The 57,671-nt window shown below is 70.3% G+C and carries 52 protein-coding genes (1 of these 52 cut by a window edge); 40 read left to right on the top strand and 12 right to left on the bottom strand.

The features are described from left to right. Window positions 1-136: 136 nt before the first annotated feature. Window positions 137-775 (top strand): hypothetical protein, encoded by a 639-nt coding sequence (locus AC4PMY_RS15665; protein ID WP_064295375.1) that lies wholly within the window; start codon window positions 137-139, stop codon window positions 773-775. A gap of 19 nt (window positions 776-794) precedes the next feature. On the opposite strand, the gene AC4PMY_RS15660 is transcribed toward AC4PMY_RS15665, so the two are convergent. The 3 genes from AC4PMY_RS15660 to AC4PMY_RS15650 form a co-directional block, all read right to left on the bottom strand. Further along, window positions 795-1,967, bottom strand: a complete 1,173-nt coding sequence (locus AC4PMY_RS15660; protein ID WP_064295324.1) for a diguanylate cyclase domain-containing protein — start codon at window positions 1,965-1,967, stop codon at window positions 795-797. Further along, window positions 1,964-3,700, bottom strand: coding sequence for a sensor histidine kinase (locus AC4PMY_RS15655; protein WP_491623158.1), 1,737 nt, complete (start codon window positions 3,698-3,700; stop codon window positions 1,964-1,966). Before AC4PMY_RS15655 ends, AC4PMY_RS15660 begins: the two co-directional genes overlap by 4 nt. A gap of 76 nt (window positions 3,701-3,776) precedes the next feature. Continuing rightward, on the bottom strand, window positions 3,777-4,259 hold the full coding sequence (locus tag AC4PMY_RS15650; protein WP_064295326.1) for an Lrp/AsnC family transcriptional regulator: 483 nt from the start codon (window positions 4,257-4,259) through the stop codon (window positions 3,777-3,779). Window positions 4,260-4,452: 193 nt separating this feature from the next. Here AC4PMY_RS15650 and AC4PMY_RS15645 point away from each other — a divergent pair, with 193 nt between their 5' ends. Both AC4PMY_RS15645 and AC4PMY_RS15640 read left to right on the top strand, forming a co-directional pair. Continuing rightward, window positions 4,453-5,259 carry a PP2C family protein-serine/threonine phosphatase gene (locus tag AC4PMY_RS15645; protein WP_491623157.1) on the top strand — a complete coding sequence of 269 codons (807 nt, stop codon included), beginning with the start codon at window positions 4,453-4,455 and terminating at the stop codon, window positions 5,257-5,259. Between the two features lie 91 nt (window positions 5,260-5,350). Next, the gene (locus AC4PMY_RS15640; RefSeq protein WP_491623156.1) at window positions 5,351-8,404 is read left to right on the top strand and encodes an FtsK/SpoIIIE domain-containing protein; all 3,054 of its coding nucleotides are present in this window, start codon (window positions 5,351-5,353) and stop codon (window positions 8,402-8,404) included. Between the two features lie 31 nt (window positions 8,405-8,435). Here AC4PMY_RS15640 and AC4PMY_RS15635 read toward each other — a convergent pair whose 3' ends face one another. Together AC4PMY_RS15635 and gabT are read right to left on the bottom strand one after the other, a co-directional pair. Beyond that, entirely contained in the window at window positions 8,436-9,440 is a 1,005-nt protein-coding gene (locus tag AC4PMY_RS15635; RefSeq protein WP_064295329.1) for an asparaginase, read from the bottom strand. Further along, window positions 9,437-10,810 carry a 4-aminobutyrate--2-oxoglutarate transaminase gene (gabT, locus tag AC4PMY_RS15630; protein ID WP_064295330.1) on the bottom strand — a complete coding sequence of 458 codons (1,374 nt, stop codon included), beginning with the start codon at window positions 10,808-10,810 and terminating at the stop codon, window positions 9,437-9,439. The genes AC4PMY_RS15635 and gabT overlap by 4 nt, the downstream gene beginning before the upstream one ends. Before the next feature lie 82 nt (window positions 10,811-10,892). Here gabT and AC4PMY_RS15625 point away from each other — a divergent pair, with 82 nt between their 5' ends. Then, window positions 10,893-11,375: an OsmC family protein gene (locus AC4PMY_RS15625; RefSeq protein ID WP_139205495.1), complete on the top strand. Its 483-nt coding sequence runs from the start codon at window positions 10,893-10,895 to the stop codon at window positions 11,373-11,375. Between the two features lie 21 nt (window positions 11,376-11,396). On the opposite strand, the gene AC4PMY_RS15620 is transcribed toward AC4PMY_RS15625, so the two are convergent. Next, on the bottom strand, window positions 11,397-12,209 hold the full coding sequence (locus tag AC4PMY_RS15620) for a lysophospholipid acyltransferase family protein (RefSeq protein WP_491623155.1): 813 nt from the start codon (window positions 12,207-12,209) through the stop codon (window positions 11,397-11,399). A gap of 146 nt (window positions 12,210-12,355) precedes the next feature. Here AC4PMY_RS15620 and AC4PMY_RS15615 point away from each other — a divergent pair, with 146 nt between their 5' ends. From AC4PMY_RS15615 to ispG, 7 genes are all read left to right on the top strand, one after another. Continuing rightward, a complete protein-coding gene (locus AC4PMY_RS15615; protein WP_175117792.1) occupies window positions 12,356-13,354 on the top strand; it encodes an FKBP-type peptidyl-prolyl cis-trans isomerase in 999 nt (332 codons plus the stop codon). Between the two features lie 35 nt (window positions 13,355-13,389). Beyond that, window positions 13,390-14,469, top strand: a complete 1,080-nt coding sequence (locus tag AC4PMY_RS15610; protein ID WP_491623154.1) for a 1-deoxy-D-xylulose-5-phosphate reductoisomerase — start codon at window positions 13,390-13,392, stop codon at window positions 14,467-14,469. Between the two features lie 85 nt (window positions 14,470-14,554). Continuing rightward, window positions 14,555-15,889, top strand: a complete 1,335-nt coding sequence (locus AC4PMY_RS15605; RefSeq protein WP_064295333.1) for a M50 family metallopeptidase — start codon at window positions 14,555-14,557, stop codon at window positions 15,887-15,889. A 124-nt stretch (window positions 15,890-16,013) separates the two neighbouring features. After that, entirely contained in the window at window positions 16,014-17,222 is a 1,209-nt protein-coding gene (locus AC4PMY_RS15600; protein ID WP_491623153.1) for a sensor histidine kinase, read from the top strand. Further along, window positions 17,219-17,878, top strand: coding sequence for a response regulator transcription factor (locus AC4PMY_RS15595; RefSeq protein WP_491623152.1), 660 nt, complete (start codon window positions 17,219-17,221; stop codon window positions 17,876-17,878). The genes AC4PMY_RS15600 and AC4PMY_RS15595 overlap by 4 nt, the downstream gene beginning before the upstream one ends. Before the next feature lie 134 nt (window positions 17,879-18,012). Beyond that, window positions 18,013-18,351: an SHOCT domain-containing protein gene (locus AC4PMY_RS15590; RefSeq protein ID WP_491623151.1), complete on the top strand. Its 339-nt coding sequence runs from the start codon at window positions 18,013-18,015 to the stop codon at window positions 18,349-18,351. A gap of 76 nt (window positions 18,352-18,427) precedes the next feature. Beyond that, complete coding sequence (gene ispG / locus AC4PMY_RS15585) at window positions 18,428-19,588, top strand: flavodoxin-dependent (E)-4-hydroxy-3-methylbut-2-enyl-diphosphate synthase (RefSeq protein WP_064295337.1); 1,161 nt, start codon at window positions 18,428-18,430, stop codon at window positions 19,586-19,588. A gap of 45 nt (window positions 19,589-19,633) precedes the next feature. Here the strand turns inward: ispG and AC4PMY_RS15580 are convergent, their stop codons facing one another. From AC4PMY_RS15580 to AC4PMY_RS15570, 3 genes are read right to left on the bottom strand one after another with little or no spacing between them, the layout of a single operon-like run. Beyond that, on the bottom strand, window positions 19,634-20,941 hold the full coding sequence (locus AC4PMY_RS15580) for a DUF6716 putative glycosyltransferase (RefSeq protein ID WP_491623150.1): 1,308 nt from the start codon (window positions 20,939-20,941) through the stop codon (window positions 19,634-19,636). Between the two features lie 31 nt (window positions 20,942-20,972). Continuing rightward, window positions 20,973-21,902, bottom strand: coding sequence for an N-acetylneuraminate synthase family protein (locus AC4PMY_RS15575; RefSeq protein WP_082916046.1), 930 nt, complete (start codon window positions 21,900-21,902; stop codon window positions 20,973-20,975). Then, window positions 21,899-23,173, bottom strand: coding sequence for a cytidylyltransferase domain-containing protein (locus AC4PMY_RS15570; protein ID WP_491623149.1), 1,275 nt, complete (start codon window positions 23,171-23,173; stop codon window positions 21,899-21,901). Before AC4PMY_RS15570 ends, AC4PMY_RS15575 begins: the two co-directional genes overlap by 4 nt. 198 nt (window positions 23,174-23,371) lie before the next feature. On the opposite strand from AC4PMY_RS15570, the gene AC4PMY_RS15565 reads away from it, so the two are divergent. Genes AC4PMY_RS15565 through AC4PMY_RS15535 form a run of 7 tightly spaced genes read left to right on the top strand, consistent with a single transcriptional unit; the run spans window position 23,372 to window position 30,674 of the window. Then, window positions 23,372-24,373, top strand: a complete 1,002-nt coding sequence (locus tag AC4PMY_RS15565) for an AAA family ATPase (protein WP_071262349.1) — start codon at window positions 23,372-23,374, stop codon at window positions 24,371-24,373. Window positions 24,374-24,377: 4 nt separating this feature from the next. After that, window positions 24,378-25,268 (top strand): DUF58 domain-containing protein, encoded by an 891-nt coding sequence (locus tag AC4PMY_RS15560; protein WP_254773644.1) that lies wholly within the window; start codon window positions 24,378-24,380, stop codon window positions 25,266-25,268. Beyond that, entirely contained in the window at window positions 25,255-25,722 is a 468-nt protein-coding gene (locus tag AC4PMY_RS15555) for a hypothetical protein (protein ID WP_064295341.1), read from the top strand. Before AC4PMY_RS15560 ends, AC4PMY_RS15555 begins: the two co-directional genes overlap by 14 nt. Then, window positions 25,713-26,711, top strand: a complete 999-nt coding sequence (locus AC4PMY_RS15550; RefSeq protein WP_064295342.1) for a vWA domain-containing protein — start codon at window positions 25,713-25,715, stop codon at window positions 26,709-26,711. Before AC4PMY_RS15555 ends, AC4PMY_RS15550 begins: the two co-directional genes overlap by 10 nt. Further along, window positions 26,708-27,748, top strand: a complete 1,041-nt coding sequence (locus tag AC4PMY_RS15545; protein ID WP_491623148.1) for a VWA domain-containing protein — start codon at window positions 26,708-26,710, stop codon at window positions 27,746-27,748. Before AC4PMY_RS15550 ends, AC4PMY_RS15545 begins: the two co-directional genes overlap by 4 nt. Next, entirely contained in the window at window positions 27,745-28,875 is a 1,131-nt protein-coding gene (locus AC4PMY_RS15540) for a hypothetical protein (RefSeq protein ID WP_071262347.1), read from the top strand. The genes AC4PMY_RS15545 and AC4PMY_RS15540 overlap by 4 nt, the downstream gene beginning before the upstream one ends. Before the next feature lie 41 nt (window positions 28,876-28,916). Next, window positions 28,917-30,674, top strand: a complete 1,758-nt coding sequence (locus tag AC4PMY_RS15535; protein ID WP_064295345.1) for a proline--tRNA ligase — start codon at window positions 28,917-28,919, stop codon at window positions 30,672-30,674. Between the two features lie 47 nt (window positions 30,675-30,721). Here AC4PMY_RS15535 and AC4PMY_RS15530 read toward each other — a convergent pair whose 3' ends face one another. Both AC4PMY_RS15530 and AC4PMY_RS15525 read right to left on the bottom strand, forming a co-directional pair. Continuing rightward, window positions 30,722-31,402 (bottom strand): response regulator transcription factor, encoded by a 681-nt coding sequence (locus AC4PMY_RS15530; RefSeq protein ID WP_491623147.1) that lies wholly within the window; start codon window positions 31,400-31,402, stop codon window positions 30,722-30,724. Beyond that, window positions 31,399-33,108 (bottom strand): sensor histidine kinase, encoded by a 1,710-nt coding sequence (locus tag AC4PMY_RS15525; protein WP_071262345.1) that lies wholly within the window; start codon window positions 33,106-33,108, stop codon window positions 31,399-31,401. Before AC4PMY_RS15525 ends, AC4PMY_RS15530 begins: the two co-directional genes overlap by 4 nt. A 207-nt stretch (window positions 33,109-33,315) precedes the next feature. On the opposite strand from AC4PMY_RS15525, the gene nusA reads away from it, so the two are divergent. The 4 genes from nusA to rbfA all read left to right on the top strand — a co-directional run bounded on the left by nusA (window position 33,316) and on the right by rbfA (window position 38,207). After that, complete coding sequence (gene nusA, locus AC4PMY_RS15520) at window positions 33,316-34,317, top strand: transcription termination factor NusA (protein WP_491623146.1); 1,002 nt, start codon at window positions 33,316-33,318, stop codon at window positions 34,315-34,317. Window positions 34,318-34,322: 5 nt separating this feature from the next. Next, window positions 34,323-34,592: a YlxR family protein gene (locus tag AC4PMY_RS15515; RefSeq protein WP_064295349.1), complete on the top strand. Its 270-nt coding sequence runs from the start codon at window positions 34,323-34,325 to the stop codon at window positions 34,590-34,592. Between the two features lie 350 nt (window positions 34,593-34,942). After that, a complete protein-coding gene (infB, locus tag AC4PMY_RS15510) occupies window positions 34,943-37,651 on the top strand; it encodes a translation initiation factor IF-2 (RefSeq protein ID WP_071262343.1) in 2,709 nt (902 codons plus the stop codon). A 118-nt stretch (window positions 37,652-37,769) separates the two neighbouring features. Next, window positions 37,770-38,207 carry a 30S ribosome-binding factor RbfA gene (gene rbfA / locus AC4PMY_RS15505; protein ID WP_064294508.1) on the top strand — a complete coding sequence of 146 codons (438 nt, stop codon included), beginning with the start codon at window positions 37,770-37,772 and terminating at the stop codon, window positions 38,205-38,207. 157 nt (window positions 38,208-38,364) lie between these two features. On the opposite strand, the gene AC4PMY_RS15500 is transcribed toward rbfA, so the two are convergent. Then, a complete protein-coding gene (locus tag AC4PMY_RS15500; protein WP_491623145.1) occupies window positions 38,365-39,249 on the bottom strand; it encodes an HhH-GPD family protein in 885 nt (294 codons plus the stop codon). Between the two features lie 38 nt (window positions 39,250-39,287). Here AC4PMY_RS15500 and AC4PMY_RS15495 point away from each other — a divergent pair, with 38 nt between their 5' ends. The 18 genes from AC4PMY_RS15495 to AC4PMY_RS15410 form a co-directional block, all read left to right on the top strand. Then, entirely contained in the window at window positions 39,288-39,962 is a 675-nt protein-coding gene (locus AC4PMY_RS15495; protein ID WP_491623144.1) for a nucleoside/nucleotide kinase family protein, read from the top strand. 64 nt (window positions 39,963-40,026) lie between these two features. Continuing rightward, window positions 40,027-40,962, top strand: a complete 936-nt coding sequence (truB, locus tag AC4PMY_RS15490) for a tRNA pseudouridine(55) synthase TruB (RefSeq protein ID WP_491623143.1) — start codon at window positions 40,027-40,029, stop codon at window positions 40,960-40,962. Next, window positions 40,959-41,327, top strand: coding sequence for a hypothetical protein (locus AC4PMY_RS15485; protein WP_064294504.1), 369 nt, complete (start codon window positions 40,959-40,961; stop codon window positions 41,325-41,327). Before truB ends, AC4PMY_RS15485 begins: the two co-directional genes overlap by 4 nt. 102 nt (window positions 41,328-41,429) lie before the next feature. Next, window positions 41,430-41,849 carry a hypothetical protein gene (locus tag AC4PMY_RS15480; protein ID WP_071262340.1) on the top strand — a complete coding sequence of 140 codons (420 nt, stop codon included), beginning with the start codon at window positions 41,430-41,432 and terminating at the stop codon, window positions 41,847-41,849. Then, window positions 41,846-42,778, top strand: coding sequence for a bifunctional riboflavin kinase/FAD synthetase (locus AC4PMY_RS15475; RefSeq protein WP_491623142.1), 933 nt, complete (start codon window positions 41,846-41,848; stop codon window positions 42,776-42,778). Before AC4PMY_RS15480 ends, AC4PMY_RS15475 begins: the two co-directional genes overlap by 4 nt. Beyond that, window positions 42,778-44,007 carry an MFS transporter gene (locus AC4PMY_RS15470; protein WP_071262339.1) on the top strand — a complete coding sequence of 410 codons (1,230 nt, stop codon included), beginning with the start codon at window positions 42,778-42,780 and terminating at the stop codon, window positions 44,005-44,007. The genes AC4PMY_RS15475 and AC4PMY_RS15470 overlap by 1 nt, the downstream gene beginning before the upstream one ends. Before the next feature lie 146 nt (window positions 44,008-44,153). Beyond that, window positions 44,154-45,155 carry a sugar-binding transcriptional regulator gene (locus tag AC4PMY_RS15465; protein ID WP_083397443.1) on the top strand — a complete coding sequence of 334 codons (1,002 nt, stop codon included), beginning with the start codon at window positions 44,154-44,156 and terminating at the stop codon, window positions 45,153-45,155. Then, a complete protein-coding gene (deoC, locus tag AC4PMY_RS15460; RefSeq protein ID WP_491623141.1) occupies window positions 45,152-46,174 on the top strand; it encodes a deoxyribose-phosphate aldolase in 1,023 nt (340 codons plus the stop codon). The genes AC4PMY_RS15465 and deoC overlap by 4 nt, the downstream gene beginning before the upstream one ends. 6 nt (window positions 46,175-46,180) lie before the next feature. Continuing rightward, window positions 46,181-47,677 carry an aldehyde dehydrogenase family protein gene (locus AC4PMY_RS15455; RefSeq protein ID WP_079002725.1) on the top strand — a complete coding sequence of 499 codons (1,497 nt, stop codon included), beginning with the start codon at window positions 46,181-46,183 and terminating at the stop codon, window positions 47,675-47,677. Continuing rightward, a complete protein-coding gene (locus tag AC4PMY_RS15450) occupies window positions 47,674-48,534 on the top strand; it encodes an aldehyde dehydrogenase family protein (protein WP_121291777.1) in 861 nt (286 codons plus the stop codon). The genes AC4PMY_RS15455 and AC4PMY_RS15450 overlap by 4 nt, the downstream gene beginning before the upstream one ends. 90 nt (window positions 48,535-48,624) lie before the next feature. Further along, the gene (locus AC4PMY_RS15445) at window positions 48,625-50,223 is read left to right on the top strand and encodes an SDR family oxidoreductase (protein WP_491623140.1); all 1,599 of its coding nucleotides are present in this window, start codon (window positions 48,625-48,627) and stop codon (window positions 50,221-50,223) included. A gap of 9 nt (window positions 50,224-50,232) precedes the next feature. Continuing rightward, window positions 50,233-51,231 (top strand): malate dehydrogenase, encoded by a 999-nt coding sequence (locus AC4PMY_RS15440; RefSeq protein WP_491623139.1) that lies wholly within the window; start codon window positions 50,233-50,235, stop codon window positions 51,229-51,231. 82 nt (window positions 51,232-51,313) lie between these two features. Continuing rightward, window positions 51,314-51,538: a heavy-metal-associated domain-containing protein gene (locus tag AC4PMY_RS15435; RefSeq protein WP_071262335.1), complete on the top strand. Its 225-nt coding sequence runs from the start codon at window positions 51,314-51,316 to the stop codon at window positions 51,536-51,538. Beyond that, window positions 51,538-53,832 carry a heavy metal translocating P-type ATPase gene (locus AC4PMY_RS15430; protein WP_491623138.1) on the top strand — a complete coding sequence of 765 codons (2,295 nt, stop codon included), beginning with the start codon at window positions 51,538-51,540 and terminating at the stop codon, window positions 53,830-53,832. Before AC4PMY_RS15435 ends, AC4PMY_RS15430 begins: the two co-directional genes overlap by 1 nt. 75 nt (window positions 53,833-53,907) lie before the next feature. Continuing rightward, complete coding sequence (locus AC4PMY_RS15425; protein WP_491623137.1) at window positions 53,908-55,188, top strand: GAF domain-containing protein; 1,281 nt, start codon at window positions 53,908-53,910, stop codon at window positions 55,186-55,188. Between the two features lie 114 nt (window positions 55,189-55,302). Continuing rightward, window positions 55,303-56,826, top strand: a complete 1,524-nt coding sequence (gene exaC / locus AC4PMY_RS15420) for an acetaldehyde dehydrogenase ExaC (RefSeq protein WP_491623136.1) — start codon at window positions 55,303-55,305, stop codon at window positions 56,824-56,826. Between the two features lie 103 nt (window positions 56,827-56,929). Continuing rightward, entirely contained in the window at window positions 56,930-57,322 is a 393-nt protein-coding gene (locus AC4PMY_RS15415) for a DUF779 domain-containing protein (protein ID WP_491623135.1), read from the top strand. Between the two features lie 165 nt (window positions 57,323-57,487). Further along, window positions 57,488-57,671, top strand: the beginning of a protein-coding gene (locus tag AC4PMY_RS15410) for a DEAD/DEAH box helicase (RefSeq protein ID WP_491623134.1). Its footprint extends 2,000 nt past the window's final position; 184 of the gene's 2,184 nt are visible here — the first part of the coding sequence; it begins with the start codon at window positions 57,488-57,490; the stop codon falls past the right edge of the window.

The following is a 57,671-nucleotide window of genomic DNA, read 5'->3' as shown; positions in this document are numbered from 1 at the left end:
TTCGGCGCGGCTTTCGCGCGTGAATGCGATAGCGTCGCCTCAGGATTTCCTCAAGATTCGCCCTGGCCCCAGTTCGTGGGTCATGCGGACCCGCGAGGACCACTCGATCATCCCTCCGAAACCCGTCAGGAGTCTCATGTCGATCCACCCCAGCCCGGCCCGGAACCGGCGCGTGCAGCACGTGCTCCAGGCTGCGACCGCCGCCGTGCTCGTCCTCGGTCTGAGCGCGTGCGGTACGCCGCCCTGGGAGGAACCGGGTGCGCAGCCCACGACCTCGCCGAGCGCCTCGAAGACGCCGAGGCCCACGGTCAGTGCCATCACGAACGAGCTTGCGAGCGGCAGCGCCAAGCACACGCTGACCGCCGGAGCGGCGACCCTCACGGTCGACTACTGGTCCACCCTGTCGATGGACGCGTGGACCGCCGACGTCAACAAGCCCGTGAGCTTCTCGCTCAGCGGCGTGCTCAACCCCGACGACCTCCAGGCGCTCTACCTGTCGCGTGTGACGCTGACCACAACGGTCCACGGGCCGAAGGGGCAGCTGGAGTCGCCTGCGCCGTTCACCGACCAGTCGACGGTGGCGCCGGGATATCTCATCAAGGCGCCGTACAGCTACAGCCAGACGTTCGTCCTGCCCGAGGTGGACAGCGCGGCGACCGGCGTCACCTTGACGATCACCTACGAGCTGCTGGTGCAAGCGACGCCGACGTCCGCCGAGTATGCGAAGCAGACTGCGGTGGACACCCTCACGATCGCGATCGCCCCGCGCGCCTGACCGCAGTCCCGCGGAGCCGTCAGCGGCCCGTCGGCGACGATGAGGCGAGGACCGTGCGGTTCCCGCCGGCTGCCGCGGCACGCAGGCTGGCATCGCCGGCGGCGCGCGTGAGGACGGCGACGTCGTATCCGAGGTAGTCGGTCAACGCGATCCCGATGCTCGCCGTCGGGCGCAGGCGCGGTGTGGTCTCGACGGGGTGGTCGAGCAGACCGTCCTGGATGCTCTTGGCCGCCTGGAGCGCGACGTCGGCATCCACCGCGGGGGTCGCGATCAGGAGACACCCGGCGCCGTCCTCGCCGATGTCGGAGAGCGTCGGACCGTATCGACGGACCGAGGAGATGAACCCCTCGGCGACCTCGCTGCTGAACGCCGCTCCGAACGCCGTCGTCATCTCATCGAGGTCGTCGAGTCGGACGTGGAGGATCGCGAGCTGCTCGTCGTGGAAGTTGGCCCGCTCCAGCCAGTCCTCGACGATGCGGACGAAGGACTCCTGGAGGAGGACGTCGTCACCCGTGTACGCGACGATGCTCCCGTGCCGTCGGCTCGCCGGCGCGGCCCGCTCCGCACGCAGTACTGAGAGCACCACGGTCGCGACGATCAGGAGCGCGATCAGCAGCAGCGAGGCGGCCACGGTCCCGAAGAGCGTCGTGAACAACGCACCGTCCGGCCCCTCCACGAGGAGTGTGATCAGCCGGGCTGCGAAGAACAGGGACGCGATGCCGAGCACGATGGTGAAGCCACGGGTGGTCGGGTTGTCCCGCATCGCGCCGACGAGCGTCTCCGCGGTGCCGAGGCCCGCGAACAGGGCGATGCACAGGAACGTCGCAGGCGCGCCCGCCCAGGGGCCTCCCGAGGGCCCGGCAGCGAGCGCGGCGACGATCGTGACCGCCGTTCCGACGAGCGAGACCCAGAGCAGACTCGATTTGCCGTTGAAGAGCCGTGCGCCGGACCACAGGGCGGCGATGCTCAGCACGTAGCCACCGTTCCCGGCGGCGGTCGCCCACCAGGCCTCCTGGCTGAGCGCGCTGACGACGTAGGAGAAGCTGGTGAACATCCCGGCCATGTAGGACACGGACCACACCCGCCCGCTCGCGTCGTCCTTCCGCATGAAGGTGTTGACGATGAACGTGGCGCCGCAGACGAAGATCACGAGCGCGTTGATCACCGCGACGGTCTCGCTGTCGAAGGTCATTCGGTGCCGCCTCTCGGAATACGGACCACCGCGGTCGTGCCCTCACCGAGCACGCTGTGGACGGTGAGGTCGCCGCCGTGCAAGCGGACGATGTCCCGACTGATCGCGAGGCCGAGACCGCTGCCGTGCACCGTGGAGTTGCGGACGAGGTCGGAGCGGAAGAACCGCTCGAAAAGCTTCGGCTGATCCTCCTCGGAGATGCCGATGCCGGTGTCGCGCACGATGACCCAGGCGGTGTCGCCCTCCGCGGTGACGCCGACGCTCAGCTCCCCGCCGTCGCGGTTGTACTTGATGCCGTTCGAGAGCAGATTGTCGACGACCTGCCGGAGGCGGAACGGGTCGGCGAAGAGCGGCACGGTCTCCTCGTCGTGGCGTACGATGCTGATGCTCCGTTCGGCGGCCAGGTGCGCCAACGACTCGACCGACCGGTCGACGATCTCCCGGAGCTCGCACTCGGAGCGTTCGAGCACCATGGTCCGGTTCACGTCGCGCGAGGCGGCGAGGATGTCCGCGATGAGTTCGAGGAGTCGATCGCCGTTCGTCTGGGCGATCGTGAGCTGCTTCGCGACCCGCGGGGGGAGGCCGGGGTCGTCGAGGGCGAGGTCGAGGTAGCCGAGGATGGACGTCAGCGGCGTCCGGAGTTCGTGCGAGACGGAGGCGACCAGATCGTCCCTGGCGCGGATCGCGTTGATCTCGCTCGTGACGTTGCGCGAGACGAGCACCGTGCCGTCGTATCCGCCTTCGTGGTCGTAGAGGCGGCGGGAGGTGAGGGCGAGGGCGATCCGCTCGGTGCCGGGGGCGCCGAGCCACACCGTGAGGTTCTCGAACTCCTCACCACGACGTGCGCGGATGTACGGCTTGTCCTGCGGCTGGAGGAGGGTCAGTCCGTCCTCGGCCCACACCGGGAGTGCAGGATTGACGTCGGACAGCTCGCCGACCTCGTCCTGCAGCCGCGTCTGGAACCGGTTCACCATCGCTCTGGCTCCGATGCGGTCGAAGCGGACGACACCGAAGTTCACGGCGTTCAGGATCTCCGCGAGGCGGCTCTCCTGGTCTTGCGCGCGACCCAGGGCGGTCTCGAGCTGGCCGGCCTGCTTGTTCAGCAGCACGCGCTGCGCCTCCGTCCGCTTCGCCGTCATCGCGGTGGAGACGGCGACGAACGCGAGGACCGTCGGCAGGATGACGAGCGCCGGCAGGTTGGCGATCGTGATCTGCCCCGGTGTCATCGCCAGGGTGGACCAGCTCGACGTGCACACGAGCACGATGGCGGTGACGGCGCCGGCGAGGCCGAAGGCCGTCGCCATCCAGATGGTCGGGAAGACCCAGAGGAGGCCCGCACCGATCAGTGGCTCGCCCTGCCGGATGAGTGCGATGGCGATGATGTCGAGGATGGGAAGCACGATGAGCAGGCGCGGTGCCTGGTGCCAGGGCACGATCGGTGCGAGTGCCGTGGCGATGAACGCCAGGATCACGCCGACGTAGAACAGGACCGAGTTGTCGTCGACGCCTTGGAACAGGAGCGTGGCGAACAGGATCGCGACGACCGCGAGGCCGAAGAGCAGCTGTGGGAAGGCACTGTAGCCGGTCATCCGGCCGACGCGTCGGGGGACCTCGACCGCGTGCGGGCCCGTTCTCGTGGGGCCGGTGTCCGAGCGACCCGGTGCCGAGGCGGTGTCACCCGACGTCGACGGGCCGGACGGGGGAGTCCGTTCTCCGGTCGGCTTCGCGGGCATGGGTCGAGCGTACCTCTGTCGGGGGGTGGCGGAGCGTGATACGAGGGACGGCTTGCGCTGGCGCGGGAGAATCCCCCTAGCGGGTGCCCCAGTCGTAGAGCTGCTTGTGCAGGCGCAGATAGACGAAGGTCTCGGTTCCGGAGACGCCGTCGACGGTGCGGATCTCGTCGTTCAGCAGCGCGATCAGTTCCTCGTCGTCCTCGCAGACCACTTCGACCAGCAGATCGAAGGAGCCGGCGGTCAGGACGACGTAGTCGACGGCGGACAACGCGGACAGGCGGTCCGCGACCACTCGCGTGTCACCGGTCACACGGACACCGATCATCGCCTGCCGGGTGAAGCCCAGCTGCATCGGGTCGGTCACCGCGACGATCTGGATGACGCCGGACTCCGTGAGTTTCTGCACCCGTTGCCGTACGGCGGCCTCACTGAGCCCGACGGCCTTCCCGATCTCGGCGTAGGAGCGACGTCCGTCGGTCTGGAGCTGCTCGATGATCGCCTTCGACGTGTCGTCGGGCGGCGCCGCCTTCGCCGGTGCATCGGAGCTCGCTCGTGTCATGCGTCGATCATGACAGCGCAGACGGGTCGCGGCAAGCGGATCCGCAGGCCCGACCGATCCTGGCGTGCGGATCCGTCGTCGCCGATCCCCGGACGGAATCCGCCGAGCCGGGTGGGGCGGTCCTGCGGTCGGCCGGTACCGTACTATCGTCGAGGGTGCATCAGCCACCGCCAGCCGTATTAGAGGAGCAGACGTGACCGAGCACGGGCAACGGACCGTCACGCTGCCCGGCGGGCGTCGAGTCTCACTCGCGTGGGCCGGCATGACCGATGTCGGCAAGCGGCGCGAATTGAACGAGGACGCCTTCGTGGCGCTCCCTCCCGTGTTCGCCGTGGCCGACGGCATGGGTGGGCACTCCGCCGGCGAGGTCGCGAGTGCGGCGGTCGCGCACCGCCTCACCAAGGCCACCGAGGGAGCCGAGATCCTCACCGTCGACGGCCTCGTCGACGCGCTGCGCATGGCCGTCGCGGACATGATCGACACCGCGGAGGAGGGCGAACTCGGCATGGGTACGACCGTCACCGGTGTCGTGTTGACGGCGGACGAGGGCGAGGGTCGCGTCGCGGTCTTCAACATCGGCGACTCCCGGGTGTACCGCCTGCAGGAAGACGAGCTGGTCCAGGTCACCGAGGACCACTCGATCGTCCAGGAGCTGATCCGCGCAGGGGCGATCAGCCCGGAGGAGGCGGAGTTCCACCCGAACAGCAACATGATCACCCGGGCCGTCGGTCCGTCGGACGACCCCGTACCTGACGTCGAGCTCTTCCCGATCGAGACCGGTGCCCGATGGCTCGTCTGCTCGGACGGGCTTACGAAGGAACTCACCGACCACGGGATCTGGTACTTCCTGACGGAGGGGGCCACGCCGGTCGACGCGGCCGAACTCCTCCTGCGTGCCGCCCTCGACAACGGCGGACGCGACAACGTCTCGGTCATCGTGCTCGATATCGCGGCGGTCGACGAGGCCGTGGACGAGAGCGTCGAGCAGCCCGCCTCCTGAGCCCGCTCCACAGCCGCTGCTCGCGCGGGCTTCGCGCCCGGTCGGACCGTCCCGTCAGCCGGTCAGGGCCGCTGGGTGCTCCACTGGAGCCATGAGCCCTTCGGACGTGACGCCCTCCGCGACCAACTCGCACCGGCCCGCGACGACGTCGGCCCGCCTCCGTGCCCCCAGCCCGCCGGCAGAGTCGCCCACCGGGTCGCTCCCGATCCTCGCAAGTCTCGCCCCGGTCGTCGGGTCGGTCGCCCTGTTCGCGATCACCGGCTCACCCGTGACCCTCGTCTTCGCCGCGCTCGGGCCCCTCATCGCCGTCGCCGGCTACATCGACGCACGCTGGACCAGACGGCGGCGCGGACGACGGGCGCGTGCGGCGTACGACGCTGCGACGCAGGAGCTGGAACAGGACGTCGCGCGAGCGCACGCCGAGGAACGCGAGGAACTGCGAGCACTCCACCCTGCCGGTCGGCTCCTCGACGTCCTCGACGGACCTGATCGCGCCAGGTGGCGGGTACCGGAGGCCCGCCGCACGCTCGTCTGCATCGGGCGAGGGGAGACGAAGAGTGCCGTCCGGGTGGATGCCGGGGCCGACGACGACCAGTGGGCGTGGGCGGCACGGCTGTCCGAGGCGCCGGTCGTGGTCGACGCGGTCGAGGGGATCGGCATCGTCGGTGGCAAGGTGTTCGCGCGCGCGGTGGCCCGCAGCATCCTCCTGCAGCTCGCCCGACAGTTCCCGCCGCAGGCAGCGCAGTTCTCCGGGGACCCCGCGGCTCCCGACGACCGCACCTGGGCGTTCCTGGAGGACCTCCCGCACCGCGCGGTCTCGGACCCGGTGGAGCCGGTGCGCGACGGGGGTGCGGCGGACCCGACGACCCTCGTCTCGGTCGTCGAGCGTTGGGAAGCGGTCGGGGCCGCCGCGGGGCGCTCGGGAGGACGCCCACCGACCGGCGGTGTGCTCGTCGCCCTGTCCGACACCGTCGAGCTCATCCCCACCCGCTGCCGACACCTGCTCGTGCTCGGCACCGACGGGCAGACCGTCCTCGCCGACGGGACCGGCGCCTCCTCGTCCGTGTCGGTGTCGCCGACCCTGCTCGCGGAAGCCGAGGCGGAGCACGTCGTCGGGGCGCTCACCGCAGCCGCACTCACGACGGGGGAGTCCCCGGCGCTCTCGAGTCTGCCGACCGACGTCGCCTTCGCGCAGGTGCATCCGGTGCGGGGCCGTCGCCCACCGGCGGGATCCGACTGGCGGCCGGATGCGCTCCGGGTCGCCGTCGGCACCGGCGTCGAGGGCGTGCAGCTGCTGGACCTCGGGGCGGACGGGCCCCATGCGCTGGTCGGCGGCACGACCGGGAGCGGGAAGAGCGAGCTGCTCATCACCTGGATCACGGCTCTCGCCGCGCAGTGCTCGCCGCAGGAGCTCTCTCTGCTCCTCGTCGACTGTAAGGGCGGCGCCTCCTTCCAAGCGGTGGAAGCCCTGCCGCACGTGGTCGGGATGGTGACCGACCTCGAACCGGGAGCGGCGGACCGGGTCGTGTCGAGTCTGCGCGCCGAGCTCCGCCACCGCGAGCGTGTGCTCGCCGGACACGGGGCTCGGCACCTGCTCGACCCCGTGCTTCTGCCGGAGCATCGCCCGGCACGGCTCGTCGTCGTCGTCGACGAGTTCCAGGCGCTGCTCGACGCCAGCCCGCACCTCCATCAGGTGTTCGCAGACCTCGCGGCCCGCGGGAGATCGCTCGGCCTGCACCTGATCCTCTGCAGTCAGCGTCCGGCGGCGGTCGCCGCCGATGCCATCCTCGCGAACTGCACGCTCCGTCTCTCGCTCCGGGTCACCTCGCGCCCCGACAGCGCCGCGATCCTCGGTGTGCCCGATGCAGCTGCGATCCCGGCCGGAACACCGGGCCGCTGCATCGTCTGGAACGGCGACCGACGACTCGTGTTCCAATCCGCGGTCACGTCGTCCGACGACGTCCTCGCGGTGCGTGAGCGGTGGCGCGACGCGCCTGCACCTCGGCGACCATGGCTCGACCCCCTGCCGGCACGCCTGGCCTTGGGTGCCGTCTCGGCGATCGAGGCGGGACGTGCCGGAGGCTCGGAGAGCACCGGTGTCGACTGTCTTCCCGGGGAGGGCATCGTGTTCGGCCTCGCGGACCTCCCCGAGGAGCAGGCGCAACGCCCCGCGGTGTGGTGTCCGGAGCACGACGGCTCGCTGCTGGTGCTCGGCACCGGACGTTCCGGTCGAACGACCCTGCTGGACACGCTCGAGGTCGGCGCGCGCGATCGCTTCCGCGTGGAGCGTGTCGGCCAGGATGCCGAGCAGGCCTGGGACACCGTCATGGCGCTGTCGGATCCGCTCCGTCCGACCGAGCGCACCCTCCTCCTCGTCGACGACGTGGAGTCGCTCCTCGCCACCGCCGGGGACGAGCACGGCGCCGCCCTCCGCGACGCACTGCTGGGCCTGCTTCGAGACGGCGGCCGCCGCGGTATCAGCGTCGTCCTCGCCGCCTCCCGGCTCGGCGGTGTGGTCCACCGGTTCTCGGCTCAGCTGAGCAGCACGCTCGTCCTCCGCCTCGCCGATCGGCAGGATCATCTCGTCGCCGGCGCACCCGCCTCCTGCTTCGATCCACGCCGACCCGCCGGCCGCGCGCACTGGCAGGACGCGGAAGTGCAGATCGCGCTCGCTCCACCGTCTCCGGCGTCTCCGTCCTCGGCGCCCGGGGTCCACCGCTGGCGGCCGAGCCCGGCACGCGCGACCGTCATCGTCACGCGCGCGACCGGAGCGGTCCGGGCGATGCTGCAGCGCTCGACCGGTACGGAGCAACGCGTGCGGCTCATCGAACCGGCGGCGCACCTGTTCCCGTCCGCACCGCTCGCGGGCGTCGCGGGCATCGAGAGCGACGTCCTGGAGGACGACGCCGCGATCGTCGTCCTCGTCGACCCCGAGACGTGGCTGTCGGGCCGGTTGGTCGTCGGGCGAGACCTTCCGCCGAGCACCGCCGGTGCCGACCTGGTGGTCCACGGCTGCTCCGCCGCCGACTTCCGACAGGTTACCAGGAGCCGTGAACTCCCACCGCTCCTCGGCTACGCGAGCGGCCGTGCCTGGTGGTGGCGAGCCGGACAGGAGGCGATGCGTGTGGACCTGCTCGGTTCCTGACCCGAAGGCACCGAGGCTGTCGGCCGGGTGGTCAGACCGCGGTGACGGCGATCCGCCCGACGACGGCGGCTCCACCGTGGATGGCCAGGTCGAGTTCCGGTTCGAGGGCGTCGACGGCGGCCGCATCGAGCGCTCCGACCGAGACGAGCAGCCGGAGGGCGACGATCGTCGAGGCCCGGAGCGAGCCGTCGAGGACCTTCAGCGCGACGGTCGCGCCGCCGGGTGCCGACATGACCATCACGCCTTCCGCCCCGAGCTTCGCGAACAGGCCGAGGCGCTCGATGACGAGCGTGTTCGCCCGCCCCGGTCCGTCGAGTGCCCAGCCGTTGGCGAGCACCGCCGCTGTGAGCAGGCCGGCATTCCGGTACAGGGCGAACGGCGAGGTGGGGGAGGAGTTGACGACGCGTCCGATGCCGCGTGCGAGTCCGGTCAGGGAGATCGCGTAGACCGGCGCCCCGCAGCCGTCGACCCCGCTGGCGGCGGGCTTCTCGCCGGTGAAGCGCTCGACGGTGTCGCGGACGGCGAGCTGCAACGGGTGGTCGGGCTCGAGGTACGTCGCCTGGTCCCACCCGTTCTGCGCGCAGGCGAGCAGCATGGCCGCGTGCTTCCCGGAGCAGTTCATGTACAGGGGGCTCGTGCCGAGGCCGTCCCGGACCAGCTCGTCGCGGGATACGCGATCACCGGGCCAATCGGCCGGGCACTGCAACGCCGAGTCTTCTATCCGGGCCCGGCCGAGCATGCTGCGGACGACCTGGACGTGCTTCCGGGTCCCCGCATGGCTCGCGGTGGCGAGCACTGCCTGAGCGCCCTCGAGGGACACCCCGGCGTTCATGATCGTGATGGCCTGGAAGGGCTTGAGGCACGAACGGGGGAAGACGGGTGCGTCCGGTGCTCCGAGACTCGCGAGCACTTCGCCCTCCGGCCCGAGGACGATCGCCGACCCGGCGTGTCGTGACTCGATGAAGCCGCTGCGCTCGACAACGGCCAACTCCACCGCGTCCGAGACACCGAAGGTCTGGGGGACCGCCGTGCTCACAGTGCTGCGAGCGCCTGATCGATGACCGTCATCGCGTCGGCGATGAGCTCGTCGGAGACCGCGAGGCTCGGGAGGAAGCGGAGGACGTTGCCGTAGGTGCCGGCGGTGAGGACGAGCACGCCCTGCTGCGCGGCGGCTGCGGCGATGGCGCTGACGGCGGCCGGGTTGGGCTCCTTCGTCGTCGAGGCGGTACCCGGCTGGACGAGTTCCATCGCGATCATCGCACCGATGCCGCGGACGTCGCCGATGATGTCGTACTTGCCCTGGAGTTCGAGCAGCGCCGCCGTCAGGGTGGCGCCGATGCGATCCGCTTCGGCCAGCAGGCCACGGGACTCGATCGACTCGAAGACCGCGACCGACGCGGCACACGCGACGGGGTTGCCACCGAAGGTGCCGCCGAGGCCGCCGGGCTGGCTCGCGTCCATGATCTCGGCACGCCCCGTGACCGCAGCGAGCGGCAGACCGCCGGCGATGCCCTTCGCGCTCAGCACGAGGTCGGGGACGAGGCCGAAGTGCGAGCTCGCGAAGTACTCGCCGGTGCGCGCCATGCCGCTCTGGATCTCGTCGGCGATGAACACGACGCCGTTGGCCGTGCACCACTCCTGGAGCGCGGGGAGGTAGCCCTCCGCGGGGACGACGAAACCGCCCTCGCCCTGGATCGGCTCGACCACGAGGCACGCGAGGTCGGTGGCGCCGATGCGCTTCTCGAGGTAGGCGATGGTGCGGGCCGCAGCCGCCGCTCCGGACAGGCCGTCGTGGTATGGGTAGGAGTTGGGGGCGTGGTAGACGTCGCCGGCGAACGGGCCGTAGCCGGTCGCGTACGGGGCGGCCTTGTAGTTCATCGCCATGGTCAGGTTGGTGCGACCGTGGTAGCCGTGGTCGAGCACCGCGACAGCCCGCCGACCGGTGTACTTGCGGGCGATCTTCACGCCGTTCTCGACCGCCTCGGCGCCCGAGTTCACGAGCACCGACTTCTTCGCGAAGTCGCCCGGGGTGTGCTCGGCGAGGAGCTCCGCGACGCGCACGTACTCCTCGTAGGGGGTGATCGTGAACAGGGTGTGCAGGACGTCGGCCGCCTGGTCCTGGACGGCGTCGACCACGGAGGACTCCGTGTGGCCGATGGTGGTGACGCCGATGCCGGCACCGAGGTCGATGAACTGGTTGCCGTCGACGTCGACGACGATGGCGCCGTGCGCGCGCTCGATGTACACCGGGAGGACACTCGACACGCCATCGGACACGACTGCGGTCCGGCGGGCGTGCAGCGCCTGTGAGCGCGGGCCCGGGACGGCCGTCACGATGCGACGCTCCTGCGTCACGCTGGGGGCGGAGGCGGTCGTCTGGTCCGTGGTGTCGAGCGTGTCAGTCATAGTCCTCCAGCGTAGCGCGACCTCCCGACAGCGGGGCCGCGAACGCGGGCCGCGGTGGAGAGGCCAGTGGGATACTGGTGGCATGATCACGGGCCACCACGACTACACCATCGGCGTCCGCTGGGACGGAGACCTCGGGACGGGCACGAGCGGGTACCGGGACTACTCCCGGGAGCTCACGGTGACGGCCGCCGGGAAGCACGACCTCGAGGGCTCGGCCGACAAACCGTTCCGCGGCGACGCAGGTCGGTGGAACCCTGAGGAGCTGCTCCTGGCGGCCCTCGCGCAGTGCCATCTGCTGTCCTACCTGCACGTCGCCGTGACCCTCGGTGTCGTGGTGACGGCCTACACGGACGACGCCGTCGGGACCATGGTCGAGGACGGCGCGGGGAGCGGTGCGTTCACGGAGGTGGTCCTGCGTCCGCAGGTCACGGTCGCTGATGCATCGATGGTCGAGGCGGCGCGAGCCGGGCACGCCCGCGCGAACGAGCTGTGCTTCATCGCCAATTCGGTGAACTTCCCGGTCCGTCATGAGCCGACGATCGTGGTCGCGGCGACCGCCTGAGGAACGGGACGATGCCGCGGCTCAGAGCCGCTCGGGGCGGAAGGCGCGCTTGATGCGCTCGACGGTGTCGGCGGGCGGCGACTCGTTGTAGGCGTTCGCGAGCTCCTGGCCGGTGAGGGCGTGGATCGCCGCCATGATCTCGTCCGTCGCCTTGCGTCTGGCGCGTCCTGAGGTCGCCGGTCCATGGTGGCTCACGTCGATGGGTTCACCGAAGATCACCGTGACCGGTTTGAACTTCGGGATCGTCGTGCCCACCGGCATGAGGTCGTCGGTGCCGATGAGGCCGACCGGGACGACCCTCGCACCCGTGGTGAGTGCCAGCCAGGCGACACCGGTCCTGCCGCGGTACAACCGTCCGTCGAGCGACCGGGTGCCCTCGGGGTAGATGGCGAAGGCCTCCCCGCTCTCGAGGATCCGGCGTCCCTGGTCGAGGGCTTCCTGCGCTGCCTGCCCGACACCACGTTCGACCCCGACAGCGCCGATCGAGGTGAAGAACGTGCGCGAGACCCAGCCCTTCAGGCCGCGTCCGGTGAAGTAGTCGGACTTCGCCAGGAACTGCACCCGGCGTGGGGCGCTGATGGGGATCGCGATGCTGTCGATGAACGAGAGGTGGTTGCTCGCCAGGATGACCGGCCCACGCTTCGGGACGTTCTTCCGGCCGATGATCTTGGGGCGGTAGAGCAGCTTCGCCGTCGTGTTCAGGACGGCTCGTCCGAAGTAGTAGACGACACCGGGTTTCGAGGGCGTGGCCACCGTGTCGTCCGTCGACGGCTCGACGGCGGCCTGGTCGGAAGGTTCCTGGGCGCGTCGCTGCGTCTGCTCCTCATCGGCCATGCGCACGACTGTACCCGCCGACGCATGCGCGACCCGGCATACTGACGCGCGCCGGTGCACCGAGGATGTTCGGCGCGCTGTCAGCCAGCATGGAGCCTGGTGGGTGAGACTGGACCGACCCCTCAGCAACGACCGAAAGTTCCCCTGTGCGCAAGAGCCTCTGCCTTCTGGCCGTCATCGCGTCCCTCGTGTCGCTGACCGCGTGCAGTTCGGCGACGTCGCAGTCGCAAGCGCTGGCCAGCCCGGGGGAGTGCGCCGACACGAGCGCCGGCAAGGCGTCCAAGGCGATCAACGTGAGCGGGGACTTCGGCTCGATCCCGGAGGTCACCTTCGCCAAGGGCACGCTCTCCGCAGACACCACAGAACGCACGATCGTGGCGAAGGGCGACGGCGAGCGGGTCGATCCCGGCGACACGACGTTCGTCGAGATGTCCATCTACAACGCCGTGACCGGTTCGATCGTCGCGCAGACCGCCTACGGCGCCAGCCCGGCCACGGCGATCGTCGTCAATGATCAGAAGTACCTAAAGGGCCTCGTGCGAGCAGTCGAGTGCACGACGGTCGGATCCCGCGTCGCGGCCTTCGTCACGGCGGGCGACGGGTTCGGTTCCGCGGGGTCGAGCGACGGCACGGTCCAGGCCGACCAGCCGCTCGTCGTCGTGGCCGACGTCCTCAGCACGGTGCACAGCGACGCCAAGGCGGACGGCGTCCCGCAGGAGCCCGTCGCCGGGATGCCGGCGGTCGAGCTCGACACCGCCGGACGACCCACGGTCACCATCCCCGAGGAACCCGCTCCGGCCGATCTCCAGGTCGCGGTGCTCAAGCAGGGCGACGGCGCGGTGGTGCAGCCCGACGCCGAGGTCATCATCAACTACCAGGGTGTGAACTGGCGGACCGGCGAGGTCTTCGACGAGAGCTGGGGCAACGGGCCGACCAACTTCCAGCTGTCCGCCGTGGTGAAGGGCTTCTCGAGCGCCATCGCCGGCCAGCACATCGGTTCGCAGGTCATCGCCGTCATCCCGCCCGACCTCGGGTACGGGCCGAGCGGCGGCAACAGCCAGGCGGGTATCGAGGCCGACGACACCATCGTGTTCGTCATCGACATCCTCGATGCGAGCAGCACCACGGCTCCCGCCGCGGGCTGAGCGGCCGACTCGGTCGCCGACGTAGACTGACCGCCGTGAGACGCGTCATCATCCTCGGATCAACCGGCTCGATCGGCACGCAGGCACTCGACGTCATCCGGGGTGACCGCGACCGCTTCGAGATCGTCGGCCTGACGGCCGGCTCGAACGCCGAGCTCCTCGCCGAGCAGGCCGCGGCCTTCCACGTCGACGACACTGCCCTGGGCGCGGCCGACGCCGAGCGGCTCATCCGCAGTGTCGACGCCGATGTGGTGCTGAACGGCATCACGGGCTCCATCGGGCTCGGCCCGACCCTCGCGGCGCTCGAGACGGGCCGGACGCTCGCGCTCGCGAACAAGGAGTCGCTCATCGTCGGTGGCGACCTCGTGCGGCGGATCGCGGCACCCGGCCAGATCGTGCCAGTCGACTCCGAGCATTCCGCGATCGCCCAGGCCCTCCGTTCCGGCACCGCGACCGAGGTGCGGCGGCTCGTCCTGACCGCCTCGGGAGGACCGTTCCGCGGACGGGACCGCGCATCGCTCGTCGGCGTCACGCCGGCTGAGGCGCTCGCCCACCCCACCTGGGACATGGGTCTCGTCGTCACGACGAACTCGGCGACCCTCGTCAACAAGGGGCTCGAGGTGATCGAGGCGCACCTGCTGTTCGACGTCCCGTACGACCGCATCGAGGTGACGGTCCACCCGCAGTCGATCGTCCACTCGATGGTCGAGTTCATCGACGGTTCCACCATCGCCCAGGCCTCGCCGCCCGACATGCGGCTCCCCATCTCCCTCGGGCTCGACTGGCCCAACCGGGTCGGAGGCGTCGGCGTCCCGCTCGATTGGACCTCGCCCCAGCAGTGGACGTTCGAGCCCCTCGATCACGAGGCCTTCCCCGCCGTGCGACTGGCCAAACTCGTGGGTGGACAGGGTCGCACCTATCCGGCCGTGTTCAACGCCGCGAACGAGGAGGCCGTTGCAGCCTTCCACGCGGGTCGGCTGGGATACCTCGGCATCCTCGACACCGTCAGCGCGGTCGTGGACGACCACGAGGCACCCGAGGGCGAGCTCACCCGGGAGGCGCTCGCGGAGGCGGAGCGCTGGGCGAGGGCTCGCGCGCAGCAGCGCATCGGTTGACCTGCCCGTTCATCGTCGGAAGCTTCCGAGCGGCCGTACAGCCGGCGTGCAGCCGGTGACCCGACCGCGCGAGTAGGGTTACGCCGTGGAATCCGTCCTCCTCTACCTCCTCGGCATCGTGATCGTGCTCGTGGGCCTCATCGTGTCCATCGGGCTGCACGAGGTCGGTCACCTCGTGCCCGCGAAGCTGTTCGGCGTGCGGGTCACCCAGTACATGATCGGCTTCGGTCGCACCATCTGGTCGCGCCGCAAGGGGGAGACCGAGTACGGCGTCAAGATGATCCCGCTCGGCGGCTACATCTCGATGATCGGCATGTTCCCGCCCAAGCAGCCCGGCGGTGCCGCCCGGAACGCCAGCACCGGCTTCTTCGACACGCTGGTCCAGGACGCGCGTGAGGCGAGTGCCGACACGATCGGCGCCGGCGACGAGGAGCGCACCTTCTACCGGCTGCCCGTCTGGAAACGGATCGTCGTCATGCTCGGCGGCCCGTTCATGAACCTCGTCCTCGCCGTCCTGTTCATCGGTATCGCCGTGTCGGGGTTCGGTGTCCCCCAGCAGAGCAGCACGCTGACCTCGGTGTACGAGTGCGTGTTGCCGTCCACGAGCGACCGCCAGAGCTGTGCAGCGGGGGATCCGCAGGGTCCGGCGGCCGCCGCAGGGCTGAAGCCGGGCGACACGATCCTCTCGATCGACGGCACCCCGATCTCCACCTTCGCCGAGATCTCCGCGGCCGTGCAGGATTCGCCGGGCAAGCCGTTGGCCCTCGAGGTCGCCCGCGGTGAGCAGCGACTCGACCTCACCCTGACGCCGTTGCTGCTCGAGCGGGACGTCGTCGACGCCCAGACCGGCAAGATCGTGACGAACGCCGACGGCTCGGCGAAGACCCACGAGGTCGGTTTCGTCGGCATCACCCCGCAGCAGCAGATGGTGGCGCAGCCCGTCACCACGATCCTGCCGACCGTCGGCGACACGATCGCCCGGACCGCCAACATCATCCTGAACCTGCCCCAGCGACTCATCGACGTCGGGCAGGCAGCATTCGGATCCGGTGAGCGCGACCCCAACGGGCCGATGAGCGTCGTGGGCGTCGGACGGGTCGTCGGCGAGGTGGTCAGCCTCGACGAGATCCCCGTCGCGTCGAAGGCGGCGACCGTGTTCGGCATCCTCGGGTCGCTCAACGTCGCGCTCTTCGTCTTCAACCTCATCCCTCTGCTGCCCCTCGACGGCGGGCACGTCGCAGCAGCGCTCTGGGAGGCGATCCGTCGCCGCTTCGCGAAGATCTTCGGACGTCGCGATCCGGGACCGGTGGACGCGGCGAAACTCATCCCGCTCACTTTCGGCGTCGTGATCGTCCTCGGCGGCATGAGCGCGCTCCTCGTGTACGCCGACATCGTCAAGCCGGTCAACCTCTTCGGCTAGCCGTCGCCAGGGGCCGCTCGTCGCCGGCACGACCCTCCCGCTGCGTGCTGGTACTCCCCGGGGAGTACCAGCGTGGCTCCGATCGGCCGATTCGGTGGGCCCACGTCGCGAGTAGCATGCAGGAATGTCAACGCGAGAAGCGGGTCCGGCGCCCTGGATGGTGCACGACGAGCGGCGACCCGACCGCGCTGCGTGGCGTCTCTGGGCGCCGGTCGTCGTGTCCCTCCTGGTGCAGGTGCCGGCGACCGCCGTCGTCGCCTTCCACGGCGCCTTCGGACCAGGTGCCGGCGGTTCGGAGTGGTCTCGGGCTTCGGCCGTCCTGCTGGCCCTCGCCGGAGCGCTCTGCCTGCTCGCAGCGCGGCGGGCGCCCGGCCCGTCGGTCGCAGCCGTCGCTGTCCTGTCGAGCGCTTCCATGCTCGCCGGTCCGAGCTGGGGTCCTCCTGCCGTCGCCCTGGCCTTCGCAGCCGGTTCAGGCGTCGCCCGTGGCGCTCGCGGCTGGACGTACTCCTCGCTGGTGCTCGGGTGGGTGCTCTCCTTGACCGGTGCACGCACGCTCGGCTCGGAGCTGTCGGGTTTCCGCGTCGTGACCACGACGGTCCTCGTCATCGTCGCGCTCCTCGTCGCGGAGGGTCTCCGCAGTCGACGCGAGCAGCTCGACGAGTACCGGAGGCGTCAGGGGGAGCGACGAGCGTCCGCGGCGCAAGAGGAGCGCGTGCGCATCGCACGAGAGCTGCACGACGTCGTCGCGCATTCCCTCGCGCAGATCACGGTCCAGGCGGGGATGGGACTCCACCTCATGGACACCCAGCCCGAACGCGCACGCGAAGCGCTGACGAACATCAAGGACGCCAGTAAGACGTCCTTGGACGAGGTGCGTGGACTCCTCGACGTCCTCCGCGGCGGCGACACCGCTTCGGACCCGGCGACCGGCGCGCCGAGGCGACCCGGGCCGGATCTCGAGGCACTGCCCGTCCTCGTCCAGTCCCTCCGAGACCAGGGCGTCGACGCGGTGCTCGAGCAGCGCCTCGTCTCCACGCCCGGCGCGGCCGTGCAGCAGGCGCTGTACCGGATCGCGCAGGAGAGCGTCACGAACGTCCTCCGGCACGCGCAGGCCGGACGGGTGTCCGTCGAGCTCGTCGAGGTCGACGGCACCTACCGCCTGCTCGTGGAGGACGACGGAGTCGGTGCCCCACCCGGGCCCGCGGAGCACGGCAACGGCCTCCTCGGCATGACCGAGCGCGCCGAACTCCTCGGCGGCAGCCTCGAGACCGGGCGGAGTCCGCTCGGCGGCTTCCGCGTCACGGCCCGGGTGCCGGTCCGAGGCGTCGCGTGATCCGCGTGGTCGTCGCCGACGACCAGGCACTCATCCGCGGCGGGTTCCGCGCCCTCCTCGACGCGGAGCCCGACATCGCGGTCGTGGGTGAGGCGGCCGGTGGCGACGAGGCGCTCGCCGTCGTCCGTCGGGAACGGCCGGACGTGGTCCTCATGGACATCAGGATGCCCGGAGGCGACGGCCTGGCCGCCACCGAGGCCATCGTCGCTGATCCGACGCTCGAGGCCACCCGCATCATCGTCGTCACCACCTTCGAACTCGACGAGTACGTCGCGCAGGCGATCCGGGCAGGTGCGAGCGGCTTCCTCGTGAAGGACACCGAGCCGGCCGAGCTCATCCGGGCCGTCCGTGTGGTCGCGTCGGGTGACGCCCTGCTGTCGCCCGGGGTCACGAGGCGCCTGCTCACCCAGGTCGCCGGAGCGATCGCCGCGCCGCTCGACGACGCCGTGATCGCCGGGCTCACGGAGCGCGAACGCGAGGTGCTGGGTCTGGTCGGACGCGGACTCACCAACGAGGAGATCGGAGGGGCGCTGTTCCTCAGCCCGCTCACGGCGAAGACCCACGTGTCGCGCATCATGTCGAAGCTCGCCGCGCGCGACCGGGTCCGCCTCGTCGTCATCGCCTACGAGACCGGGCTCGTCAGTCCCGGCGTCTGACCGCCGGGTGGCCGTACTCCCGGGGGAGTGCGGTGATCCGTCCCGTCGTCGGATGCCCTCGGCCACCATCCGGAGGAGGCTCGGGGTCGTGATGCGGACGACGGTGGTCGTCCGCCCGACGAACGGAGTCCTCCATGTCCACCTCCCTGATCGTGCTCGCCGTGACCGTCATGCATCCCGGCGGTCCCGGGCCGGGCTTCCACCTCCTCTGGCTGCTGCTCATCCCCGCGTTCTGGATCGCCGTGATCGTCCTCGTCGTCGCGCTGGTCGGTCGGCGGTGGCGTCGCCGAGCCTGGTCCGGAGCGTCCCCGGACGGCCACCAGGGCCCGCCGTGGGCCTGGCGTCAGGACGGGTCCCGGAGCGCCGAGCAGACGCTCGCCGAGCGCTTCGCCCAGGGCGACATCGACGAGGTCGAGTACCGGGAACGGCTCGGCGTCCTGCGAGCGAATCGCGAGGCACCACCCGCCCGTTGACCGTGGATCGCGACGTCCCAGCAGGCATTCAGCTCACGGGGAGCCTGCGGGGCGTCGCGCGCGTAAGCTGAGGCTCGTGGTAGCTATCAATCTGGGTCTTCCGTCGGTTCCCGAGACGCTCAGCCCGCGGCGCAAGTCGCGACAGATCAAGGTCGGCAAGGTGCTCGTCGGCGGCGACGCCCCGGTGAGCGTCCAGTCGATGACGACGACCCAGACGACCAACATCAACGCGACCCTCCAGCAGATCGCCGAGCTCACGGCCTCCGGCTGCGACATCGTCCGCGTGGCCGTCCCGACCCGCGACGACGCCGAGGTGCTGCCGATCATCGCGAAGAAGAGTCAGATCCCGGTGATCGCCGACATCCACTTCCAGCCCGCCTACGTCTACGCCGCGATCGACGCGGGGTGCGCGGCCGTCCGGGTCAATCCCGGCAACATCCGGAAGTTCGACGACCAGGTCGGCGAGATCGCCCGGCGCGCGAAAGCCGCCGGCGTCTCCCTCCGCATCGGCGTCAACGCCGGGTCCCTCGACCCGCGGTTGCTGCAGAAGTACGGCAAGGCGACCCCCGAAGCGCTCGTCGAGAGCGCCGTCTGGGAGGCGAGCCTCTTCGAGGAGCACGACTTCCACGACTTCAAGATCTCCGTCAAGCACAACGACCCGGTCGTCATGGTGAAGGCCTACCGGCTGCTCGCCGAGCGCGGTGACTGGCCCCTGCACCTCGGCGTGACGGAGGCAGGTCCTTCCTTCCAGGGAACCATCAAGAGCGCGACCGCGTTCGGCATCCTGCTCTCCGAGGGCATCGGCGACACCATCCGTGTCTCGCTCTCCGCGCCGCCGGCGGAGGAGATCAAGGTCGGGCTGCAGATCCTGCAGTCGCTGAACCTCCGCGAGCGCAAGCTCGAGATCGTCTCCTGCCCGAGCTGCGGGCGCGCCCAGGTCGACGTCTACAAGCTCGCGAACGACGTGACCGACGGCCTCGAGGGGATGAGCGTCCCCCTGCGGGTCGCCGTCATGGGCTGCGTCGTGAACGGCCCCGGAGAGGCCCGTGAGGCCGACCTCGGCGTCGCGAGCGGCAACGGCAAGGGCCAGATCTTCGTCAAGGGCGAGGTCATCAAGACGGTGCCGGAGTCGGAGATCGTCGCGACGCTCATCCAGGAGGCCAACCGTCTCGCGGCCGAGATGCCCGCCGACGACACCTCCACGGGTGCTCCGGTGGTGACGGTCGGCTCCAACTGAGTCCGGAGCGCCGCCCGACCGGTCTCCGGTCGAGCGGCGCTCACGTCAGCGGGCCGTGCGGTGACGAGCCCCGTGCGGAGCGCGCACCGGCGTCTCCGTCTCGATCGGCGCGAGCCTGCGGGAGGGGATCGGTCGGCGCTCGGCCGGCTGGACGCCGCGAGCGCGCCGGACCAGGCGACGAGCGATCTGCAGTGGCCGCCCGATGACGAAGGCGACCGTGCCCAGCGCGCTCGTGTCGGCCCGCCCGAACGCGCGACGACGCTCCCAACCGGTGCGCAGCATGCCGCCGCGACTCTGTCGTGCCCGAGGACGGATCGGCAGGGTCCCGAGGTCACGCGCGGCGAACGCCTCCTCCGATCGCTGGATCCAGTCGTCCTCCGGGGCGGGGTGGAAGTAGTTCTGCTGCAGCCAGCCCGGGTTCGGGTGCCGGAACCGGGCGGCCATGAGGTCGTCTTTGGAGGCAAGCAGCCCGCTGCCCTCGAAGACGGTGTTGATGAGCGCCGGGTCCACACCGAAGTCGTCGAGCAGGATGACCGGCACCCCGGCCGCGATGGCCTCGATCGCTGCGGTGGAACTCACCGTGACGAGCCCGGTCGCGTGGCCGAGGTGGACCGCCATCGAACCGGTGGCGACCCGGAGGTTGTCGGGTGTCGGCCCGGTGAGGAGGGTGTCGAAGGGGTAGTGCTCGTGATGGGTCTGCGGGTCGCCGGCGAGGCCGCGCACCTTGATCACGACGTCGAGGTCGCGGTGCCGGATCGCGAGGGTCCGCAGCCAGGAGAGGATCCGGAGCCGGTCGCCGCGGTCGGCCGGGACGGTGGCCTGAGCGGCGAAGACGACCCGGGTACGCGGGGCGGGCTCGGCCGGTGGCTCGGTCGCCGGGTCCGTCAGGAACGGCAGGGTCGCGAGCGCGAACGCCGGCTCGACCCCGTGCGTCAGCGCGAGTTCACGGTAGGCGGCGACCTCGCGGTGGCTGTGCAGGACGAAGACGTCTGCCTGCGCACGGAGGAAGATCCCCTTCCACTTCGCCGGGATGGAGATGCCGGGGAGACCGGTGAGGAGGACCGGGCGGGTGGCGCGGCCGAGCGCGAGGAGTTCCGAGATGACGACCTCGGCGACCGGCCCCCGCGTGGAGACGAACACGCCGTCCGGCTGCTCGGTCCGGATGAGGTCGACGAGTCGTCGGAGCGACAGGCGACGGACGGTCCGACCCTCGAACGCCGTGTGGAGCAGGGCGATGTCCACCTGCCGGTCCGTGGCGGACACGTCGCTCTCGATGAGGACGAGGTCGACGTCCCAGCCGGTCGCGCGGGAGAGGGTGGCGGCGCCCCACTTCACGAAGGAGTCGGAGTCCACCACCCCGATCACCCGACGTCGGGGCCCATGATCAGGCATCGACCCTGCGCAGCTTCGCGAGTGGGGCGAGTTCGCCGGGGAAGATGCGCTTGACGCCGTCACCCATGGCGGTCTCGATGACCCTGATGTCGCGGACGAGGTTGGAGAAACCGTGCGGTTCGAGCGACGCGGCGTGGTCCGAGCCCCACATGGCACGGTCGAGCGTGATGTGGCGTTCCACCATCATGGCTCCGAGGGCGACCGCGGCGAGGGAGATCTGCAGACCGGTCTCGTGGCCGGAGTACCCGATGGGCACACCGGGGTACCGGGCGGCGAGGCTGTCGATCATCCGGAGGTTCGCCTCTTCGGCGGGCAAGGGGTAGGTGGAGGTCGCGTGGAGGATGACCAGCGGCGAGCCCCGGAGGATCTCGACGGCGCGATCGATCTGCTCGAGCGTCGACATGCCGGTCGAGAGGATGATCGGCTTCCCGGTCGCGGCGAGACGGGTGAGGAGGCCCGAGTCGGTCACCGAGGCGGACGCGACCTTGTGGGCGCTGACGCCCAGGTCCTCGAGGAAGTCGACCGACGGTTCGTCCCACGGGGAGGCGAACCAGCTGAGGCCGCGCAGGGTGGCGTGGTCGCCGATCTCGATGTACTGCTCACGGTCGAACTCGACCCGGTAGCGGTAGTCGAGGTAGCTCATCTCACCCCACGGCGTCTGCCGCGGGACGTCGCGCATGTGCGTCGGCGTGGAGATCTCCGGCGTGCGCTTTTGGAATTTGACGGCCTGTGCGCCGGCGTCGGCGGCCACGTCGATGAGTCGTTTCGCGAGCTCCACGTCGCCGTTGTGGTTGAGACCGATCTCCCCGATGACGTACGCGGGAGCGCCGCCGCCGACGGGGATGCCGTCGATGCGCACGGGAGACGGCTGCGTCCGGCCGTCGAGGTCGGTGGTGTCGTTCGCGTCCTGGTGGATGCTCATGGTCGTGCTCCGTTCGATTGCAGCGTGGACAGCTTCGGGGGGTCGAGGGCCGCGCGTGCGCGTGCGGCGAGGACGAGGTCGGCGAGTTCGCGGACGGCGCCGTCGCCGCCTCGGCGTTCCAGGACGAGCCGGGAGACGGCACGCGCCTCCGGGTGCGCATCGGCGACGACGACCGGCCAGCCGACGATCTCGAGTGCCGGGATGTCGTTGACGTCGTTGCCGAGGTAGGCGATGCGGTCGAGTGGGACGCCCTTCGTCGCGGCCCAGTCGCGGAGCGCGGTCGCCTTGTCGGCGGAGCCGTACACGACGTCGACGCCGAGTTTGGCCGCGCGAGCGGCGACGATCGGGACCCGCTCGGTCGACAGGATCAGGAACGGCAGTCCGGCCTCGCGCAGCAGACGGACGCCGAGGCCGTCACCGCGATGGACGCTCACCCGTTCGACCCCGTCGGCGTCGATGCTGGCACGGTCGTCGGTGTGGACCCCGTCGAAGTCGGTGACGACGGCGTCGACGTCGAGGTGGTGCTCGGAACGCTCCGAGCCCGACGGGATGCCCAGCTGGCGTTCGGCGAGTCCGGCGATCGCCTCGGCGACGAGCAGATCCTCCGGTTCGTCGATGTCGAGCGCGGCGAAGGACCTGGTGACGGCCGGCGCGATCCGGCCGAAGAAGCGGTGCCCGGCTGCGAGGAAGCCGTCCGTGTCGAAGACGTAGAACGAGCCGGTCTCGCGGTACTGCGGGGCGCGGTCCTGCCGCCGGGGACGCTCGCGGTGGTCGTGGCCGATCCCTCGGGCACCCTTCGTCTTCTCCGTCCAGAGGAATCCGTGGTCGAGCACCGCGGCGAAGACGGAGTCCGCCCGCCCGGAGGAGACCAGGGCGACGGCGTCGTCGAGTGCCTCCACGTCGAGGAAGGGCGACGTCGCCTGCGCGAACACCGTCACGGGGGTCAGCTCGCCGCGCTCCGCGAGGACGCCGAGCGCGTGGAGGAGCGCGGCCTCGGAGGAGGTGCTGTCCTCGGCGAGTTCGGCCGGCCGGTCGATGACCTCGGCACCGGCGGCGACGGCGGCGGCGGCGAGGTCCGGGTGATCGGTCGTGACGACCACGCGCGAGACGCCACCCGACCGCAGCAGTCCTTCGACCGACCGTGCGATGAGGGTGCTCCCGCGGACCGTCCTGAGGTTCTTGCGGTGGATCCCCTTCGAACCGCCCCTGACCGGGACGATCGCCGTCGCGCCGTCGGTCTCCGGGTGCCTCCCGTGCGCTGCAGATGTCATCGATCCACGGTAGGAAGCGGCGGTGGACGCGAGGGGGACGGTGGGCGAACGGCTCCCGACGCCCTGGTGGCCATCCGGTGGCCGAGGAGCCCGGGCTCCGGATCTTCACACGTAGACTGTTCGGACCGCCGGGTTCCACCAGGCGGATCCGCGTTCGACGGTCATCCGTCCGGACCGCCAGCCTCGCCAGGGAGACCAGTGACCGTGACGCCGAGCACCCCCATCGCGCCAGCCGAGCTGCAACGGGCCCGCAGCATCCTCTCCGAGATCGTCGGTGCCTACGACGCGAAGGTGGTCGGTCAGCAGGGCCTGCGCACCACCCTGCTCGCGGCACTCGTCTCGGGCGGACACGTCCTGCTCGAGAGTGTCCCAGGACTCGCGAAGACGACCGCGGCGGAATCGATCGCCCAAGCGGTGAACGCGTCGTTCAAACGCATCCAGTGCACCCCCGACCTGTTGCCGAGCGACATCATCGGCACACAGATCTACGACGCCCGCACCGGTGCGTTCCAGACCCAGCTCGGTCCCGTGCACGCGAACTTCGTGCTCCTCGACGAGGTCAACCGGTCGAGCGCGAAGACCCAGAGCGCGATGCTCGAGGCGATGCAGGAACGCCAGACCTCCATCGGCGGCACGCACTATCCGTTGCCGAAGCCGTTCTTCGTGCTCGCCACGCAGAACCCCATCGAGCAGGAGGGCACGTACCACCTGCCCGAGGCGCAGCTCGACCGCTTCCTCCTCAAAGAGGTGCTCGACTACCCGACGATCGGCGAGGAGGCCGAGATCGTCCGTCGGGTGAACTCCGGGCTCTACGAGACCGACCAGGATCGCCCGGGGGTGAGCCTCGAGGACGTCCTGTTCCTGCAGACCCTCGCCAAGCGGGTCTACCTCGACGCGTCGATCCTCAACTACATCGTCCAGACGGTCTACGTGACCCGCCATGCGAGCGACTACCTGCCGCCGAAGCTCGCGAGCTACATCGAGTACGGGGCGAGCCCGCGTGCCAGCATCGCGTTCAGCACCGTCGCGCGGGCGCTCGCGATCCTCGCCGGGCGGGACCACGTCATCCCGGAGGATGTCAAGGGCTACCGCCACCAGGTGCTGCGGCACCGCATCATCCTGAACTTCGAAGCCGCGGCCGACGACGTCTCGCCCGAGACGATCATCGACGCCGTCTTCGGAGCGGTCCAGGCACCGTAGGCCCGTGTCAGCCCCGCTGCTCCACCGGGTGAAGTCCAAACTCTTCATCCACGCCCACCGCCGCGTGCGGGGGATGCTCGACGGCGAGTACCGCTCGGTGTTCCAGGGCAGGAGCCTCGACTTCGACGACCTCCGCGAGTACACGCCGGGCGACGAGATCAAGGACATCGACTGGAAGGCGACAGCCCGACACGGCGCTCCACTCGTGAAGCGCTACATCGCCACGCGGAAACACCAGGTGCTGTTCGTCGTCGACACGGGTCGTGATCTCGCGGCGCTCGCCGAGGGCGGGAGCACCAAACGCGAGGTCGCCATCCTCGCGGTCGGCATCCTGGGGTACCTCGCGATCCGGCACGGTGACCTCGTCGGTCTCGTCGCCGGTGACGCCGCCGCACCGGAACTCGTCCGACCCGCCGGCACCGAATCGGCACTCGAACGCCTGCTGCAGCACATCGACCGGCGTGCATCGCTCGCGGCGCCCCAGAGCGATCTCGACGAGTTGCTCGGTTACGCGGCACGGTCGGTCAAGCAGCGCTGTCTGCTCGTAATCGTCTCGGACGACGAGGAGATCGCGCCGAAGCGGTCGGAGATCCTCCGTCGCCTGCACGTCCAGCACGAGGTGCTCTGGATCTCGGTCGGGGACGCCGACCTCATGCGGGCCGAGTACACCGGTCGCTCGATGGTCGACGTCGCCGACGAGCGGTCCCTGCCGGCCTTCATCCGGTCGGACGACGCGCTCCGTCGCGAGTTCACCGAGGCCGTCGCCAGCGCGACCGCCCGCCACCTCGATCAGCTCGAGGAGCTCGGTATCAGCGGCCAGCGCGTGACCGGCGCCGACGACGTCGTCCCCGTCCTCTTCCACCTCCTCGAGGCCCACCGACATGCCCGGCGATAACGGCTACTACGCACCGGTCCAGTACACGCTGCTCTGGCCGGTGCTCGGACTCGTGCTCATCGCGCTCGTGATCGGGTGGTACGTCTGGATGCTCGCCCACGTGCGCCGTCGCGCGCGCGGGAGCGCTCCGCGCCCTGCTCCGCAGCCGTCGCCGACCGTCCTGCGCGATCGCTACCTCGCGCTCATCGGCGAGATCGAGCGCGAGCACGGGGACGGCGCCCTGAGCACGCGGCGCGCCCACCAACGGCTCGGCGCGATCCTCCGGATGTACGCGCACGAGTCCAGCGGCGTCCGTGCCCAGGTCATGACGCTCGCAGACCTCGATCGCGCAGGACTCGCGCCACTCAGTCGTGCCGTTTCGGCCTACTACCCGGTCGAGTTCCGCGAGGCCGAGACGGGTAGCGTCGCCGAGGCGGCCATGCTCGCGCGCCAGGTGGTGACGACGTGGAGCTGATCTACTGGTGGATGCCGCTCGTCTGGCTCCTCGCCGTGGCCGCGGTGGTCGCCGCCGTCGTCCTCGTGGCCCGTACCGGGCGGCGCCGGAGGGTGAACGCCGAGCCCCTGTGGGTCGCGCACTCCGAACGGCTCACCGCACTCCCCGGATACCGTCGCGCGCTGTCGCGGTACCGGCGCCTCATCATCGCGACGATCGCCGCGCTGGGGGTGCTGCTGCTCGCCGGCATGGCCCTCGGGTCCCGCGTGGTGAGCACGACGGTGTTCCAGCCCGAACTGCGCAACCGCGACATCGTGCTCTGCCTCGACGTGTCCGGGTCGATGACGGAGTACGACGCCGCGCTGGTCGGGGTGTTCGAGAAGCTCGTGCAGCGGTTCGACGGTGAGCGGATCGCCCTGGTGCTGTTCAACGCGTCCGCGACCACGTACTTCCCGCTGACGAGCGACTACGACTACGTGGCGGCGCAGCTCGACCACCTCGTCGAGGACCTCACCTCGCCGGAGAGCGACTACGAGTACTGGAACGGCACCGATCTCGGGAACGGGTCGTCCCTCATCGGCGACGGTCTCGGGTCCTGCGTCATGCGGTTCGACCAGGTCGGCGAGGAACGGTCGCGCTCGATCGTGCTCGCGACCGACAACTACGTCGCCGGCGAGCCGATCCTCACGCTCAAGGAGGCCGGCGCCTATGCGAAGGCGCAGGACGTGACGGTGTACGGGATCAACCCCGGCGACGTCTCCAGCAAGGACTACCTCGACGACCTCGCCGCGGAGATGGACGAGGTCGTGACGTCCACCGGCGGGGACTACTACGCGCTCGCCGACCCCGGCGCGGTCGGCGGCATCGTCCAGCAGATCACGGCTGAGCAGACGAAGACGCTGAAGGGCGCCAAACAGCTCGTGCAGGTCGACGAGCCGTTCGTGTTCGTGCTGGCGGCGTTCGGCGGCCTCGCGGCGCTCATGCTGCTCGCCTGGAGGTTGCGCCGATGACCATCAACCCCGTTCTGCCGACTTGGGCCATCGCCGTGCTCGGCACCGTCCTCGCGGCCTTCGCCGTCTGGCAGTTCCTCGCCGGGGTGCGGCGGCCAGGAGCCTGGCACTGGATCGCCCGACTGGCCATGGTCGTCGTGCTCGTGATCATCGCCCTCCGACCGACCATCCCCGGCAACCATCGCCCGCCGTCCGCGATGGGCGACCTCGACGTCTACTTCGTCGTGGACACGACGAGCTCGATGGCCGCCGAGGACTGGCCGGACGGGACCGCGTCGGGGACGGACGAGAACGGGGCCCCGAAACCGCCGACCCGACTCGACGGGGCGAAGGCCGACATCACCGGCATCGCCGACCGGCTGGCCGGTGCGCGCTACGCGCTCGTGACGTTCGACGCCGTGGCCGTCCAGCGCATGCCCCTCACGACGGACGCGACGGCGCTCCGGTCGGCCGCGGAGGCGATGACGCAGGAGATCACCACCTACTCCCGCGGCAGCAGCATCGACGCGCCGGTGGAGTTCATGACCACGCTGCTGACCCAGGCCGAGGAGCAGGAACCGGGTCGGAACCGGATCATGTTCTACCTCGGTGACGGCGAGCAGACGAGTGGCGCGGCGCCCGGGTCGTTCGAGAGCATCGCACCGCTCATCGGCGGCGGTGGCGTGCTCGGCTACGGGACCGAGGCCGGCGGGACCATGCGCGAGTTCTCGGGATACCAGGACGGCAGCGTCCGCTACATCCAGGACTACTCGACCGGTGAGCCCGCCGTGTCCCGGCTGGATCCGGGCGCGCTCGAGACGATCGCGTCGCAGCTCGGCGTCGAAGCGGAGATCAGGACCCCGGGTGCGTCGCTCGACGACGCGCTCGACGGCCTCGCCGTCGGCGGCGTCACCGTCGAGGACGAGGTGGACATCCGGCGTACCGATGAGCTGTACTGGGTGTTCGCGCTCGGGTTCGGTGTGCTGCTCCTCACCGAGCTCCCCGGCCTGGTCGGCGCGCTGGGCGAGCTCCGACGGACGAAGGGTGGGCGGGCATGACCCTCTTCGACGACCGGACCCGGACCGACCGGGCCGACGACGCGCCGCGCAGCCCGGAGCCACGGCCACGGTTCGAGGAACCGCGGCGTCCGCCGCTGGCCCCGGCCGAGGTCACCCGGTTGCGCCGTCGGCTGTTCTGGTGGTCCCTTCCGCTGGTCCTCGTCGCCCTCGTCGTCGGGGTCAAGTTCGTGAGTCTGCCGGTCGTCGCGCAGTCGGCGATCGCCGAGTATCGCGCCGAGGACTACTCCGGGGCGCAGTTGAGCGCGGGGCACCTCTTCACGGCGAACGTCGTCGAGCCGTGGATCGCCTGGTTCGACCGGGGCACCGCAGCCGCGGCCGGACAGGACTGGGTGCAGGGGACCGACGACCTCGGGAAGGCGCTCGAGCTCGCGCCGACGGAGGAGACCGCCTGCATCGTCCGGGTCAACCTGGCGCGCGCGTACGAGACCCAGGCCGACGAGTACGTGAAGGGCCAGTTCTTCCAGGGCGCCATCAACCTCTACGACACCGCGAAGCGCATCGTCGACGAGGGCGAGGGCTGCTTCGAGGGGGAGTCCCAGGAGCAGAACGAGGACCAGCAGGACCAGCAGGACCAGGGTGGCCAGGGGGATGAGGGCGATCAAGGTGGTCAGGGCGGTCAAGACGACCAGGGCGACCAGGGTGAGCAAGGGGAGCAGGGTGACCAAGGCGGCCAGGGGGATCAGGGCGACCAAGGCGGCCAGGGTGACCAAGGGGACCCGGGCGACCAAGGGGATCAGGGCGACCAAGGGAACCAAGGCGGCCAGGGCGATCAGGGCGGCACCGGGCAGCAGCCCGACGTGATCGATCCGAAGGGCACGCCCGGTGAGAACCTGCAGGACACCGGCGATCGCATCGACCGCAAACGTCAGGATGCGACCGACCAGCGCGACCGGTCCGGCGGGCAGGGCCAGCAGGATCCTTCGAACGGGGGACAGGGCGACGGCGACGCGAGCGGCTCGAGCGGCACCGGGGACAGCGAGGTCGACGGGAAGGTCGACAAGTTGAAGGACGCCGGCCAGGACGCCCAGCAGGACAAGTCGACCGAGGACGCCAAGAACCGCGGTCGGAACAACGACAACGGGAACTTCGCCGATCGCCCCTGGTAGCGGTTCCGGGCTGCCTGCGTGTGACGGACTAGCATGGACAGGTGGTTACGCGCCTTTCGAATTACTTCCTCCGTACGCTCCGTGAAGACCCTTCCGACGCGGAGGTGACGAGTCACCGCCTGCTGGTGCGGGCGGGGTACATCCGACGCCAGGCGCCGGGCGTCTTCGCCTGGTTGCCGCTCGGGTTGCGGGTGAAGAACAAGATCGAGGCCATCGTCCGCGAGGAGATGGCGAACGCCGGCGCGTTCGAGGTGCACTTCCCCGCGCTCTTGCCGCGCGAGCCCTACGAGGTCACCGGCCGGTGGGAGGAGTACGGTGACGCCCTCTTCCGCCTGCACGACCGCAAGGGTGCCGACTACCTGCTGGCGCCGACACACGAGGAGGTCTTCACCCTGCTCGTGAAAGACCTGTACTCCTCCTACAAGGACCTGCCCCTGTCGATCTACCAGATCCAGGACAAGTACCGCGACGAGGCCCGTCCCCGGGCAGGCCTCCTGCGCGGTCGTGAGTTCACGATGAAGGACGCCTACTCGTTCGACGTGTCCGACGCCGGGCTCGACGCGAGCTACCAGGCGCAGCGCGACGCCTACGAGCGCATCTTCACGCGGCTCGGCCTCGAGTACGAGATCGTGCAGGCCGACGCCGGCGCGATGGGCGGTTCGCGCAGCGAGGAGTTCCTGCACCCCACCGCGGTCGGTGAGGACACCTTCGTGCGTTCGGCCGGCGGGTACGCAGCCAACGTCGAGGCCTACACCACCGAGGTCCCGGAGGCCCGCCCCGTCGAGGGTCTGGCACCCGCGACGGTCTTCGACTCGCCGAACACCCCGACGATCTCGACGCTCGTCGACCTCGCCAACGAGCGGCACCCGCGCGACGACGGACGGGCCTGGACTGCCGCCGACACCCTCAAGAACGTCGTGCTGGCACTGCGGCACCTCGACGGCACGCGCGAGATGGTCGTCATCGGCCTGCCGGGCGACCGCGACGTCGACCTCAAGCGCGTCGAGGTGGCCTTCAGCCCCGCGGAGGTGGAGGCCGCGACCGAAGCGGACTTCGCCGCGAACGCCGGGCTCGTCAAGGGCTACATCGGACCGTGGTCCCCGCAGGGGCCCGTCCTCGGCGAGGAGTCGGCGACGGAGATCCGGTACTTCCTCGACCCCCGGGTCGTCGACGGCACCGAGTGGATCACCGGTGCGAACGTCGATCAGCAGCACGTCTTCGGCCTTGTCGCCGGGCGGGACTTCACCGCCGACGGCTTCGTCGAGGCGGCGGAGGTCCGCGCCGGTGACCCCGCGCCCGACGGCTCCGGACCGGTCGAGCTCGCTCGGGGCATGGAGATCGGGCACGTCTTCCAGCTCGGGCGCAAGTACGCCGAGGCGCTCGGACTGAAGGTGCTCGACGAGAACGGCAAGCTCGTCACGGTGACCATGGGCTCCTACGGCATCGGGATCACGCGCATCCTCGCGATCATCGCCGAGGGCAACAACGACGAGCGCGGTCTCATCTGGCCGAAGGCCGTCGCCCCGTTCGACGTGCACGTCGTCGCAGCAGGACGCGACGCGGCGATCTTCGAGGTGGCCGAGGAACTCGTCGCCTCCCTCGAGGCGAGCGGGAAGGACGTCCTCTACGACGACCGCACCGGCAAGGTGTCCCCGGGCGTCAAGTTCGGCGACGCCGAGCTGATCGGCGTGCCCGTCGTGGTGGTCGTCGGTCGCGAGGCCACCGAGGGCTTCGTCGAGCTCTGGGACCGGGCCGCCGGCACGAAGGACCGGGTCGCGATCGCCGACCTCGCCCTCTGAGCCGCGAGAGCGCAGTAGCGGTCGTCATCCGGACGGGATGACGACCGCTACTGCGCTCTCGTGCTGAGGCGGTAGCCGGCCCCGCGGACCGTCGCGATGGCGTCCTTGCCGATTTTGTTCCGGAGATACCGCACGTAGACGTCGACGACGTTCGAACCGGGATCGAAGTCGTAGCCCCAGACCCGGCTGAGGAGCTCCTCACGGCTGAGGATCTGGTCCGGGTGGCGGAAGAACTCCTCGGCGAGGGCGAACTCGCGGGTGGACAGCTCGACCGGCACCCCGTCGACGAGGACGCGTCGTTCGCGCAGCTCGAGCTCCAGGCGACCGACCGACAAGCGTTCCGGGACGGCGGCGGTCGACGCCGGAGCCCGCTCGGCGAGGCGGCGGCGGATCCTGGCCAGGAGCTCCTCGAACCGGAAGGGCTTCGACATGTAGTCGTTCGCCCCGCCGTCGAGGCCCGCGACGAGGTCCCGCGCGGAATCACGGGCGGTCAGGATGATGACGGGGAGCTCGCTGCCGTCGTCGCGCAGCCGTCTGAGCACCTCGAAGCCGTCGACGCCGGGGAGTCCGATGTCGAGGACGAGCAGGTCGAAGTCGCCGCTCTCCGCCAGCTCGACGACCTGCGAGCCGTCGACTGTCACGTCCGCCGTGTGTCCGGCGGCACGCAGGCCCTTGCTCACGAACGCGGAGATCCGCGTCTCGTCCTCGGCGACCAGGATCCGGCTCATGCGTGGTCCTCCGGCGCACTCCGCCGAGCCGAGGTGTCGACGAGGTCCGGGAAGTCGTCCTCAGGGGACGGTGCTCGCGAGCGTGGTGGTTCGTCGTTCGCGGGGCGTGCATCGCCGGGTGTCGGTCCGGCCTGCATCGCCGCGGTCGTCTGCGCCTCAGCGGCATCCTGAGCCGCCTGCGCCTCTCGCAGCGCGATCGCCTGCGCCATCGCGCTGCGGGGGATCGCCGCGGTCTCGTCCGGGTCGAGGTCGAGGTCAGGGTCGGACCCCTCGTCGTCGTCCGCCACCGCGAGCGGCAGTCGGATGCTGAAGAGGGAGCCGGCCTGCCGCGTGTCCTCGACCTCGGCCCATCCGCCGTGTGCTGCGGCGATCGCCTGCACGATCGACAGGCCGAGGCCGGAGCCGGCGACACCCCGTCCACCGCTCACCCGGGTGAACCGGTCGAAGATGCGTTCGCGGAGCGCCTCCGGCACCCCGGGCCCGTCGTCGGCGACGGAGAGCACGAGCGCCGGATCGTCCGACTCGTCGAACCGGCTCGAGATCACGATCGTCGACCCGGCCGGGGAGTACTTCGCGGCGTTGTCCGCGAGCTGCAGCCAGGCCTGGGCCAGGCGCCCGGCGTCGACGTCGGCGGTGAGTGCGGCCTGCTCGCCCAGGGTCCACTCGTGTTCGGGCGAGATCGCCGTGGCCTTCTCGTGGACGGAGGCGGTGAACGCCTCGATGTCGACCGGCTCCCGGTCGAGGGTCGACGCGAGTCCGGCCGTCGAGAGCTCGGTGATGTCGGCGACGAGGGAGCTCATCCGGTCGAGTTCGTCGAGGGCGAGGTCCCGGGTGGCGGCCACCTCCGCGGGGTCGGACGGATCGAGGAGCTCGAGGTGTCCTCGCACGATGGTCAACGGGGTCTTCAGCTCGTGGCCGACGTCGTCGAGCAGTTGGCGTTGACTGGTGAAGGCCTCGTCGAGCCGGTCCAGCATGCCGTTCACGGTCGTGGTGAGCTCCGAGACGTCGTCGCGACCGACGACCGGGATCCGCTCGTCGAGGTCCGACTCGGTGATGCGGGCCGCGGCGTCCCGCAGCAGCCGGATGGGGTGGAGCAGTCCGCCCGCGAGCTGCCAGCCGACGAGGCCGAGCAGGAGCAGGCACACCACGGCGACAACGATCTCGACGGCGAGGATGCCTCGGGACTCCGCGAGTGCCGCGTGCACGTCCGTGGCGATGACGACGTGGGCCGCACTCGGGTCGCCGACGACCTGCACCGGGATGATCGCGTACCGCACGGTGCGGTCACCGGTGGCCTCACCCGTGACGACGCCGCGGGACGCGCGGGCCGTGATGGCGTCGAGCAGCCGCGGGTCGTCGTCCAGCCGGAAGGCGGACGGGGCGCTGGGCGCGACCGTCGAGCCGTCGGCGCGCACGCCGACGGCGGTCTCGTCCTCGGCGAAGATCCAGCGTCGCATCACGGCGTCGACGGCCGCGTCGCTCGTCGCCGGGGCGTCGGCGGAGTCGCCTGAACCGACCACCATGAAGGCGATGAGCTCGGCGCTGTGCTCCAGGCGGGCGTCGATGGTCGCGAGGGTCTGCTGCCGGCCGAGCGTGTAGGTGGAGACGCCCACGAGCGTCATCGCGAGCGTCGTCGCGAGCAGGATCGCGACGAGGATCCTCACCCTCGTGCTCCGCATGACGTTCCGCAGCTCGCCCAAGACCATTGGCCAATCATGTCACCCGCTCCGAGACGCGGTCGAGCCGGGGCGGCACCCCTCGAGGACGCGCGGCCGCTTCCCAGCTGAGTGGATGACGTACCCCTCGGCATCCGGTACCGTAGACAGACGGGTTCGGCAGCACGGCAGCAGCATGCCCGTCGTGCCGCTGCACGTCTTGCCGCGGCACCACCAGTTGAATAGAGGAGGCCATCGATGGACATCGATCTCGGTTTGTTGAAGTCGATCGAACGCGAGAAGGAGATCCCGCTCGAGGAGCTCGTCGTGATCATCGAGCAGGCCATCCTGAGTGCGTACCTGAAGAGCACCGAGGGTACCGACACCACCGCACGCGGCGACGTCCCGGCGGCCCGCGTCCACCTCGACCGCAAGACCGGCCACGTCGGGGTGTTCGTGCCCGAGTTCGACGACGAGGGCGTCCTGATCGGGGAGGCCGAGAGCACGCCGGACGACTTCGGCCGCATCGCCGCCTTCGCCGCGAAGCAGGTCATCTTCCAGCGACTCCGCGACATCCAGGACGACGCCGTTCTCGGTGAGTTCAAGGGCCGCGAGGGCGACATCATCGCGGGCGTCATCCAGCAGGGCCCGAACCCGCGCATGATCCACGTCGACCTCGGCACCATCGAGGCGATCCTTCCGCCCGAGGAGCAGGTGGCCGGTGAGGAGTACCCGCACGGTGCGCGCATCCGCGTGTACGTGACGAGCGTGACGAAGGGCCTCAAGGGTCCGCAGATCACCGTCTCGCGCACCCACCCCGGACTCGTACGGAAGCTGTTCGCGTTGGAGGTCCCGGAGATCGCGTCCGGCATCGTCGAGATCGTCTCACTCGCTCGCGAGGCCGGACACCGGACCAAGATCGCGGTGAAGGCGAACGACCCGAGCATCAACGCCAAGGGCGCCTGCATCGGTGAGCTCGGGCGTCGCGTCCGCGCGGTCACCGACGAGCTGGGTGCCGAGAAGATCGACATCGTCGACTACTCGCCCGATCTGCCGACGTTCGTCGCGAACGCGCTCTCCCCGGCCAAGGTCACGAGCTCGTACGTCATCGACCAGTCGCTCAAGGCCGTCCGGGCGCTCGTGCCGGACTACCAGCTGTCGCTCGCGATCGGCAAGGAGGGGCAGAACGCCCGTCTCTCCGCCAAGCTCACCGGCGCCAAGATCGACATCCAGCCGGACTCGATCCTCGAATCGGACTGAGCCGGATGGAACCGGTGCGGACCTGCGTCGGCTGTCGCCGTCGCGAGCCGCGCTCGGCACTGCTGCGCGTCGTCGCGGTCGAAGGGGCGCTCGTCCCCGACGCCGCGGCGCGCCTGCCGGGTCGCGGATCCTGGGTGCACCCGACGTCGGCGTGCGTCGACCAGGCGGTGCAGCGTCGGGCGTTTACGAGGGCGCTCAGATTGCATGCGGGACCCGACCCGTCGGCGGTCCAGGCCTTCGTGTCGACGGAACCGGCCGCGCCGACGGCTGAATGACGTCGTCGGGCTCGAACGACCCGCTCACGACCCGGTGGTGAGCCCGCACCCAGGGTCGGGGTGTACGATGGTGAGTGCACGCGAGAGCGCTCCGGCGCACACCGTGCTTCCCACCGCAGGTATCATGCCCGGATCCCGGGCCTCCATCCTGCTGCCGCCCCACCCGGGTGCGGCATTCCGAGAGAACAGGCTGAACGGCTAATGGACAACTCATGAGCGGCTCGAAATGAGCACCGTCCACCACTAACGCTTGCCCCTGCCTGGGTGCAAGCTCAGACAGGAGAATTGTGGCTGCAAAACCACGTGTACACGAGATCGCATCCGAACTCGGAGTAGACAGCAAGATCGCCATGGCGAAGCTCAAGGAATTGGGCGAGTTCGTCAAGGGACCGTCTTCCAGTATCGAACCACCGGTGGCCCGCAAGCTGCGCGCCGCCCTCGAGGCCGAGGGCGCGAAGGCGTCAGCCGCCCCCGCAGCCCCGGCGAAGCGTCCGGCCACGCCCGGCGCTCCGACCCCGGGCCCAGCAGCGCCCAAGGCTCCGGCCCCCGCGGCACCCGCCCCCAAGGCTGAGGCGCCCGCTGCGCCTGCGCCGAAGCAGGCATCCCCAGGCCCGAAGGCTCCGGCCGCTCCCGCTCCCGCCCCCGCGGAGGCACCAGCTGCCGCTGCTCCGGCGGCACCGTCCGCACCCGCGGCTCCGGCCGCCGGCGACTCGCCCTCCGGCGACGCCGCGAAGCCGGGCGGCCCCCGTCCCGGTGCTCCGCGTCCGGGGAACAACCCGTTCGCGTCCTCGCAGGGCATGGGCCAGCGCCCCACCGGCACGCCGCGTCCGGGGAACAACCCGTTCGCAGCGGCTCAGGGCATGGGTCAGCGTCCGAACCCCAGCAACATCCCGCGTCCGCAGGCTCCGCGCCCCGGCTCGCCCCGTCCGGGCGTCGGCCAGGGTCAGCGTCCCGGTGGCCCCGGTCGTCCGGGTGGCGCAGGTCGTCCCGCCGGCGGCGGCGGCTTCCGTCCCGGTGGTGCCGGTGGTGGCTTCCGTCCCGGCGGTGCCCCCGGTGGTGCACCCGCCGGTGGATTCGCCGGTCGCCCTGGTGGCGGCGGCGGTCGTGGTCGCGGACCCGGCGGTGGTACCGCAGGTGCCTTCGGTCGTGGTGGCGGCAAGAGCAAGGCACGCAAGTCGAAGCGGACGAAGAGGGCCGAATTCGAGCTGCGGGAAGCCCCGTCGCTCGGCGGCGTGAGCGTCCCCCGCGGCGATGGCAACACCATCATCCGTCTGCGTCGTGGCGCGTCCATCTCGGACTTCGCCGACAAGATCGACGCCAGCCCCGGCAACCTCGTCACCGTGCTGTTCCACCTCGGTGAGATGGCGACGGCGACGGAGTCGCTCGACGAGGCGACCTTCGACGTGCTCGGTTCCGAGCTCGGCTACAAGATCCAGATGGTCTCGCCCGAGGACGAGGACCGGGAGCTCCTCGAGGGCTTCGACATCGACCTCGACCAGGAGCTGGAGGACGAGTCCGACGAGGACCTCGCCATCCGTCCCCCCGTGGTCACCGTCATGGGTCACGTCGACCACGGTAAGACGCGCCTCCTCGACGCCATCCGCAATGCGAACGTCGTCGCCGGCGAGGCCGGTGGCATCACGCAGCACATCGGTGCGTACCAGGTCGTCGCTGAGCACGAGGGCATCGAGCGTCCGATCACCTTCATCGACACCCCGGGTCACGAGGCGTTCACCGCCATGCGTGCTCGTGGTGCGCAGGTCACCGACATCGCGATCCTGGTGGTCGCGGCGGACGACGGCATCATGCCGCAGACGGTCGAGGCCTTGAACCACGCGCAGGCGGCCAACGTGCCGATCGTCGTCGCGGTCAACAAGGTGGACAAGCCCGACGCCAACCCGGCCAAGGTGCGCCAGCAGCTGACCGAGTACGGCCTCGTCGCCGAGGAGTACGGCGGAGACGTCATGTTCGTCGACGTCTCGGCTCGTGCCGGCACCGGCATCAAGGACCTCCTCGACGCCGTGCTGCTCACCGCGGACGCCGGTCTCGACCTGCGCGCCAACCCGAACAAGGATGCACGCGGTGTGGCCATCGAGGCCAAGCTCGACAAGGGCCGCGGTTCCGTCGCGACCGTCCTCATCCAGTCGGGTACCCTCCGCGTCGGTGACGCGATCGTCGCCGGTACGGCGTACGGCCGCGTCCGTGCGATGGTCGACGAGAACGGCGACACCGTCTCCGAGGCGGGTCCCTCGCGTCCCGTCCAGGTGCAGGGCCTCTCGAGTGTTCCTCGGGCAGGCGACACCTTCCTCGTCACCGAGGAGGACCGCACCGCGCGTCAGATCGCCGAGAAGCGTGAAGCTGCGGAGCGCAACGCCGCTCTGGCCAAGGCCCGCAAGCGCATCTCGCTCGAGGACTTCACCCGTGCACTCGAAGAGGGCAAGGTCGAGGCGCTCAACCTCATCATCAAGGGTGACGTCTCCGGTGCCGTCGAGGCACTCGAGGAGTCGCTGCTCAAGATCGACGTCGACGACAGCGTCCAGCTGCGGATCATCCACCGCGGTGTCGGTGCGGTCACCGAGTCCGACGTCAACCTCGCCACGATCGACAACGCGATCATCATCGGGTTCAACGTGCGCCCCGACCCGAAGGCGCGCGAGCGCGCGGCCCGTGAGGGTGTGGACGTCCGCTTCTACTCGGTCATCTACAACGCACTCGAGGACGTCGAGCAGAGCCTCACCGGCATGCTCAAGCCCGAGTACGAAGAGGTCCAGTCCGGTGTCGCCGAGATCCGCGAGGTGTTCCGTTCCTCCAAGTTCGGCAACATCGCGGGTGTCATCGTCCGCTCGGGCACGATCACGAGGAACGCCAAGGCGCGGGTCATCCGCGACGGCGTCGTGGTCGGCGACAGCCTGGCGATCGAATCGCTGCGTCGGTTCAAGGACGACGTCACCGAGGTGCGTACGGACTTCGAGGCCGGTATCGGTCTCGGTAAGTTCAACGACATCCAGATCGGCGACGAGATCGAGACGATCGAAATGAAGGAGAAGCCGCGCGGCTAGTCCGCTCGGCCGGTCCCCGTCGTCCTCCTCCGGGAGGGCGGCGGGGATTCCTGCTTGTATTGTGTGTGCAGCATCCGTCGGGCGGCCCTCCGCCCGGCGGTCATCAGAGGAGGACGAGATGGCAGAGAACCCCAGGGCCCGCAAGTTGGCGGACCGCATCAAGGAAGTCATCGCCAAACGGCTCGACAAGGGCATCCGCGACCCGCGGCTCGGCTTCGTGACGATCACCGACGTACAGGTGACCGGCGACCTCCAGCACGCGAACGTGTTCTACACGGTGTACGGCTCCGACGAGGAACGCGCCGACACCTCGGCCGCGCTCGAGTCCGCCAAGGGCCTGTTGCGTGCCGAGATCGGCCGCAACATCAACACCCGGCTGACGCCGAGCCTCGACTTCTTCCTGGACGCGATCCCGGAGAACGCGCAGCACATCGAAGACCTGCTGCGCGAGGCGAAGAACCGCGACACCGAGGTGGCCGGGCTTGCCGCCGGTGCCGCCTACGCCGGCGACGAGGATCCCTACGTGAAGCCGCGCGAGGTCGACGCCGAGGACTAGACACCTCGCACCACCCTTCGACAGGCTCAGGGACCGGGTCGCTTCGTCCGGTCGCTGAGCCTGTCGACGTGCGCTCTTCGACAAGCTCAGGGACCCTGAGTGGGGCCCAGGGACCGCGAATGGGGCTCGAGGACCGCGGGCGGGGCTGAGAGGCCGGTCAGTCGTGGGGGAGTGCGTATCCGCCGTCGACGCGCACCGCGAGGCGGTCGGTGACCAGTCCGGCGAGTGCGCGGTCGAACTGCTCGCCGTCGGGCCAGAGCGTCCGGAGTTCCTCGTCCGTCAGGGAGCGGTGGGTCGAGCGGAGCTCGGCCATGATGATGCCCCGGACCTGTCGGTCGCTGCCCGCGAACTGCTTCTGCTTCGTCTTGACCGGTCCGTCGTAGGCCGGATATCCCGCTGCGCGCCAGGCGCACACCTCGCGGAGTGGACACTCCTCGCACCGCGGTGCCCGAGCGGTGCAGACCACCGCGCCGATCTCCATCATCCCGGCGTTGAAGACGGCTGCCTCCGAGCGGGACTCCGGCAGGAGCGCCTCCATCGCTGGGAGGTCCGCCTTGGCGTTCGGCGGCCCGGGCTCGCCGTGGCCGCGGACGACTCGGGCGATGACCCGTCGGGTGTTCGTGTCCACCACCGGGTGCCGGTCCCCGTAGGCGAAGACGGCGACGGCGCGAGCGGTGTAGTCGCCGATGCCGGTGAGCGCCAGGAGCTGATCCACGTCCGACGGGACGATGCCGTCGTGTCGTTCGGCGATCTGGGTGGCCGCCGCATGGAGCCAGAGCGCTCGGCGCGGATAGCCGAGCCGGCCCCAGGCACGGACGGCTTCTGCCGGTGGTTCGGCCGCCAGGTCGGCGGGCGTTGGCCAGCGCCCGAGCCAATCCTCGAGCCGCGGGATCACCCGGCTGACCTGCGTCTGCTGGAGCATGAACTCCGACACGAGCGTGCCCCAGGCGGGGAACCCCGGGCGTCGCCACGGGAGGTCGCGCGCGTTGATGCGGAACCATCCCGTCACGAGCGGGGCGAGGTCGGAGGGTTCGGGCGGCACCGCACCAGCCTACGATCCGCGCGGGTAGGCTCGGCGCCATGAAGCTCGTCACGACACCACGGATCGAGTTGCTCCGGCAGCTGCGAGACCAGTTCCAGCGGGACTACCCACGAGGCCGCACCCTCATCGCGGTGGACGGCGTCAGCGGCTCAGGGACGGCGGCGTTCGCCGATGGATTGGCCGAGGTGTTCGACGAGGCCGGGCGCGCGGTGTTCCGCGCCTCGATCGATGACTTCCACCGTCCTCGCGAGGAGCGGTACGCGCGGGGGCGGGACTCGGCCGAGGGGTACTGGCTCGACTCGTTCGACTACTCGCTGTTCCGCCGGGTGCTCGTCGAGCCCTTCCGCCTGGCGGGCAGCGCCGGCTTCCAGCTCGTCGGGTTCGACGAGCAGCGCGACGTCGGCGCTCCTTTGCGTTGGACGACCGGCCCGCAGGACGCCGTCCTCATCGTCGACGGCGTCTTCCTGAACCGTCCCGAGCTCCGCGGCCTCTGGCATGCGTCGGTCTGGCTCGACGTCCCGATGGCGACGGCCTACGAGCGGCTGCACGAGCGCCTCGGCGTCGACGTCGACCCGATGGTGCCTTCCAACGCGCGCTACGTGGGCGGGCAGGCGCTCTACCGCAAGGACGACGACCCGACCGCGCGGGCGACCGCCCTCGTGGACAACACGGACGAGCGGCACCCACGGCGGATCTTCGCCGACTTCTGCTGAGCGCCGCCGCCCAGATGTGCTCCGGCCGCCCGGCGGTGCCGACCGCCGCTGGTACCGTTGCAAGGTGGTCGAGAACAGCACAGCAGCACCCGGGTCGGCGTCCGCCCGTCCCGGTATCCTCCTCATCGACAAGCCGCAGGGGCACACCTCCCACGACGCGGTCGCCCGGGTGCGGCGGCTCGCCGGCACGCGCAAGGTGGGGCATGCGGGAACGCTCGACCCCATGGCCACCGGGCTGCTCGTGCTGGGTACGCGCTCGTCGACCCGTCTGCTGACCTTCATCGTCGGTCTCGACAAGGAGTACACGGCGACCATCCGCCTCGGCGAGGCGACCTCCACCGACGACGCCGAAGGTGAGGTCACCGAGCGCGCCGACCAGGCCGCAGTGGCTGCCGTGGACGACGACGCGATCATCGCCGCGATCCGTCCGCTGACGGGCGACATCGAGCAGGTGCCGAGCACGGTGAGCGCCATCAAGGTGGGCGGGAAGCGCGCCTACGCCCTGGCCCGCGAGGGGATCGAGGTGGAGCTGAAGTCCCGTGCGGTCACGGTCAGCGCGTTCGACGTGCTGGCCATCCGTCGGGATGGCGCGGCGATCGACGTCGACGTCCGGGTCGTCTGCTCCTCCGGCACCTACATCCGCGCCCTCGCCCGCGACCTGGGGGCGGCCCTCGGCGTCGGCGGCCATCTCACCGCGCTTCGCCGGACCCGGATCGGACCCTTCGACGTCACGGACGCATCGACGATCGACGACCTCGACGTTGAGACGGCGCTGTTGCACCCGGCCGACGTCGCGAAGCGCCTGTTCGGTGCCCTCGAGCTCACGGAGCAGGAGGCGGTCGACCTCGGCCACGGGAAGCGGCTCGACCGCGACCTGCCGGCCGGCCACACCGGTCCGATCGCCGCCGTCGCGCCGGACGGCCGACTGGTGGGGCTCGTCGAGCGCCGTGGCGGCTCGCTCAAGTCGGTCGTGAACTTCCCGGCGGAGGAACCGGCATGATCGAGTGGTTCACCCTCGCCCAGATCGCGGTCGCGGTCGTGGCCGGGCTCCTCTGCATCGTGCTCGGGTTCGCCGGGCGCGCGCCGAACGACCTGACGATGGGGGCGACGGCACTCGTCGAGGTCCTCCTCATCGCGCAGCTGGTGGTGGCGATCGCCGCGCCCGCGTTCGGGAACACCGCCACCGGGAGTGTGCCCGAGTTCTACACCTACCTCGTCTCCGCGATGATCCTGCCGATCGCCGGCGGATTCTGGGCGCTCGTCGAACGCACCCGATGGTCGACGGTCGTCCTCGGCGTCGTCTGTCTCGCGATCGCGGTGATGCTCTACCGCATGGAGCAGATCTGGACCGTCCAGCTCGGCTGAACGTCGGCGCACCGACGGCGGTGGAGGACGACGGCACCGCAGCTCGCGTGACGGTCGTGAAGTGCCGGGGCGAGGGCCCGCGTCGCATAGAATCGTCGGGTCATGCCTCTCCCCACCACCGCTCCAGCCCGTCCACGCGTCCGTGGTGTCGGGGTCGTCCTCGTCGCCGTCTACGGCATCCTGGCGCTCGCCGCCACCGGCCGGTCCGTGGTGCAGATCACGACCAAGTTCGACCAGGCGCCCCTGGCGTATGTGCTCTCGGCCGTCGCTGCCGTGGTGTACATCCTGGCGACCGTCTCGCTCGTCGCACCTGGCGCCGTCTGGCGGCGGATCGCATGGGCCACGATCTCCTTCGAGCTCGCCGGGGTGCTGATCGTCGGCTTGCTGAGCCTGCTCGACCCAGAACTCTTCCCCCACGACACGGTCTGGTCCGGCTTCGGCCGCGGTTATGTCTACATCCCGCTCGTCCTCCCTGTCCTCGGACTGTGGTGGTTGGCCGGACATCGGCGTACCGGCAAATGATCACGTTCACCGAGCTCGACCAGGTCCCTGACGCCTTCGGACCGTCGGCCGTCACCATCGGCAAGTTCGACGGCGTCCACACGGGTCACCGCGCGGTCGTCGCCGCGCTCCTCGAGGAGGCCGCGGCAGCCGGTCTCAGCTCCGTCGCCGTCACCTTCGACCGCAACCCGCTGAGCCTCATCAACCCAGACCGCTGCCCGGCGTCGCTCGTGAGCAACGAGCAGAAGCTCGGTCTCCTGGCGGACGCCGGGGTCGACGCGGCCCTGCTGCTGCGCTTCAACCAGACACTGGCCCAGCTCACGCCCGAGGAGTTCGTCACCTCGATCCTCGTCGGAGCGTTGCACGCCAAGACGGTGCTCGTCGGCGAGGACTTCCGCTTCGGCCATCGCGGCCTCGGCACGGTCGCCACGCTGGAGTCGTTCGGTGAGGTCTACGGCTTCTCCGTGCGCGTCGTGGACGACGTCCGTCCCGGCGGCGGGCGTCGGGTGTCGTCCACCTGGATCCGCGAACTCCTCGAGGAGGGTGACGTCCGCGAGGCGTCGCGGCTCCTCGGTCGTCCGCCCGGCGTGCGGGGTGTCGTCGTCCACGGCGCCAAGCGTGGCCGGGAACTCGGCTTTCCGACCGCCAACCTGTCTCCCGATTCGCAGGGTCTGATCCCCGCGGACGGCGTGTACGCGGGTTGGTTGTTCTGGCGTGGACGTCGGTATCCAGCGGCGATCTCGGTCGGGAACAACCCGACCTTCGACGGCGTCCCGCAGAAGCAGGTCGAGGCCTACGTCCTCGACGAGACCGATCTCGACCTCTACGACGACGAGGTCGAGGTGCAGTTCGTCGAGCGCATCCGCGGCATGGTCGCGTTCACCGGGATCGAGCCGCTCATCGTGCAGATGACCGACGACGTCGAGCGCGCGCGCCGGATGCTGTCCTAGTGGGTCCGCGGCCCCTGTGGCGGGGGAGGGCCCTCGCGCTCGTCGGTATCGTGCTGGTCGCGGCGAACCTCCGAACGGCCGTCACCTCGCTGTCGCCGATCTACGCCGAGATCGACGGTGACATCGGCGTGGGGTCGGTGGGGCTGGGACTCCTCGGGATGCTGCCGCCACTGTGCTTCGCCCTCTTCGGCGTCTTCACCCCGCGACTCGTGCGTCGGCTGCACCTCGAACCGGTGCTGCTCATCGCGCTCGGGTCGATCGTCGCTGGGCACGTCATGCGCTCGCTCGCCCCCGACTTCGCCGTCCTCGCGATCGGGAGCGCGCTCTGCTTCGCCGGCATCGGCATCGGCAACGTCGTGCTCCCACCGCTGGTCAAGAAGTACTTCCCCGACCGCGTCGGCCTCGTCACCTCCCTCTACGCGACGGTCCTGTCGGTCAGCACGTTCATCCCGCCGCTGATCGCCGTACCGGTCGCCGACGCGGCGGGGTGGCAGGTGTCCCTCGGTGTGTGGTCCATCGTCGCCATGCTCGCCGTGCTGCCCTGGATCACGCTCATCGTCCGAGAGCGTCGGGATGCCCGGGCCGCCGCCGCGACGGACCCCGAGATCGAGGAGGTGCCTCGCGCCGGACGCGTCCTCGTCCATCGATCGCCGATCGCGTGGGCCATCGCGGCGGTCTTCGCCACCTCCTCGCTGAACGCCTACGCGATGTTCACCTGGCTCCCCACCATCGTCGGTGACGTCGCCGGCGTCACCCCGACCCAGGGTGGCCTGCTGCTCTCGCTCTTCTCCGCGATGGGTGTCCCGGCGAGCCTGATCGTCCCGATGCTCGTCGCGAGGCTGCGGAACGTCGCCGTCCTCGTCTACGTCGCGAGCGCGTGCTTCGTGCTCGGCTATCTCGGACTGCTCCTGTGGCCGGCGACGCTCACGTGGCTGTGGGTGCTGCTGGCCGGCCTCGGCCCGCTGCTGTTCCCGCTCGCCCTCGTCCTCATCAACCTGCGGACGGCGACCCACGAGGGCGCGGTCGCCCTGAGCGGCTTCGTGCAGAGCGTCGGCTACACCCTCGGCGCACTCGGCCCCCTGGTCGTGAGCCTGCTGCACGCCGTGACCGGATCGTGGACCGTCCCGTTGCTGCTCCTCCTGGCCACGGGCGCGCTGTGCGCCATCGCCGGCCGCATCACCGGCCGACCGACGACGATCGAGGCGGACCTCGCAGCACGCGGTCGCTGACCGGTCTGGTCCGGTCCTCCTGACGGATCCCCGGCGGCGATGCGCATCCGCGCACCGGCCGCTGCTCATCTGAGCATGGGTGCCAACAGACGTTGTCCGGGTGGTGGTGGCGTCCTAGGCTGGAGACGATCCGGAGGAGGCCCGAGGTGATCGAAAGCGACGAGCTGCTCGCGGTACGCGCCGCGGAGCTGTACTACGACGAGACGAAGACCCAGGACGAGATCGGCGCGCTGCTCGGCATCACGCGGTGGAAGGTCGGTCGTCTCCTCGCCCAAGCCCGTGAACTCGGCTACATCCGCATCGAGATCGTGCACCCGCGCGCACGCCGCCTCCCGCTCGAACGGGCGCTCCGCGAGCGCTTCGGACTCGCGGACGCGGTCGTCGTGCCGAGCCCGAGCGACAGTGCCGACCTCCACGAACGCGTTGCGCGCGCGGCGGCCGACTACCTCGGCGCCATGCGACCGGTGCCGCGGACGCTCGGTGTGAGCTGGGGGAGGACGCTGCGCGACATCGCCGACCACCTGTCCGACGGCTGGGCGACGGGGCTCTCCGTCGTGCAGATCAACGGCGGCGTGAGCCTCAACCAGCGCGTCGGCACCGCGGCCGCCACGGCTGCACGGATCGCCGAGAAGGGCCGTGGCGACGTCACCCTGCTCCCGAGCCCGGCGATCTTCGAGCGCCTGGAGACGAAGCTGAGCATCGAGTCGGACCGCACGGTCGCGGAGGTGCTCCGCACGGCCGCAGCGGCCGACACCTACCTGTACGGTGCCGGTGTGGCCGGGCCGGACTCCGCCCTCGTCCACAGCGGGTACCTCACGGCCGCGGACGTCGACGTCCTGGTCGCACGCGGTGCCGTCGGCGACGTCGTCGGGCGCTACATCGACGCCGAGGGCATGATCGTCGACCCCACACTGGACGAACGCACCGTCGGGCTCGGACTCGAAGCGCTCCGACGTGCCGGTCGCAGCATCGCGGTCATCGCCGGAGCCCAGAAGCACGCCGTCGCGAGGGCCGTCGTCAGCAGCGGCCTCTGCACCGTGCTCGTCACCGACGAGGCGACCGCGACGGCACTCCTCGCCGACCACGAACCATCATCCGCGAAGCAGCACACCCCGGAGCAGGAACTGCTCGGAAGGAACGCACCATGACCACTCCACCAGGCGACCTCGTGGCGAAGCCGACGGCGCTCGAACTCGTCGACGGCCCCGTCACCGACGCCAGCCTCAGACGCTACCTCGACGGCCTCGCGGGCGTCGACGCCGTCGGGCTCGAACAGCGCGCAGCGGACCTCGGTACGCGCTCGATCAAAACGACGTCGAAGGCCTGGGCCCTCGACCGCATCATCGAACTCATCGACCTCACCACCCTCGAGGGCGCCGACACCCCCGGCAAGGTGCGCTCCCTCGTGGCCAAGGCCATCACCCCGGACGCCGGGGATCCGTCCACTCCGCGCGTCGCCGCGGTCTGCGTCTACGGCGACATGGTGCCGTACGCCGTCGAGGCGCTCGGCGCGGCGCACACGCAGCCGGGTGCGGGACCAGACGCCGGCGGGATCAACGTCGCTGCGGTCGCCACGGCCTTCCCGAGCGGACGCGCCTCCCTCGCAGTCAAGCTGGCGGACACGGCCGACGCCGTCGACGCCGGAGCGGACGAGATCGACATGGTCATCGACCGGGGTGCGTTCCTCTCCGGCCGGTACGGCCAGGTCTTCGACGAGATCGTCGCGGTCAAGGAGGCCTGCCGACGCAGCGACGGCTCCTCGGCCCACCTCAAGGTCATCCTCGAGACCGGCGAGCTGACCACCTACGACAACGTGAAGCGCGCCTCGTGGCTCGCCATCCTCGCGGGCGGCGACTTCATCAAGACGTCCACCGGCAAGGTCACGCCCGCCGCGACCCTCCCGGTCACCCTCCTCATGCTCGAGGTCGTCCGGGACTGGCATCGCCTCACCGGAGAGCAGATCGGCGTGAAGCCCGCCGGCGGCATCCGTTCCTCGAAGGACGCGATCAAGTACCTCGTGACCGTCGCCGAGACGGTCGGCGAGGAGTGGCTCCAGCCGCACCTGTTCCGCTTCGGTGCCTCGAGCCTCCTCAACGACGTGCTCCTGCAGCGTCAGAAACTCACCACCGGCCACTACTCCGGCCCCGACTACGTCACCATCGACTAGGACATCATGAGCTTCCTCGAATACGCACCAGCCCCGGAGTCGACCTCCGTCCTCCACCTCCGTTCCGAATACGGCCTCTTCATCGACGGCGAGTTCACCGAGGGCACCGGTGGCTCCTTCCAGACGATCTCGCCGAGCACCGAGCAGTCGATCGCGACGATCTCCGCGGCGAGTGACGCCGACGTCGATCGCGCCGTCACCGCCGCGCGGCGTGCCTACGACCGCGTCTGGTCGAAGCTGTCGGGCGCCGACCGCGGCAAGTACCTCTTCCGCATCGCGCGCCTCGTCCAGGAGCGTGCCCGCGAGCTCGCCGTGGCGGAGAGCCTCGACAACGGCAAGCCGATCAAGGAGTCCCGCGACGTCGACGTCCCACTCGTCGCTGCCTGGTTCTTCTACTACGCCGGTTGGGCCGACAAGCTCGACTACGCGGGCCTCGGCGCGAACCCCCGTGCCCTCGGCGTGGCCGGACAGGTCATCCCGTGGAACTTCCCGCTCCTCATGCTCGCGTGGAAGGTCGCACCGGCGCTCGCCGCCGGCAACACGGTCGTCATCAAGCCGGCCGAGACCACGCCGCTCACGGCGCTCATCTTCGCCGAGATCCTCCAGCAGGCCGAGCTGCCGGCCGGTGTCGTGAACATCGTCACGGGTGCCGGAGCGACCGGGGCGGCGATCGTGCGTCACCCCGACGTCGACAAGGTCGCCTTCACCGGGTCGACCGCCGTCGGGCGCGAGATCGCGAAGACCATCGCCGGCAGCGACAAGCGCCTGACGCTCGAGCTCGGTGGCAAGGCGGCGAACATCGTGTTCGACGACGCCCCGATCGACCAGGCCATCGAAGGCATCGTCAACGGCATCTTCTTCAACCAGGGTCACGTCTGCTGCGCCGGATCCCGGCTCCTCGTCCAGGAGAGCATCCACGACGAGGTCGTCGACCGCTTGAAGAGCCGTCTGCAGACGCTGCGCGTCGGCGACCCGCTCGACAAGAACACGGATGTCGGCGCGATCAACTCGGCCGAGCAGTTGGCCCGCATCCGCGAGCTCTCGGACATCGGTGAGCTCGAAGGCGCCGAACGGTGGAGCCCGGACTGCGAGCTGCCCGAGAACGGGTTCTGGTTCGCGCCGACGATCTTCACGAACGTGTCCACCAGTCACCGGATCGCCCGCGAGGAGATCTTCGGTCCGGTCCTGTCGGTGATGTCCTTCCGGACGCCCGCGGAGGCCATCGCGAAGGCGAACAACACCCCGTACGGTCTCTCCGCGGGTATCTGGAGCGACAAGGGCAGCCGGATCCTCGCGGTCGCGGACAAGCTCCGCGCCGGCGTCATCTGGGCGAACACCTTCAACCGGTTCGATCCGGCCAGCCCGTTCGGCGGGTACCAGGAGTCGGGTTACGGCCGCGAGGGTGGTCGCCACGGGCTCGGTGCCTACCTCGCGCCGGCCGGATCATCGGCCGCCGCCACCGTCGCGCCGTCCACGAGCACCACGAAGGAGGAGCAGCGATGAGCCGGCTCACCATCCCGAAGACCTACAAGCTCGCCATCGGCGGCAAGTTCCCACGCAGCGAATCCGGAAGGACGTACGAGGTGACGAACGCCAAGGGGGAGTTCCTCGCGAACGCATCGCTCGCCTCGCGGAAGGACGCCCGCGACGCGGTCGTCGCCGCACGATCGGCACTCGCCGGTTGGTCGGGTGCCACCGCCTACAACCGTGGCCAGGTGCTCTACCGCATCGCCGAGCTGCTCGAGGGTCGGCGGGCGCAGTTCATCGAAGAGATCGTCCAGGCCGAGGGCGTCTCGCAGGCGAAGGCCGCGGCACAGGTCGACGAGGCCATCGACCTCTGGGTCTGGTACGCGGGCTGGGCGGACAAGTACGTCCAGGTGGTCGGGGGAGCGAACCCCGTCTCCGGTCCGTACTTCAACCTCTCGGTTCCGGAGCCGACGGGCGTCGTCGCGCTCATCGCGCCGCAGGACTCGTCGCTCCTCGGATTCGTGAGCGTCGTCGCTCCAGCGCTGGTCGCGGGGAACACGGTCGTCGTGATCGCGAGCGAGCGCCTGCCGCTCTCCTCGATCAGCCTCGCGGAGGTGCTCGCCACGAGTGACGTCCCCGGCGGCGTCGTGAACGTGCTGACCGGATCGCCGGCCGAGATGGCTCCGTGGCTCGCATCGCACGCCGACGTCAACGCGATCGACCTCGCCGGCGCCGGAGCACTCGACTGGGTCGAGCTCGAGGTCCTCGCGGCCGAGACGCTCAAGCGCGTGGTCCGTCCAAGCGGTGCCAGCGGTCCGGTTCCGGCGAGCCTCGACCGCATCACCGCGTTCACCGAGGTGAAGACCGTCTGGCACACGAAGGCGCTCCTCTAGCGGCCTGCAGCACCCGCGTGGTGCTTGCACAGCGGCGCCCGGCTGTACAGCCGGGCGCCGCTGTCGTCGACGGGTCGTAACGTTGCATCCATGACCGAATCATCGACTCCGAAGCGCGTACTCGTCACGGGTGCCACCGGCTACATCGGCGGGCGGCTCGTGCCGCGATTGCTGGAGGCCGGGTACACGGTGCGGGTGCTCGTGCGCTCGCCGCAGAAGCTCACCGACGTACCCTGGCGCGAGCAGGTGGAGGTCGTCGAGGGTGATCTCGGGGACGCCGCGCGGGTCGCGTCGGCCTGCGAGGACGTCGACGTCGTCTACTACCTCGTGCACTCCATGGGCGGCAAGGGCGACTTCGAGCAGACGGAGCTCGCCGCCGCCGAGCACGTCGCCGCCGGCGCTGCGGCGGCCGGGGTCTCGCGCATCGTCTACCTCGGTGGCCTGCACCCCGAGGGCGTCGAGCTGTCGAAGCACCTGCGGTCCCGCACCGAGGTCGGGCGGATCCTGCTCGCCTCGGGCGTTCCGACGATCGTCCTGCAGGCCGGTGTGGTCATCGGCTCCGGATCGACCTCGTTCGAGATGATCCGCCATCTCACGGACATCCTGCCGTACATGCCGGCGCCGCGCTGGGTCCGGAACTTCATCCAGCCGATCGCGGTCCGTGACGTCCTGCACTACCTGCTCGCGGGCGCCGAGGTCGACCGCGACGTGAACCGCGCCTTCGACATCGGTGGCCCCGACGTCCTCCGGTACGGACAGATGATGAACGGCTACGCGGTCGAGGCCGGCCTCTCGCAGCGCCCGATCGCGCCGCTCCCGGTCCTCACCCCGTGGTTGGCCTCGCAGTGGGTGAACCTCGTGACGCCGATCCCGCGCCGGCTCGCGTCGCCGATCATCGAGTCGCTGCTCGTCGACTGCGTCATGGGCGATCACGACATCGACGCGGTCATCCCGCCGCCGGAGGGCGGTCTGACGGGGTACCGACGCGCGGTGCGCCTCGCACTGCAGCGCATGCGGGACGGTGAGGTCGAGACCTCCTGGCGGAACGCGACCGTCGACGGCGCGCCGAGCGACCCGCTGCCGAGCGACCCCGACTGGGCCGGACACACCGTCTACATCGATCTCAAGGAACGGAAGACCTCCGCGAGCGCCGACCGCCTCTTCTCGGTGATCGAGTCCATCGGCGGCGAGAACGGGTGGTACTCCTTCCCGCTGGCGTGGGCGATCCGTGGCTGGATGGACAAGCTCGTCGGTGGTGTCGGCCTCCGACGTGGTCGCGACGATCCGCAGCACCTCAGCGTGGGGGACGCCCTCGACTTCTGGCGGGTGGAGTACCTCGAACGCGGTCGGATGCTTCGCCTGCGCGCCGAGATGCGCGTGCCCGGACTCGCGTGGCTGGAGATGAGCGCGACCCCGGTCGGCGACGGCTCGGTCTACCGGCAGCGCGCGGTCTTCTTCCCGAAGGGGCTCGGCGGACGCCTGTACTGGTTCGCGATCCTGCCGTTCCACGGGGTCATCTTCAACGGGATGGCGAACCGCATCACGGAGGCGGCCGTAGCACTGCCGTCCGAGACCTCGGCCCAACGGAAGAACCGCGTCGGTCCGGTGTCGCCGGAGGAGCACAAGGCGGTCGACTCCGCCGAGGCGGACATGCAGGCCTCACGACCCACGCCGGAGGTCGCGGAGTAGCGTGGCCGTATGAGCGAACCCACCGTCGTCACCGTCACCGGAGCCGGAGGCCAGATCGGCTACTCCCTGCTCTTCCGCATCGCGTCGGGTCAGCTGCTGGGGCCCGACCGGCCCGTCGTCCTGCGCCTGCTCGAGATCCCGCAGGGTCTCGGAGCGGCCGAGGGGACGGCATTGGAACTGCAGGACTGCGCGTTCCCGCTCCTGGCCGGGGTGGAGGCGACGACCGAGCTGTCGCGCGCCTTCGACGGGGTGGACGTCGCGCTGCTCGTCGGTGCCCGTCCCCGTGGTCCGGGCATGGAGCGAGCCGACCTCCTCGCGGCCAACGGCGGGATCTTCGCACCGCAGGGCGCGGCGATCGGAGCCGGTGCGTCCGACGACGTGCGCGTCCTGGTGGTCGGCAACCCGGCCAACACGAACGCACTCATCGCCCAGTCGGCCGCCGCCGGGGTGCCGGCCGGACGGTTCACCGCCCTGACCCGACTCGACCACAACCGTGCCGTCGCGCAGTTGGCCGCCAAGACCGGCGCACCCGTGTCCGAGATCGACGGCGTCGTGATCTGGGGCAACCACTCGGCGACCCAGGTGCCGGACCTCTCCCACGCGACGGTCGGTGGTCGTCCGGCCCTCGAACTCGTCGACGAGGAGTGGATCGCCGACGAGTTCATGCCACGGGTGGCGAAGCGCGGTGCGGAGATCATCGCGGTCCGGGGCTCGTCGTCCGCCGCCTCGGCCGCTGCCGCCGCCATCGACCACGTGCACGACTGGGTGAACGGCACGGCGACCCCGGGCCGGCCGGAGCGCTGGACCTCCGTGGCGCTCCCATCGGAGGGCTGGTACGGCGTACCGGAGGGGCTCGTGAGTTCGTTCCCGGCCCGCTCGGTCGACGGACGCTGGGAGGTGGTCGAGGGGCTCGACATCGCACCCGTCTGGCAGCGGCGCATCGACGCTTCCGTGGTGGAACTCGAGGAGGAGCGGGCGGCGGTGCGGGCGCTCGGCCTGCTCGGCTGATCAGGCGATCGCGTCCCGCAAACGGTTGCATGGGGTACCCCCTGGGGGTATAGTGAAGGCTCCGATTCACTGAGGAGGACGCATGTCCGAGACCACCGCAACCACCACCTACCGCGTCGACGGCATGACCTGCGCGCACTGCGTGTCCGCTGTCACGACCGAGCTCTCCGCGCTCTCCGGTGTGGACGGGGTCGCCGTGGATCTCGACGCGGGGACGGTCACGGTCTCGGGTACCTCCTCGACGGACGAGGCCGCCATCGGTGCCGGCGTCCAGGAGGCCGGCTACACGCTCGTGGGTCGTCGCTGATGAGCGCGCCACTCATCCAGCTCGACCTCGACATCGAGGGCATGACCTGCGCGAGTTGCGTGGCACGCGTCGAGAAGCGGCTGACCGCGCTCGACGGTGTCGAGGCGCAGGTCAACCTCGCGACCGAACGGGCGACGGTGACCGCACCCTCCACCGTCACCGCGGACGAGCTGATCGCGGCCGTCTCGAAGGCCGGCTACACGGCGACGGTGCGTCCGCCCGCTGACGAACGCGCCGCAGTGAACCGGGAGCAGACTCCGACGTCGGGAACGACGCCCGACCCCTCGGCGACCGTGACGACGCTCCGCACCCGCCTCGTCGTCAGCGCGGTGCTGGCGCTGCCCGTCGTGCTGCTCGCGATGATCCCCGCCTGGCAGTTCGACCACTGGCAGTGGCTCTCGCTGACCCTCGCGACGCCGGTCGTCTTCTGGGGTGGGTACCCGTTCCACCGGGCGACGTTCGCGACGCTGCGGCACGGCTCGGTAACGATGGACACCCTCATCACGCTCGGGACGGGGGCAGCGTACCTGTGGTCCGTCTGGGCGCTCTTCTTCGGCATGGCCGGGATGACGGGCATGCGGCACGAGTTCACCTTCTTCGCACCCGACGCCGACCCGTCGAGCGCGCTGTACCTCGAGGTGGCCGCCGGCGTGACCGTCTTCCTGCTCGCCGGTCGCCTCATCGAGCAGCGGTCGAAGCGTGCCGCCGGCGAGGCACTCCGCGACCTCATGACGCTGGGCGCCTCGGAGGTATCCGTGCTCCGGCACCGTGCGCCGGACCCCACCGACCTCATGGCGCCCACCCGCACCGAGGAACGGATCCCGATCGGGCAGCTGCTCGTCGGAGACCACTTCCTCGTGCGTCCTGGTGAGTCCGTCGCCACCGACGGGGTCGTCGTCGAGGGGGCGGCGAGTGTCGACGAGAGTCTTGTGACAGGGGAGTCCGTCCCGGTCGAGCTCGTAGCCGGCTCGCGGGTCATCGGTGGCACGATCGCGCGCGGCGGCAGTCTCGTCGTGCGGGCGACGGCCGTCGGCGCCGAGACGCAGCTGGCGCGCATGGCGCAAGCGGTCGAGGCGGCGCAGCTCGGGAAGAGCCGGGTCCAACGGCTCGCCGACCGCGTCTCGAGCGTGTTCGTCCCGGTCGTGCTGGTGATCGCCCTCGGCACCGCCATCGTGTGGGCGCTCACCGGCTCGACCATGGAGGCGGCGTTCACCGCCGCGGTCGCCGTCCTCATCATCGCCTGCCCGTGCGCACTGGGGCTCGCGACCCCGGTGGCCCTCCTCGTCGGGACGGGACGCGGTGCGCAGCTCGGCATCCTCATCGCCGGACCGGAGGCGCTCGAGCAGGCGAGCGGGATCGACCGCATCCTGCTCGACAAGACGGGGACCGTCACGTCCGGGCGGATGAGCGTCACGGAGGTCTGGGCGGCCGGTGCGACGGACGAGGTGCTCGCCCTCGGCGCGGCGCTCGAGGCGGCCTCCGAGCACCCCATCGCCGAGGCGATCGTCGCGGAAGCGACCCGCCGCGACGCACCGCGTCCGGTGGTCTCGGACTTCGCGAGCCTCGAGGGTCTCGGCGTCACCGGCACGATCGACGGCGGAACCGTGCTGGCCGGACGTCCCGCCTTCGCGGAGGACCAGGGCTTCCGCATCGGACCGGACGCGGCGAGCGCCCTGGCTTCCGCCGCGGAGCGTGCGAGTACCGTGGTGGTCGTCGCCTGGGACGGCGAGGTCCGCGGCGTCGTCGAGGTCGCCGACACGGTGAAGCCGGAGGCCCGCGCCGCCATCGGACGCGCCGTGTCCCTGGGTATGACACCCGTGCTCCTCACCGGCGACAACGCGGCCGTTGCAGCGCGGGTCGCGGCCGAGGTCGGGATCACCGAGGTGATCGCTGACGCGAGCCCCGCCGACAAGGTCGCCGCCGTCGAACGGCTTCAGTCGGCCGGTCACCGCGTCGCCATGGTCGGCGACGGGGTGAACGACGCCGCGGCGATCGCCACGGCCGATCTCGGGATCGCCATGGGGACGGGCACGGATGCGGCCAAGGGTGCAGCCGACCTCAGCATCGTCTCCGGTTCCCTCGCCACGGCGATCGACGCCGTGCGGCTCTCCCGACGGACTTTCGGGATCATCCGCGGCAACATGTTCTGGGCGTTCGCGTACAACGTGGCGGCGATCCCGCTCGCCGCGCTCGGCCTCCTCAACCCGATGATCGCGGGTGCGGCGATGGCGTTCTCCAGCGTGTTCGTCGTGCTCAACAGCCTGCGTCTCCGCCGGTTCCGTCCGGCCGCCTGAGGTTACCCGTCGACCGACGGGCTGTGGCGGATACACTGTCCGCAGAACCGGTCGACGTGGATGGGTGGTGGTGAGGTGTCCAGTCCGTGGCTGGCGGCCCCGGCGCGTGCCGAAGCGCAGCGTGGACTCGTCCGACGGCTCGTCCGCGAGTCGTGGGAACGGTCGATGGGCCGTCATCTCGATCCGGACAACCTCATGCCGGAGCTCGCCTTCGACGAGGACGAGTTGCGCGACCACCGCCTCGGACACCCGCTCGCCGGCGTCCTCCCGGTGATCACCAAGCTGCTGGTCAACGACGCGGACGACGACTCCGGCATGCTCGTCGCGGTGGGCGACGCCATGGGGAGACTGCTCTGGGTGGACGGCGACCGTCATCTGCGGCGACGGGCGGAGGGCATGCTCTTCGTCGAGGGTGCCGGGTGGTCGGAGCGGGAGGTGGGGACGAGCGCGCCGGGCACCGCGCTCGAACTCGACCACGGCATCCAGATCCACGCGGCCGAGCACTTCAACCGCCTCGTGCACCCGTGGAGTTGCACGGCGGTCCCGGTGCACGATCCCGAGACCCGGCAGATCATCGGCGTGATCGACATCACCGGTGGCCCGCAGGCGGTCGCCTCGCATGCGCTGCCACTGATGGAGGCGACCGCGGCCGCCGTCGAGTCCGAGATCATGGTGCAGCGGCTGCGCGCGGTAGCCGACCGTCGGTTCGCCGGTCGCGCACACACGGACACACCCCGCCGGACGACCGCGGTGCGGCCCGGCCTGCAGGTGCTCGGTCGTGACACCGGCCTGCTGATCGGACACGGGGCGAGCCGCCCGACCGAGCTCAGCCGACGGCACGCCGAAATCCTGACGCTGCTGGCCTGGCACCACCAGGGCCTCACCGCCGACGCGCTCGCCGGGCTGCTCTACGACGGGGACGAGGCGGCGGTCACCCTCCGGGCGGAGCTCGTCCGGCTGCGGAAGGTGCTCGGCGGGACCGCACCGACACTCGTGCCGGCCTCGCGGCCGTACCGGCTCACCACCCCGCTCCAGCTCGACGCCCACCAGGTGCTGTCCCTCCTCGACCGCGGCGCCCACCGCGCAGCACTCGCCGCGTACCCGGGTCCGCTCCTGCCGGACTCCACCGCCCCCGGTGTCGTCGACCTCCGCGAGCGGGTCGCGACGCGCCTTCGCGAGGCGATGCTGACCGACGCCTCGGCGGACCTGCTGCACGACTACATCCGGACCGCGGCCGCGCCCGACGACGTCGAGGTCCTGCACGCCTGCCTCCGACTGCTGCCGCCGCGGTCACCGAAGCGCGCCGGCCTCGTCGCCCGCATCGAGGCGATCGACGCCGAGCTCTCGGCGTCCTGACGGCCGATCCGGTCCACGGACCTCGTCGCAACCTCCTGCAACCTCCCGCCGACTAGCGTCGACGGCACGCACCTGAGCGGTGCGACACCGACAACGTCGTCGACAAGGAGTGACATGACCGTCTACGCCAACCCGGGTACCGAAGGTGCCGTGTTCAGCTACGCCCCCCGCTACGACCACTTCATCGGGGGCGAGTACGTCCCGCCCGCGAACGGCCAGTACTTCGAGAACCAGACCCCGGTCACCGGAGCCGTGTTCACCGAGATCGCCCGAGGCACCGCGGCCGACGTGGACCGAGCGGTCGAGGCGGGATGGAAGGCGTTCCCCGCCTGGTCGAAGACGAGCGTCGCCGAGCGCGCGGTGATCCTGGGCCGCATCGCCGACCGCATGGAGGAACACCTCGAGGAGATCGCTGTCGCCGAGAGCTGGGAGAACGGCAAGCCGGTCCGCGAGACCCTGGCCGCCGACATCCCCTTGGCCATCGATCACTTCCGCTACTTCGCGGGGGCGATCCGCGCCCAGGAGGGCGGCATCTCGGAACTCGACCACGACACGGTCGCCTACCACTTCCACGAACCGCTCGGCGTCGTCGGACAGATCATCCCCTGGAACTTCCCGATCCTCATGGCCGTGTGGAAGCTCGCACCGGCGCTCGCCGCAGGCAACTGCGTCGTGCTGAAGCCGGCCGAGCAGACCCCGGCGTCGATCCACCTCATCGTCGACCTCGTGAAGGATCTGCTGCCGGCCGGCGTGCTCAACGTCGTCAACGGCTTCGGCATCGAGGCCGGGGCCCCACTGGCCTCCCACCCGCGGATCCGGAAGATCGCGTTCACCGGCGAGACGACGACCGGGCGCCTGATCATGCAGTACGCGAGCGAGAACCTCATCCCGGTGACGCTGGAGCTCGGCGGCAAGAGCCCGAACGTGTTCTTCGAGGACGTGGCCCGCGAGCACGACCAGTACTACGAGAAGGCGCAGGAGGGATTCAGCATGTTCGCCCTGAACCAGGGCGAGGTCTGCACCTGCCCGAGTCGGGCGCTCGTCCAACGGTCCATCTACGACGGCTTCGTGGGCGACGCGCTGACCCGCATCGGCAGGATCAAGCAGGGCAACCCGCTCGACACGGACACGATGATCGGTGCCCAGGCGTCGAACGACCAGCTCGAGAAGATCCTCTCCTACATGGACATCGGCAGACAGGGCGGCGCGAAGCTGCTCATCGGCGGCGAGCGAGCCGACCTCGGCGGTGAGTTGAGCGGCGGGTTCTACGTCCAGCCGACCGTCTTCGAGGGGACGAACGACATGCGGATCTTCCAGGAGGAGATCTTCGGGCCCGTGCTCGCGCTCACGAGCTTCGCGGACTACGACGAGGCGATCTCCATCGCGAACGACACCCTCTACGGTCTCGGCGCCGGGGTGTGGAGCCGTGAGGCGACGACGCTGTACCGGGCCGGGCGGGCGATCGAGGCGGGACGCGTCTGGTCGAACACCTACCACCAGTACCCGGCGCACGCGGCGTTCGGCGGGTACAAGCAGTCGGGCATCGGCCGGGAGAACCACAAGATGATGCTCGACCACTACCAGCAGACGAAGAACCTGCTCGTGAGCTACGCGGAGGGGCCGATGGGCTTCTTCTGATCGACATCCCCGGTCCCTGAGCCTGTCGAAGGGCGCCCATCGACAGGCTCGGGGACCGGCGGAGGGGCAGGGCCGGGCACACGACACGACGAAGGAGGACACCATGACCGGACGGGTCGACGTCACCGACGCTGCGGCCGCACTGGTGCGGGAGATGACCGCGCTGCACGGACCGCTCATGTTCCATCAGTCCGGCGGCTGCTGCGACGGGAGTTCGCCCATGTGCTACCCCGTCGGGATGTTCCGTACGGGCGCGGTCGACGTGCTCCTCGACACGCTCGACGTGCCCGGGCTCGACGCGCCCGTCGAGGTCTACATGTCGCGTTCCCAGTTCGAGTACTGGAAGTACACGCACCTGACGATCGACGTGGTGCAGGGGCGCGGCAGCGGGTTCAGCGTCGAGGCCCCGACGGGGCAGCGGTTCCTCATCCGTTCGCGCATGCTCGACGACGCCGAACTGGAGCGGTTCGGGCTCGTCCACAGCGCGCCGGACTGAGCGCTCGCGACCGATGCGGCCGATGGCGTAGACTGGGCACACGCCCGTCGGGCGCCCGTGTCGGTCTCGTGCAACGCTCTGTTGCTCCACGACGACCAGTCGGGCCCGGCGCCCGTCTCTTCCGGCCCCTCGGCCGATGAGGCTCTTCGACTGCTCAGGAGGAGCATGCCGCACACCGGCCAGCAACGCCGTTCCCAGGGGCGTTCCAGCACCCGTTCATCTGGCCGCTCGAACCCCAGAGGGTCCTCGTCGCGTCACGACGACGACGCGCCGATCATCCCCATCCTCGCCCGCAAGGTGCGCGAGGTCGAGGCGAAGGCGCAGAAGGGCAAGGTCGGGCCGACCAACC

This window comes from Plantibacter sp. MDV22-iso1 (genome assembly GCF_058408345.1).
This window is presented reverse-complemented; position numbering and strand designations above follow the sequence as displayed.

Coding starts and splice junctions, on each gene's coding strand:
- AC4PMY_RS15665 (WP_064295375.1), top strand. CDS start 137: ATGTCGATCCACCCCAGCCCGGCCCGGAACCGGCGCGTGCAGCACGTG.
- AC4PMY_RS15660 (WP_064295324.1), bottom strand. CDS start 1,967: ATGACCTTCGACAGCGAGACCGTCGCGGTGATCAACGCGCTCGTGATC.
- AC4PMY_RS15655 (WP_491623158.1), bottom strand. CDS start 3,700: ATGCCCGCGAAGCCGACCGGAGAACGGACTCCCCCGTCCGGCCCGTCG.
- AC4PMY_RS15650 (WP_064295326.1), bottom strand. CDS start 4,259: ATGACACGAGCGAGCTCCGATGCACCGGCGAAGGCGGCGCCGCCCGAC.
- AC4PMY_RS15640 (WP_491623156.1), top strand. CDS start 5,351: ATGAGCCCTTCGGACGTGACGCCCTCCGCGACCAACTCGCACCGGCCC.
- gabT (WP_064295330.1), bottom strand. CDS start 10,810: ATGACTGACACGCTCGACACCACGGACCAGACGACCGCCTCCGCCCCC.
- AC4PMY_RS15625 (WP_139205495.1), top strand. CDS start 10,893: ATGATCACGGGCCACCACGACTACACCATCGGCGTCCGCTGGGACGGA.
- AC4PMY_RS15620 (WP_491623155.1), bottom strand. CDS start 12,209: ATGGCCGATGAGGAGCAGACGCAGCGACGCGCCCAGGAACCTTCCGAC.
- AC4PMY_RS15600 (WP_491623153.1), top strand. CDS start 16,014: ATGTCAACGCGAGAAGCGGGTCCGGCGCCCTGGATGGTGCACGACGAG.
- AC4PMY_RS15590 (WP_491623151.1), top strand. CDS start 18,013: ATGTCCACCTCCCTGATCGTGCTCGCCGTGACCGTCATGCATCCCGGC.
- AC4PMY_RS15575 (WP_082916046.1), bottom strand. CDS start 21,902: ATGAGCATCCACCAGGACGCGAACGACACCACCGACCTCGACGGCCGG.
- AC4PMY_RS15570 (WP_491623149.1), bottom strand. CDS start 23,173: ATGACATCTGCAGCGCACGGGAGGCACCCGGAGACCGACGGCGCGACG.
- AC4PMY_RS15555 (WP_064295341.1), top strand. CDS start 25,255: ATGCCCGGCGATAACGGCTACTACGCACCGGTCCAGTACACGCTGCTC.
- AC4PMY_RS15545 (WP_491623148.1), top strand. CDS start 26,708: ATGACCATCAACCCCGTTCTGCCGACTTGGGCCATCGCCGTGCTCGGC.
- AC4PMY_RS15540 (WP_071262347.1), top strand. CDS start 27,745: ATGACCCTCTTCGACGACCGGACCCGGACCGACCGGGCCGACGACGCG.
- AC4PMY_RS15530 (WP_491623147.1), bottom strand. CDS start 31,402: ATGAGCCGGATCCTGGTCGCCGAGGACGAGACGCGGATCTCCGCGTTC.
- AC4PMY_RS15525 (WP_071262345.1), bottom strand. CDS start 33,108: ATGGTCTTGGGCGAGCTGCGGAACGTCATGCGGAGCACGAGGGTGAGG.
- nusA (WP_491623146.1), top strand. CDS start 33,316: ATGGACATCGATCTCGGTTTGTTGAAGTCGATCGAACGCGAGAAGGAG.
- AC4PMY_RS15515 (WP_064295349.1), top strand. CDS start 34,323: ATGGAACCGGTGCGGACCTGCGTCGGCTGTCGCCGTCGCGAGCCGCGC.
- infB (WP_071262343.1), top strand. CDS start 34,943: ATGGCGAAGCTCAAGGAATTGGGCGAGTTCGTCAAGGGACCGTCTTCC.
- rbfA (WP_064294508.1), top strand. CDS start 37,770: ATGGCAGAGAACCCCAGGGCCCGCAAGTTGGCGGACCGCATCAAGGAA.
- AC4PMY_RS15495 (WP_491623144.1), top strand. CDS start 39,288: ATGAAGCTCGTCACGACACCACGGATCGAGTTGCTCCGGCAGCTGCGA.
- AC4PMY_RS15485 (WP_064294504.1), top strand. CDS start 40,959: ATGATCGAGTGGTTCACCCTCGCCCAGATCGCGGTCGCGGTCGTGGCC.
- AC4PMY_RS15480 (WP_071262340.1), top strand. CDS start 41,430: ATGCCTCTCCCCACCACCGCTCCAGCCCGTCCACGCGTCCGTGGTGTC.
- AC4PMY_RS15475 (WP_491623142.1), top strand. CDS start 41,846: ATGATCACGTTCACCGAGCTCGACCAGGTCCCTGACGCCTTCGGACCG.
- deoC (WP_491623141.1), top strand. CDS start 45,152: ATGACCACTCCACCAGGCGACCTCGTGGCGAAGCCGACGGCGCTCGAA.
- AC4PMY_RS15455 (WP_079002725.1), top strand. CDS start 46,181: ATGAGCTTCCTCGAATACGCACCAGCCCCGGAGTCGACCTCCGTCCTC.
- AC4PMY_RS15450 (WP_121291777.1), top strand. CDS start 47,674: ATGAGCCGGCTCACCATCCCGAAGACCTACAAGCTCGCCATCGGCGGC.
- AC4PMY_RS15445 (WP_491623140.1), top strand. CDS start 48,625: ATGACCGAATCATCGACTCCGAAGCGCGTACTCGTCACGGGTGCCACC.
- AC4PMY_RS15440 (WP_491623139.1), top strand. CDS start 50,233: ATGAGCGAACCCACCGTCGTCACCGTCACCGGAGCCGGAGGCCAGATC.
- AC4PMY_RS15435 (WP_071262335.1), top strand. CDS start 51,314: ATGTCCGAGACCACCGCAACCACCACCTACCGCGTCGACGGCATGACC.
- AC4PMY_RS15430 (WP_491623138.1), top strand. CDS start 51,538: ATGAGCGCGCCACTCATCCAGCTCGACCTCGACATCGAGGGCATGACC.
- exaC (WP_491623136.1), top strand. CDS start 55,303: ATGACCGTCTACGCCAACCCGGGTACCGAAGGTGCCGTGTTCAGCTAC.
- AC4PMY_RS15415 (WP_491623135.1), top strand. CDS start 56,930: ATGACCGGACGGGTCGACGTCACCGACGCTGCGGCCGCACTGGTGCGG.